Annotated in this window: 52 protein-coding genes, 3 tRNA genes and 1 pseudogene (2 of these 56 cut by a window edge); 34 read left to right on the forward strand and 22 right to left on the reverse strand. The window is 65.6% G+C overall.

All coding sequences use genetic code 11. From position 1 onward, the window contains the following. Together CRO01_RS05360 and CRO01_RS05365 are read right to left on the reverse strand one after the other, a co-directional pair. On the reverse strand, window positions 1–1,003 hold the start of the coding sequence (locus tag CRO01_RS05360) for an ATP-dependent helicase (protein ID WP_097008054.1). 1,766 nt of this gene lie to the left of the window's left edge; 1,003 of the gene's 2,769 nt are visible here — the first part of the coding sequence; its start codon is at window positions 1,001–1,003; its stop codon lies off the left edge, out of view. Window positions 1,004–1,084: 81 nt separating this feature from the next. Next, window positions 1,085–1,438, reverse strand: a complete 354-nt coding sequence (locus CRO01_RS05365) for an ArsR family transcriptional regulator (RefSeq protein WP_218839130.1) — start codon at window positions 1,436–1,438, stop codon at window positions 1,085–1,087. A 315-nt stretch (window positions 1,439–1,753) separates the two neighbouring features. Between CRO01_RS05365 and CRO01_RS05370 the strand changes: the two genes are divergently transcribed. Next, entirely contained in the window at window positions 1,754–3,106 is a 1,353-nt protein-coding gene (locus tag CRO01_RS05370) for a sensor histidine kinase (RefSeq protein ID WP_143824916.1), read from the forward strand. 99 nt (window positions 3,107–3,205) lie between these two features. Beyond that, window positions 3,206–5,257: a hypothetical protein gene (locus CRO01_RS05375; protein ID WP_097008350.1), complete on the forward strand. Its 2,052-nt coding sequence runs from the start codon at window positions 3,206–3,208 to the stop codon at window positions 5,255–5,257. Here CRO01_RS05375 and CRO01_RS16530 read toward each other — a convergent pair whose 3' ends face one another. Then, entirely contained in the window at window positions 5,258–5,395 is a 138-nt protein-coding gene (locus tag CRO01_RS16530; RefSeq protein ID WP_179747400.1) for a DUF7503 family protein, read from the reverse strand. Window positions 5,396–5,585: 190 nt separating this feature from the next. Continuing rightward, entirely contained in the window at window positions 5,586–6,185 is a 600-nt protein-coding gene (locus tag CRO01_RS05380; RefSeq protein ID WP_097008056.1) for a DUF7504 family protein, read from the reverse strand. Between the two features lie 97 nt (window positions 6,186–6,282). Between CRO01_RS05380 and CRO01_RS05385 the strand changes: the two genes are divergently transcribed. Then, window positions 6,283–7,257, forward strand: a complete 975-nt coding sequence (locus CRO01_RS05385; RefSeq protein WP_097008057.1) for a succinylglutamate desuccinylase/aspartoacylase family protein — start codon at window positions 6,283–6,285, stop codon at window positions 7,255–7,257. Here CRO01_RS05385 and CRO01_RS05390 read toward each other — a convergent pair. After that, window positions 7,254–8,390, reverse strand: a complete 1,137-nt coding sequence (locus tag CRO01_RS05390; protein ID WP_375097334.1) for a KaiC domain-containing protein — start codon at window positions 8,388–8,390, stop codon at window positions 7,254–7,256. The two genes, CRO01_RS05385 and CRO01_RS05390, sit on opposite strands and share 4 nt — an antisense overlap. Before the next feature lie 550 nt (window positions 8,391–8,940). Between CRO01_RS05390 and CRO01_RS05395 the strand changes: the two genes are divergently transcribed. The 5 genes and pseudogenes from CRO01_RS05395 to CRO01_RS05415 all read left to right on the forward strand — a co-directional run. After that, window positions 8,941–9,759, forward strand: a complete 819-nt coding sequence (locus CRO01_RS05395) for an NAD(+)/NADH kinase (protein WP_097008058.1) — start codon at window positions 8,941–8,943, stop codon at window positions 9,757–9,759. A 93-nt stretch (window positions 9,760–9,852) separates the two neighbouring features. After that, complete coding sequence (gene mptA, locus CRO01_RS05400) at window positions 9,853–10,779, forward strand: GTP cyclohydrolase MptA (protein ID WP_097008059.1); 927 nt, start codon at window positions 9,853–9,855, stop codon at window positions 10,777–10,779. 66 nt (window positions 10,780–10,845) lie between these two features. Then, a complete protein-coding gene (locus CRO01_RS05405; RefSeq protein ID WP_097008060.1) occupies window positions 10,846–11,064 on the forward strand; it encodes a type II toxin-antitoxin system HicB family antitoxin in 219 nt (72 codons plus the stop codon). 68 nt (window positions 11,065–11,132) lie between these two features. Continuing rightward, complete coding sequence (locus CRO01_RS05410) at window positions 11,133–11,378, forward strand: type II toxin-antitoxin system HicA family toxin (protein ID WP_097008061.1); 246 nt, start codon at window positions 11,133–11,135, stop codon at window positions 11,376–11,378. A gap of 61 nt (window positions 11,379–11,439) precedes the next feature. Further along, window positions 11,440–11,547: pseudogene (locus tag CRO01_RS05415) on the forward strand (GTP cyclohydrolase MptA); the annotation flags it as partial. Window positions 11,548–11,583: 36 nt separating this feature from the next. Here the strand turns inward: CRO01_RS05415 and CRO01_RS05420 are convergent. Then, window positions 11,584–12,387: a TrmB family transcriptional regulator gene (locus tag CRO01_RS05420; RefSeq protein WP_097008062.1), complete on the reverse strand. Its 804-nt coding sequence runs from the start codon at window positions 12,385–12,387 to the stop codon at window positions 11,584–11,586. A 77-nt stretch (window positions 12,388–12,464) separates the two neighbouring features. Next, window positions 12,465–14,162, reverse strand: coding sequence for a DUF255 domain-containing protein (locus tag CRO01_RS05425; RefSeq protein ID WP_097008063.1), 1,698 nt, complete (start codon window positions 14,160–14,162; stop codon window positions 12,465–12,467). A gap of 524 nt (window positions 14,163–14,686) precedes the next feature. On the opposite strand from CRO01_RS05425, the gene CRO01_RS05430 reads away from it, so the two are divergent. Both CRO01_RS05430 and CRO01_RS05435 read left to right on the forward strand, forming a co-directional pair. Next, complete coding sequence (locus CRO01_RS05430; protein WP_097008064.1) at window positions 14,687–15,238, forward strand: FxsA family protein; 552 nt, start codon at window positions 14,687–14,689, stop codon at window positions 15,236–15,238. Between the two features lie 130 nt (window positions 15,239–15,368). After that, window positions 15,369–15,442 (forward strand) — tRNA-Ile (locus tag CRO01_RS05435). A gap of 222 nt (window positions 15,443–15,664) precedes the next feature. On the opposite strand, the gene CRO01_RS05440 is transcribed toward CRO01_RS05435, so the two are convergent. After that, entirely contained in the window at window positions 15,665–16,504 is an 840-nt protein-coding gene (locus CRO01_RS05440; protein WP_143824917.1) for a hypothetical protein, read from the reverse strand. Between the two features lie 211 nt (window positions 16,505–16,715). Here CRO01_RS05440 and CRO01_RS05445 point away from each other — a divergent pair, with 211 nt between their 5' ends. The 5 genes from CRO01_RS05445 to CRO01_RS05465 all read left to right on the forward strand — a co-directional run bounded on the left by CRO01_RS05445 (window position 16,716) and on the right by CRO01_RS05465 (window position 23,431). Then, window positions 16,716–17,648, forward strand: a complete 933-nt coding sequence (locus CRO01_RS05445) for an NAD-dependent epimerase/dehydratase family protein (RefSeq protein WP_097008066.1) — start codon at window positions 16,716–16,718, stop codon at window positions 17,646–17,648. Between the two features lie 106 nt (window positions 17,649–17,754). Beyond that, complete coding sequence (locus tag CRO01_RS05450; RefSeq protein ID WP_097008352.1) at window positions 17,755–18,849, forward strand: lysylphosphatidylglycerol synthase transmembrane domain-containing protein; 1,095 nt, start codon at window positions 17,755–17,757, stop codon at window positions 18,847–18,849. 43 nt (window positions 18,850–18,892) lie between these two features. Next, on the forward strand, window positions 18,893–20,047 hold the full coding sequence (locus tag CRO01_RS05455; RefSeq protein ID WP_097008067.1) for an alpha-1 4-glucan-protein synthase: 1,155 nt from the start codon (window positions 18,893–18,895) through the stop codon (window positions 20,045–20,047). A 39-nt stretch (window positions 20,048–20,086) separates the two neighbouring features. Continuing rightward, window positions 20,087–21,223, forward strand: coding sequence for an iron ABC transporter substrate-binding protein (locus CRO01_RS05460; protein ID WP_097008068.1), 1,137 nt, complete (start codon window positions 20,087–20,089; stop codon window positions 21,221–21,223). 12 nt (window positions 21,224–21,235) lie between these two features. Continuing rightward, the gene (locus CRO01_RS05465) at window positions 21,236–23,431 is read left to right on the forward strand and encodes a DUF7846 domain-containing protein (protein WP_097008069.1); all 2,196 of its coding nucleotides are present in this window, start codon (window positions 21,236–21,238) and stop codon (window positions 23,429–23,431) included. Window positions 23,432–23,642: 211 nt separating this feature from the next. On the opposite strand, the gene CRO01_RS05470 is transcribed toward CRO01_RS05465, so the two are convergent. From CRO01_RS05470 to CRO01_RS05480, 3 genes are read right to left on the reverse strand one after another with little or no spacing between them, the layout of a single operon-like run. Further along, entirely contained in the window at window positions 23,643–24,377 is a 735-nt protein-coding gene (locus CRO01_RS05470) for a dolichyl-phosphate hexose transferase (RefSeq protein WP_097008070.1), read from the reverse strand. 54 nt (window positions 24,378–24,431) lie between these two features. Continuing rightward, window positions 24,432–26,024, reverse strand: a complete 1,593-nt coding sequence (locus CRO01_RS05475; RefSeq protein WP_097008071.1) for a GMC family oxidoreductase — start codon at window positions 26,022–26,024, stop codon at window positions 24,432–24,434. Then, complete coding sequence (locus CRO01_RS05480; RefSeq protein ID WP_097008072.1) at window positions 26,021–26,575, reverse strand: gluconate 2-dehydrogenase subunit 3 family protein; 555 nt, start codon at window positions 26,573–26,575, stop codon at window positions 26,021–26,023. The genes CRO01_RS05475 and CRO01_RS05480 overlap by 4 nt, the downstream gene beginning before the upstream one ends. 140 nt (window positions 26,576–26,715) lie before the next feature. Between CRO01_RS05480 and CRO01_RS05485 the strand changes: the two genes are divergently transcribed. Continuing rightward, a complete protein-coding gene (locus tag CRO01_RS05485; protein ID WP_097008073.1) occupies window positions 26,716–28,332 on the forward strand; it encodes an ABC transporter permease in 1,617 nt (538 codons plus the stop codon). Between the two features lie 20 nt (window positions 28,333–28,352). Here the strand turns inward: CRO01_RS05485 and CRO01_RS05490 are convergent, their stop codons facing one another. Then, entirely contained in the window at window positions 28,353–28,649 is a 297-nt protein-coding gene (locus tag CRO01_RS05490) for a hypothetical protein (RefSeq protein ID WP_097008353.1), read from the reverse strand. A 454-nt stretch (window positions 28,650–29,103) separates the two neighbouring features. On the opposite strand from CRO01_RS05490, the gene CRO01_RS05495 reads away from it, so the two are divergent. Together CRO01_RS05495 and CRO01_RS05500 are read left to right on the forward strand one after the other, a co-directional pair. Then, a complete protein-coding gene (locus CRO01_RS05495) occupies window positions 29,104–29,325 on the forward strand; it encodes a hypothetical protein (protein ID WP_097008074.1) in 222 nt (73 codons plus the stop codon). 60 nt (window positions 29,326–29,385) lie between these two features. After that, window positions 29,386–29,643: a hypothetical protein gene (locus CRO01_RS05500; protein WP_097008075.1), complete on the forward strand. Its 258-nt coding sequence runs from the start codon at window positions 29,386–29,388 to the stop codon at window positions 29,641–29,643. Here the strand turns inward: CRO01_RS05500 and ahbB are convergent. Continuing rightward, the gene (gene ahbB / locus CRO01_RS05505) at window positions 29,640–30,701 is read right to left on the reverse strand and encodes a siroheme decarboxylase subunit beta (protein ID WP_097008076.1); all 1,062 of its coding nucleotides are present in this window, start codon (window positions 30,699–30,701) and stop codon (window positions 29,640–29,642) included. The genes CRO01_RS05500 and ahbB overlap by 4 nt on opposite strands. Window positions 30,702–31,009: 308 nt before the next feature. Here ahbB and CRO01_RS05510 point away from each other — a divergent pair, with 308 nt between their 5' ends. Next, complete coding sequence (locus CRO01_RS05510) at window positions 31,010–32,086, forward strand: anthranilate phosphoribosyltransferase (RefSeq protein ID WP_097008077.1); 1,077 nt, start codon at window positions 31,010–31,012, stop codon at window positions 32,084–32,086. A gap of 62 nt (window positions 32,087–32,148) precedes the next feature. Continuing rightward, window positions 32,149–32,502, forward strand: coding sequence for a hypothetical protein (locus CRO01_RS05515; RefSeq protein ID WP_097008078.1), 354 nt, complete (start codon window positions 32,149–32,151; stop codon window positions 32,500–32,502). A gap of 14 nt (window positions 32,503–32,516) precedes the next feature. Here CRO01_RS05515 and CRO01_RS05520 read toward each other — a convergent pair whose 3' ends face one another. Together CRO01_RS05520 and CRO01_RS05525 are read right to left on the reverse strand one after the other, a co-directional pair. Beyond that, a complete protein-coding gene (locus tag CRO01_RS05520; RefSeq protein WP_097008079.1) occupies window positions 32,517–32,945 on the reverse strand; it encodes a universal stress protein in 429 nt (142 codons plus the stop codon). A gap of 51 nt (window positions 32,946–32,996) precedes the next feature. Further along, window positions 32,997–34,802, reverse strand: a complete 1,806-nt coding sequence (locus CRO01_RS05525; protein ID WP_097008080.1) for an ATP-binding protein — start codon at window positions 34,800–34,802, stop codon at window positions 32,997–32,999. A 126-nt stretch (window positions 34,803–34,928) separates the two neighbouring features. Here CRO01_RS05525 and CRO01_RS05530 point away from each other — a divergent pair, with 126 nt between their 5' ends. Then, window positions 34,929–35,279 carry a DUF7113 family protein gene (locus CRO01_RS05530; protein ID WP_097008081.1) on the forward strand — a complete coding sequence of 117 codons (351 nt, stop codon included), beginning with the start codon at window positions 34,929–34,931 and terminating at the stop codon, window positions 35,277–35,279. A 49-nt stretch (window positions 35,280–35,328) separates the two neighbouring features. On the opposite strand, the gene CRO01_RS05535 is transcribed toward CRO01_RS05530, so the two are convergent. Continuing rightward, the gene (locus CRO01_RS05535; protein WP_097008354.1) at window positions 35,329–36,630 is read right to left on the reverse strand and encodes a DNA double-strand break repair nuclease NurA; all 1,302 of its coding nucleotides are present in this window, start codon (window positions 36,628–36,630) and stop codon (window positions 35,329–35,331) included. 56 nt (window positions 36,631–36,686) lie between these two features. Further along, window positions 36,687–37,220 (reverse strand): arsenate-mycothiol transferase ArsC, encoded by a 534-nt coding sequence (locus CRO01_RS05540; RefSeq protein WP_097008082.1) that lies wholly within the window; start codon window positions 37,218–37,220, stop codon window positions 36,687–36,689. A 150-nt stretch (window positions 37,221–37,370) separates the two neighbouring features. On the opposite strand from CRO01_RS05540, the gene gpmI reads away from it, so the two are divergent. After that, window positions 37,371–38,885: a 2,3-bisphosphoglycerate-independent phosphoglycerate mutase gene (gene gpmI / locus CRO01_RS05545; protein ID WP_097008083.1), complete on the forward strand. Its 1,515-nt coding sequence runs from the start codon at window positions 37,371–37,373 to the stop codon at window positions 38,883–38,885. 52 nt (window positions 38,886–38,937) lie between these two features. On the opposite strand, the gene CRO01_RS05550 is transcribed toward gpmI, so the two are convergent. The 3 genes from CRO01_RS05550 to CRO01_RS05560 all read right to left on the reverse strand — a co-directional run bounded on the left by CRO01_RS05550 (window position 38,938) and on the right by CRO01_RS05560 (window position 40,617). Further along, the gene (locus CRO01_RS05550) at window positions 38,938–39,378 is read right to left on the reverse strand and encodes a hypothetical protein (RefSeq protein ID WP_097008084.1); all 441 of its coding nucleotides are present in this window, start codon (window positions 39,376–39,378) and stop codon (window positions 38,938–38,940) included. 91 nt (window positions 39,379–39,469) lie between these two features. Then, window positions 39,470–40,192 carry a response regulator gene (locus CRO01_RS05555; protein ID WP_097008085.1) on the reverse strand — a complete coding sequence of 241 codons (723 nt, stop codon included), beginning with the start codon at window positions 40,190–40,192 and terminating at the stop codon, window positions 39,470–39,472. A 352-nt stretch (window positions 40,193–40,544) separates the two neighbouring features. Beyond that, window positions 40,545–40,617 (reverse strand) — tRNA-Asp (locus CRO01_RS05560). Window positions 40,618–40,733: 116 nt separating this feature from the next. On the opposite strand from CRO01_RS05560, the gene CRO01_RS05565 reads away from it, so the two are divergent. Beyond that, a complete protein-coding gene (locus CRO01_RS05565; protein WP_097008086.1) occupies window positions 40,734–41,120 on the forward strand; it encodes a pyridoxamine 5'-phosphate oxidase family protein in 387 nt (128 codons plus the stop codon). Window positions 41,121–41,190: 70 nt separating this feature from the next. Further along, window positions 41,191–41,811: a VOC family protein gene (locus CRO01_RS05570; RefSeq protein WP_097008087.1), complete on the forward strand. Its 621-nt coding sequence runs from the start codon at window positions 41,191–41,193 to the stop codon at window positions 41,809–41,811. Window positions 41,812–42,084: 273 nt separating this feature from the next. On the opposite strand, the gene CRO01_RS05575 is transcribed toward CRO01_RS05570, so the two are convergent. Beyond that, window positions 42,085–42,157, reverse strand: a tRNA-Asp gene (locus CRO01_RS05575). A 306-nt stretch (window positions 42,158–42,463) separates the two neighbouring features. On the opposite strand from CRO01_RS05575, the gene CRO01_RS05580 reads away from it, so the two are divergent. The 9 genes from CRO01_RS05580 to CRO01_RS05620 all read left to right on the forward strand — a co-directional run bounded on the left by CRO01_RS05580 (window position 42,464) and on the right by CRO01_RS05620 (window position 53,859). Further along, window positions 42,464–42,691 (forward strand): DNA-directed RNA polymerase subunit H, encoded by a 228-nt coding sequence (locus CRO01_RS05580; protein WP_097008088.1) that lies wholly within the window; start codon window positions 42,464–42,466, stop codon window positions 42,689–42,691. Beyond that, window positions 42,691–44,259 carry a DNA-directed RNA polymerase subunit B'' gene (locus CRO01_RS05585; protein ID WP_097008089.1) on the forward strand — a complete coding sequence of 523 codons (1,569 nt, stop codon included), beginning with the start codon at window positions 42,691–42,693 and terminating at the stop codon, window positions 44,257–44,259. The genes CRO01_RS05580 and CRO01_RS05585 overlap by 1 nt, the downstream gene beginning before the upstream one ends. 1 nt (window position 44,260) lies before the next feature. Continuing rightward, a complete protein-coding gene (gene rpoB, locus CRO01_RS05590) occupies window positions 44,261–46,093 on the forward strand; it encodes a DNA-directed RNA polymerase subunit B (protein ID WP_097008090.1) in 1,833 nt (610 codons plus the stop codon). Between the two features lie 3 nt (window positions 46,094–46,096). Then, the gene (locus tag CRO01_RS05595) at window positions 46,097–49,048 is read left to right on the forward strand and encodes a DNA-directed RNA polymerase subunit A' (protein WP_097008091.1); all 2,952 of its coding nucleotides are present in this window, start codon (window positions 46,097–46,099) and stop codon (window positions 49,046–49,048) included. After that, complete coding sequence (gene rpoA2 / locus CRO01_RS05600; RefSeq protein WP_097008092.1) at window positions 49,041–50,240, forward strand: DNA-directed RNA polymerase subunit A''; 1,200 nt, start codon at window positions 49,041–49,043, stop codon at window positions 50,238–50,240. The genes CRO01_RS05595 and rpoA2 overlap by 8 nt, the downstream gene beginning before the upstream one ends. Before the next feature lie 27 nt (window positions 50,241–50,267). Continuing rightward, complete coding sequence (locus CRO01_RS05605; RefSeq protein WP_097008093.1) at window positions 50,268–50,693, forward strand: NusA-like transcription termination signal-binding factor; 426 nt, start codon at window positions 50,268–50,270, stop codon at window positions 50,691–50,693. A gap of 60 nt (window positions 50,694–50,753) precedes the next feature. Next, entirely contained in the window at window positions 50,754–52,538 is a 1,785-nt protein-coding gene (locus tag CRO01_RS05610) for an outer membrane protein assembly factor BamB family protein (protein ID WP_097008094.1), read from the forward strand. A 275-nt stretch (window positions 52,539–52,813) separates the two neighbouring features. Beyond that, a complete protein-coding gene (locus tag CRO01_RS05615; protein WP_097008095.1) occupies window positions 52,814–53,242 on the forward strand; it encodes a 30S ribosomal protein S12 in 429 nt (142 codons plus the stop codon). Between the two features lie 2 nt (window positions 53,243–53,244). Continuing rightward, window positions 53,245–53,859, forward strand: coding sequence for a 30S ribosomal protein S7 (locus CRO01_RS05620; RefSeq protein ID WP_097008096.1), 615 nt, complete (start codon window positions 53,245–53,247; stop codon window positions 53,857–53,859). 65 nt (window positions 53,860–53,924) lie between these two features. Here CRO01_RS05620 and CRO01_RS05625 read toward each other — a convergent pair whose 3' ends face one another. Continuing rightward, the gene (locus CRO01_RS05625; protein WP_097008097.1) at window positions 53,925–54,731 is read right to left on the reverse strand and encodes a DUF5781 family protein; all 807 of its coding nucleotides are present in this window, start codon (window positions 54,729–54,731) and stop codon (window positions 53,925–53,927) included. Between the two features lie 194 nt (window positions 54,732–54,925). Here CRO01_RS05625 and CRO01_RS05630 point away from each other — a divergent pair, with 194 nt between their 5' ends. Then, window positions 54,926–56,497, forward strand: the 5' portion of a protein-coding gene (locus tag CRO01_RS05630; RefSeq protein ID WP_097008098.1) for an elongation factor EF-2. It continues 615 nt past the right edge of the window; 1,572 of the gene's 2,187 nt are visible here — the first part of the coding sequence; the start codon lies at window positions 54,926–54,928; the stop codon falls past the right edge of the window.

A 56,497-nucleotide genomic window follows, 5' to 3' on the forward strand; every position in this document is an offset into this window, starting at 1 on the left:
CGAAGCGCTCGCGCAGGTTGTGGAGGATGCGCTCGGCGCCCGAGCGCGTGTTGGCGAACACGAGCGTGTTGGTGTGCTCGCCGATCTGCTCGTGGAGGCGCTCGTAGAAGCGATCCTGCACGACATCTCGGGGCGTGTGGATCAGGTCGTCGGTCGGACACTGGAGTTCGATGTCGAACTCGCGGGCGAAGCGGGCGTCGACGATCTCGTAGTCGCGTGGCGGCCCGCCCGGGCACTCGCGGCCGACGAGGAACTCCGCGACATCTTCCAGCGGCTCGATCGTCGCCGAGCAGCCGATCCGCGTCGGCGAGGTCTCGGCGAGCGCTTCGAGGCGTTCGAGGCTGACCGAGAGGTGGGTGCCGCGCTTGCCCGCCGCCAGCGAGTGGATCTCGTCGACGACGACGTACTCGACGGTGCGAAGCTTCTCTCGGAACTTCGGCGAGTTGAGCAGGATTGCGAGCGTCTCCGGCGTCGTGTTGAGGATGTGCGGCGTCTCCTCTAGCATCTTCCGGCGCTCGCTATCGGACGTGTCGCCGTGGCGAATCGCGTGGCGAATGCGGTCGACAGCGGCGGCGTCGCCCGCATCGCCGTGACGCCGCGCCGCAATCTCGCGGACGCCCTCCAGTGGTTCGGTGAGATTCCGATGGATGTCGTTGGCCAGCGACTTCAGCGGCGAAACGTAGAGGCAGTAGACCGAGTTGTCGAGGCCGCTCTCGCGCTCGCGGCGGAACAGTTCGTTGATGATCGCAGTAAAACTCGCCAAGGTCTTGCCACTGCCCGTGGGCGCACAGATCAGCGCGTTGTCGCCCTCGTGAATCAGCGGGACGGCGCGCTCTTGGGGTGGCGTAAAGAAGCCCTCGTTTTCCTCGACGTACGCGCCAAACTGGTCGATCCACCACTCCTGTACGGAGGGTTCGAGCAGATCGAGAACCTCGCCGTCGGCGACTGCGTCGGGAGATGCATCGACACCGGCTCCCGATTCGAGCCGCTCTCTCCATCCCATCGAGGGGTACTCAGGACCAGTTACCTAAGTGCGTTTGGTCCCGGATTCTCGAACACGACGCGCGTACCGCCCGCTGGCGGGTTACTCGTCGGCGTCTTCGTCGGCGTCTTGTCCGCCCCGAACCATCGCTTGGCCCGCCTCGGCCCCGTTCTGGGTTTCGAGGCGACGCTCGATCAGCGCCTCGAAGTCGGGCGTCGAGTCGTACTCGTCCCGACAGCGCAGCGCGACGCGGCCGCTGTCGGTGACCTCGTACAGCCCCGACCGCTCGGCCGGCCCGATCTTGCGGACCAGTCCGTAGTCGTCGAGCACCGGCAGCCGATTGTTGACGTTCTTACGGCTCTTGCCGGTGATCTGGGCCAGATTCGGCGCGACGTTTCGCCCGTAGGCGTGTAGTGCTTCGAGAATCAGGAAATCTGTGGGTTGGCGAAGTTTCACGATATCGCTCCCTGTAGATAGGTAGGATCCGCTTCTGATAAGTAACCTCCCCTTTTGTGCTGAGGGTTCCGGTCAAAATATAAAACCGATGGTTATTGCCATCGGTAATTATAAGTGGCGATCGACAAATAGTAACAGCGCGGTCGGCGTCGCAACGAGAAATCGACGCGTTCGGACGGTAAGCGCCTCCGACCGCGAGGACGGTCATGTCAGAGAACCGGATCAGATGGCGACCAGCCAGGAGGAACTGTGACCGAGCAGACATCAGCTGAGGGGTGCTCAGCCGCGGGCAACAGCGATCGACGAGTGTCCGCGGTGCGCGTCGCAGTCACCACTGGCACCGACGGCGCAGAGCGAATTGCGTCGATGGTCTCCGAGGAGTGTGCCGTGTCGGTTCGAGCGCCCGACAGCGACGCCGATGTCGACCTCTGGATTGCCGACGAGCGAACCGTCGAGAAAATCGACGCTCGCACGGACGCCGGGACCGACCCGGCAATCGTGCTCGTCACCGACGACGGGAGAGTTCCGACCGACTGCTCGCCGGAGGTCGACGACATCGTGGCGCGCCCACTTCGAACGTCGGTCGTGCGGCGCCGCATCGAAACCGTACTCGATGCGCACGCCCTGCGGACGGGCGGACGCGCCGACCGCGTCGAGATTGACTGCGTCGCCCACCCCGTGGTCGCGGCACGCATCGAGGCCGGCGAGCGGATCGTACAGTCAGTCAACGACGCCTTCGAGGACGTGTTCGGCTACGACGCCGACGCCGTCGTCGGCGACAGCCTCGCGGAGTGGGTCGCCCGGCCGGACGACCGGGCGGCGGTGCGAGAACTGGTGAACCATGTCAGGGATGGGGACGCCATCGAGCGAGTCTGTCGGCGCGAGACGGCGACCGGCCACCGCCAGATGCGGGTCAAAATGCACCCGTCGTCCGAGCGGGGAACCGACGTGCTCGTCTGCTACGACGACATCACGAGCGAACGCCGCCGAAAGCAGCAAGTGCAGGTTCTCAACAGGGTCCTGCGGCACAACCTCCGAAACACGATGAACGTGATACTGGGCAACGCGGACGTGCTGAACGAGCGCGTCGACGGCCCAGTCGCAGCCGAGGCCACCGAGACGATCGAAGCCGCCGCGAACGATCTCGTCAAACTCGGTGAGACGGCGAGTTCGCTGCAGACTGCCCGTGAGGAACGGGAACGGCGAGTGCTCGAAGCGACTTGTCTCGTCGACCGTGTGAGGACGCAACTGCGCCGCGAACTACCAAGGGTCGACTTGCGCATCGAAGCGGCCGAGAGCTGTCCGGTCCTCGCTGACGCCCACCTCGAAACCGCCGTTCGGGAGCTGTGCGAGAACGCCGCCCGGTACGCCGGCGCTGATGGTCCGATCGTCGTCAGCATCGACCGACGTGGCAACTGGACCCAAATCAGCGTCCGCGACAGCGGCCCCGGGCTTCCCGAGACGGAGCGGGCAGTGCTGCGCGGCGACGAGGAGACGCCGCTGGAACACGGCAGCGGGCTGGGACTGTGGATCGTCAACTGGATCGTCACCAGCCTCGGCGGCGAAATCGCGGTCGAAGACGCCGAGCCGACCGGGACGGTCGTGACGCTGTCGTTGCCTGCGGGGCCACACCGCTCCGATCGGCCACCGAGCGACGCCTGCCACTGACTCGTCGTCTCACTTCCCGGTACATTTATTCGCGCAGTGCGCGTTAGCTACGTCTCGAATGGTCGGGACAGGCGGTTCTCGACGGGGGGAGTCCGAATCGTGAACGTAGCGTTCGAGTCGTTGCCGGATCCCGGGATCGAGGTGATCGACCCGATCGAGCGCGTCCGGTACTCGCTTTTTACCGACGTACCGGTCGAGCCGACCGAAGCAGACGATTCGGTGTTCCGGTTCCCGATCGACGACGCGGCCACCATCGAGTGCTCGACGATCACGCTACCGACGGTCGCACCTGTCATCGTCCGCGACGAAGCCGGAGAGGTGCTGGCAAGCACCGAGCACGGCTCCCACGAGGAGATCCCGAAGGGGACCTATAGCATGGAGCTATCAGTCCAACTCCGGATCTACCTCCACGTCGAGAGCGAGGTGACGATCGCCTCGTCGACCGAACGGACTTCGATCGAGTTCGGCGAGCAGACGCAGATCGTCCTCGGCGGGCGGTCGAAACACGAGCGACCGGCCGCGACGCTGACGACGACCGACGATCCGACCGACGTGATGCAGGCCGTGAGCGCGATGAGTTCGTCACTCAAGACGACCAGCCCGGAGCGGTCGCTCCCGACACTTCGGGGCCACCCGCCGTCGATCGAACTCGGCGAGGAGCTGTCGATCCCCGACGGCGTCGAGCCGCCCGAGACGGGCGTTCGGATCGAGCTACCACCGACCTACCGGCACGTCTACCCCGCAGCGACGCTGGCGTACTACCTCGGCGCCGAGATGGTACCCGGCGAGACGCCGCGGATCGTCACCGACGAGGGGCTGGACTACGATCTCGACGGCCCCGGCGGCTACGAACGCGAGGTCGTCCGGGTGCTAAAGCGGGTGTTCTTCCTCGACTGTCTGACCCGGACCGAAGGGCTGTACCCGGTCGAGTTGCACGAGCGGGACGCGCTCGAACAGGCGGTGGAGCTCGACTTCGAGTCGCTGTACGATGCCTCGCTCCAGACTCAATTGGCGGCGTATCTCGACGTGCCCTACGACGCCGTCGAGGACCTACTGCCCCAGTGGAAGCTGACCACGCACGTCTCGCCGACGGCCCAGAGCATCGAGACGCTGCCGTACTTGGTCAACGACCTCGCGGTCGTCCGGATCGCCGAGCCCGAACGGGTGTCGGCGTCGTCAGTCGAGGAGACTGGAATGGCCGCGTACACCCGTGGTGGCGCCGAGAGTGCCCACGGAAACACGTACGTTCAGGTCGAGTCCGACGACGCGCTCGAACAGGCGTGGGTCGGCGAGGAGACGCCGATCGGCGTCAGCAAGGCCACCGCACAGGCCTACCGCAATCGGTTCGACAGAGAGCCCTCGACGGGCGACATCTCGATCACGGTCGTCTGCAACGACGACCGGATGGACTCCGAGCGCGACGCCGTCGACGAGGTGTACGGCTCGCGCGCGAACCTGCCGTTCGAGGTCACCGTCGAACGCGATCTGGAGACCGACGAGTTGGCCGCAACCCTCGCGGAGCCGACGGAGTTTCTCCACTACGTCGGACACATCGACGCCGAGGGGTTCCGGTGTGCAGACGGGACGCTCGACGCCGGCGAGCTCGACGAAGTGGGCGTCGAGGCGTTCCTGCTGAACGCCTGCCAGTCGTACGATCAGGGCGCAAAGCTGATCGACGCCGGAGCGATCGGCGGCATCACCACGCTCAGCGACGTGATAAACACCGGCGCCGTCCGGATCGGATCGACCGTCGCGCGTCTGCTCAACGCCGGCTTCCCGCTCCGAGCCGCCCTCACGATCGCAAAAGACGAAAGCATCGTCGGCAGTCAGTATCTGGTAGTCGGCGACGGCGGATTGACGATCGCACAGTCAGAAAGCGGGACGCCGCTGCTCGGCGAGATCACGCCGGTCGGCGACGACGAGTACGAGTTCACATTCGCAGCCTACGCCACCACCTCGGGTGGGATGGGCGGGATGTTCATGCCCTTTATCGAATCGAACGACGAGTTCTATTTGAACTCGGGACGGACACGGTCGTTCAGAATAACGGAGTCGGAACTCGCCGAGTTCCTCGAACTCGAAGACATACCGATACGGGTGTCGGGCGAACTGTCGTGGAGTGGTGACGTGTCGGTCAGCGATATTTCCTGATCAGTCGATCGTTCCTGCCATCGCCGCGGAGGCGCTTCCGATTTGGGTTAGTGCAACCAGCGCAGCGAACAGCACGCCGGCCAGCCGCGGGTGATCCTTGAGAAACGCTGCGACCGTTCCGCTGTTACCATTGGACATTGTACATAGCAATGGCGGGGCGCAGTAGAAATAATACTATTTAAAAGGTACTTACGGTAATACCGATATATTTTCGCAAACTCTAAGAAAAGGATCTCACAGGCGTCTTTAACGGATCAATAGCGACTGGAAAAATGTCGATACGGATTGAACAACCGAACGGAAGCGACTCGGAAAGTGCCGACGGTAATTACTCGGCGCGGTCGAGCACCCATTCACCGTCGAACCGATCGACGGTCGCGTCGAACAGCGCGGCGATCGTCTTGACATCCCGGACCGAGTGGCTCGCGGGATCGAGATGGTAATGCGCGACGGCGTCGGCCGCGTCGACCCGAGAGGTCAGCACGTGGAGAAAGCGAAAGACCCGTTCGAGCGACGCGCGGTCGAGCAGGTCGGTCAGCGAGTGAAAACAGACGGTGGTTCCGCCGTCGGACGACCCGCCGAGAAACTCGCTGATCGTGATACCGAGCGTCGACAGATCCGTCGGATCCGGTATCGGCTTGGCTTCGATCCTCGGACGAGTCGTCCGCAGTTCGGCGTCGTCGCCGACAGCGACGAGGCGCTTTCGTCCCGACGCCGAGTGGGCGGCGAGTTTATCGAGACAGTCAACGGGGTCGCGCGAGCATTCCACGAGGAGCACGTCACCGGGAGAACCGTCGTCAGCACAGAGATCGGTACACACGTCTCCCGGCGCATCGTCGCCCGCGGCGAGGACAAGCACGTTCGTTCCGGGCTCGACGACGCCGGGGCAGACGCGCTCGTTGGGAGATCGTGAGTCACGTCCGGCCATAGGTGACACACAGTGTGGTGACTGATATAACTACTCCTATCGAGAAACAATCCCGACGTGACGAAGGACTATTAGCGACCGATTCGAGGCCCCATACATGGAGGAGACGACCGGCCACGCGACAGAGCGCGTCACGCTCGCGCGTTTGCCCTCCGGCGTCGAGATATCGACGACGGTACACCGGTACGACGGACGGGCAGCCGGGCCGACGGTGTACGTACAGGCGGCCCAGCACGGTCGAGAGATAAACGGGACGGAGGTGCTCAGGCGCGTCCACGATCGACTACTCGACGCCGAGCTCGCCGGAACGGTGATCGCCGTCCCGGTCGCAAACCCGGTGACGTTCGATCGGGTGTCCTACACCGCGCCGTCGCCGCTGGATCAGGTCACACCGAATATGAACCGCGTGTGGCCCGGCGACGCCGACGGCTCGCTCCACCAGCGGATGGCGGCCCGGCTCTGGGAGTACGTGGACGGGGCCGACGCCGTCGTCGACTTACACACCGGGAGCCCGAACATGCTCCCCCACGTCGTCTACGCAGCGGGCGACGCCGACGCCCAGTCGCTGGCCGCCGCCTTCGGGACGGACCTGCTACTCGCCGAGCCTGCGGGTGAGGACGCTCCCGAGGAGTGGCGCAAGCGCGGGTTCGACGGCAAGCTCCGGGTCGCGGCGGCCCGGGAGGGAATCACCGCGATCACGCCCGAGCTCGCGCACAACAAGCAGTTGATCGACGAGGCCGTCGAGACCGGCGTGACGGGGCTGTGTAACGTGCTCCGATCGCTCGACGTGCTACCGGGCGAGCCCGTCGAGAACGGCGCGGCCCGACAGGCGCGCAACCACTCGGGAAGCGTCGACGCCGAGGCGTCCGGGCTGTTCCGCGTGACTGCCGACGTTGCGGTCGGCGATCGAATTGCCGACGGAACGACGGTCGGGACGGTGTACGATCCTGGGACGTACGAGCCGCTCCAGACGGTTCGAGCGGGTCGGGACGGCGTCGTGTACGCGCTCACCAGAGAGGCGACCGTGCAGGCCGGTGATCGGCTGGTGGGGATCGCAACGGTCGAGGATTAGAAAATGTTGGCCTGCCGGTAGACGTTGATCCCGTCGTTGGTGATCTCGTAGGGTTTGGTTTCCCGCGAGTGGTTGGCGTCGCGGATCTTCTGGATCTCGATTGCCAGCCGCGTCTCGCGGAAGTCAGAGGGCCGGACGTACTGAAGGACGAACACGGCGTCGGTCAGGTACTCGACGATGCCGTGTCTGGAGGCAAACGAGGAGTCTTGGCTGGCCTCGCTGGTCATCAGCGTCGTGACGCCGGCACGTTTGAGGCTCTTGGTGAAGTCGTAAATCTCGTTGCGCCGGGTCGCGCGGTCGTCGTACATCATCTCCAGCAGCGACACCGAGTCGAGCACCAGCCGCGAGGCGCCGAACTCGTCGATCAGTCGGGGCAGCTCGCTGCGAATGCTCTGGAGGCTGTTGGCCATCTCGACGGGGTCGATGTCGACGACGGCGAGGTCACCCGCCTCGGCGTACTCGTCGAACGGAAACCCCTTCTCGGTCGCGCTCCGGATCACGCGCCGGCGGGACTCTTCGAGGGTAATGTACACCGCGCGCTCGCCGTCCCGCAGCCCGCGGTTGAGAAACTGCAACCCGAGGGTCGTCTTGCCGGTGCCGGCGCTCCCGATAGCGACCATCAGTGCGCGCTCGGGGACGCCGCCCTGAATCATGGCGTCTAACCCGTCGACGCCGAGTTCGATCCGTGGAATGTCGGATTCGGGATCCTCGTCGGCCTCCTCGAAGCCGGGGCCGCCGCCCGCTCCGGCTCCGCCCGGCGCGCCGGCTTCCTCCAGCGCGTCGAACTCGTCGGTCGCCATGTCGAACTCGCCACCGCCGCCGAAGCCGCCGGGGTCGGACGAGGAGCTGCCGGGTGCCGGCCCGGTCTCGCCGCCGGTACTGCCCGGCATATCGGGGGCGTCGTTGAGCGCCGACGCGAAATCCGTATCGAACAGGCCGCCGCTGTCGGATTCGTCGCGGTCGGCTGCGTCATCGCGTGCAGCGCTGGCGTCGTCCGACGGCGACCCGTGCTCGCCGGATCGAGCGTCGGCATCACCGTCCGTGCCATCGGCTGCTGGGTCAGGGATATCGTCGAAAGAGCCGTCGAACTCGCTGGTATCTCCGCCTTCGATGTCGGCGAAGGCGGCTTCCAGATCGTCGGCGCCCTGATCGAACGTCGCGTTTTGGTCTCCCGTCGGAGTGTCGGCCGTGCCATCGCCGGGTTCGTCGTCCGGTTGGTCGACGCCGTCGGGCGACCAGTCGCCGGAGAACAGATCCTCGTCGTCGTCGGCTTCTCGGAGCGCGCGATCGAACCAGTCGTCGTCGGCCTCCACCTCGCGCTCGGTATCGTCGCCATCGTCGGCGTCGTGCTGCTGGCTCGGGTCGTCACTCACGACCGTCACCTCCCGAAGCGACGCCGCCGATCGCCCGACAGCGGGGCGAGTGGAGACGCCAGCGACGAGCGGCGACGCGAACGGAGTCGACCCCAGCACGTCGAGACGATGGAATCATAATCACGTGAGCGCACGTCGCTCCCGGCGTGTCGGGCCGCGTGCTACTGCTAAGACAATCACCCCAGTCAAATTAAGGTTGCTGCTACAGTCGACCGGCAGTCCTCCGACGGCATCGCCCGGCCGCGTGGGCGTCGAACGGGCCGCGACGCCAGCGGGGAGTTTTTCACCCCCCGGGCGCAACCTCGCAGTCATGAACGTCGGCATCGTCGGACAGAAGGGCAACGACCGAGCCACGTCGCTGGCCGGCGAGATCGAGTCGACGCTCCGGGACGACGTTACTGTGCAACTCGACACTGCGACAGCGACGGCGCTCGACCGCTCGGGCGTCGACGTGACGGCGATGGCCGAGTGCGATCTCGTGGTCTCGATCGGCGGCGACGGCACGTTTCTGTACGCCGCCCGCGGCGCCGGGTCGACGCCGATCATGGGCGTCAATCTCGGCGAGGTAGGCTTTCTCAACGCCGTCGCACCGGACGACGCCGTCGAGGCGGTCGCCGACGAGGTCGCACACGTCGAGGAGACCGGATCGGTGCGGTCGCGCGAACTCACGCGATTGCAGGCGAAAAACGGCGACTGGGCGCTCGAACCCGCGATCAACGAAATCGTCGTGCAGGGACGCCAGCGCGGGCACGGCAACGGCGCCGATCTGACAGTCAGGGTCGACGGCGACACGTACTCGACGGGCCACGCCGACGGCGTACTGGTGGCGACGCCCACCGGATCGACGGCGTACAACCTCAGCGAGGGCGGGCCGCTCGTCCACCCGACGGTGCCGGCGATCGTCGTCACCGAGATGTGTGGCGCCGAGTCGATGCCGTCGCTGGCGGTCGACGCCGACGCCACGGTCGAGATCGAACTGGCAGGTTCGTCGGGGTACGTCGTCAGCGACGGCCGGGCCAACCGGGAGATCGAGGCCGGCACGACGGTGACGGTCACGGCTGCCGAGGAGCCGGTCCGGGTGGCGGGGCCGCGCGCGAACTTCTTCGAGGCGCTCTCGAAACTCCAGTGAGCCCGCTGCGGGACGCCGTCCCCGCCGACTGATGAGCGGTCGATATCCGCGGTATCGAAAGGCCTAATCGCGTACCGCCGAAAGCACGATCAAATGAGTGAGCAACTGCCCGACGTGCAAGCGACCAGCCCCGACGTCGCGGTGGGGTTGAACCGCGTCGGCGTCACGGGCGTCGAGAAGCTCGTCAAGATCGCCCGTCCCGACAAGCGCCCGATCGTGCTGATGGCCGAGTTCGAGGTGTTCGTCGACCTTCCCTCGTGGCGCAAGGGCGCCGACATGAGCCGCAACATGGAGGTCATCGACGAGACGCTCGAAGCCGCCACCCGCGAGGAAGTCCACCGCGTCGAGGACGTCTGTGGCGAGGCCGCAGAACGCCTGCTCGATAAACACGACTACACCAGCGAAGCCATCGTCTCGATGGAGGCCGAGCTCGTCCAGCGCGAGCAGACGCCCGCCTCCGATCGAGAGACCCAGAGCACCGTCGACATTCAGGCCAAGGCGACCGCCACCGACGAGGGCACCCGCGAGGAGATCGGCGCGACCGTCACCGGCATGACGGTCTGTCCCTGCTCGCAGGGGATGTCCGAGGCCCGCGCCCGCCAGAAGCTCGAACAGCTCGGCATCGAGGACGACACCATCGAGGAGTTCCTCGACGAAGTCCCCCAGCCCGGCCACTCCCAGCGCGGCCACGCCACGCTGGCCGTCGAGAGCGACGGCGCGCCCGAGGTCGACCTGACGACTCTGATCGACGTTGCACGGGATTCGATGAGCGCGCGCATCTACAACCTCGCCAAGCGCCCCGACGAGGACCACATGACCTACCAGTCCCACGCCGACGCCAAGTTCGTCGAGGACTGCGTTCGTTCGATGGCCGAGGGCGTCGTCGAGGAGTTCCCCGACCTGCCCGACGGCGCCGTCGTGACGATGAAACAGTCCAACGACGAGTCGATCCACCAGCACAACGCCCACGCCGAGCGCCGCGTCGAGATGGAGCAGTTGCGCGACGAAGTCGGGAACTGAGCGGTCAATCCATCCCGAAAGGGGTACGTCGGAAAGCATTTGAGCCTATACCACGAGTGAGTACACATGGGAGTGCAGTCCCGGGACGGCGCTGTCGACGACACGATCACAGTTACCCGCGGTGACGAGTATTACGTCGCCAAAGACGAGTCTACCGGGATTGCGAGCCAGGGCGAGACGAAAGCCGACGCACTACAGAACCTTGCAGAGGCACTCGAACTCGCAGCGGAACCGGTCGACGACGAAGTTTCGGATCACGCTGACGCGCCGTGGTTTTCTTCGTAGCCGTTTGAAGACTATCGGACGAGCGCGAACGCAGGGGTTTTTATTATTTGCAACGGAATCCGTCGTCAGTGACACGCGGGACGTACTCAGGCCGAGAGATTATCAAGGCTCTCGGAAACTGGGGGTACAAAAAGGTCGGGCAGCGAGGCGACCACGTCAAACTGCAGTACGTCCATCCCGTCACCGGCGAGAAGCGCATCGTGATCGTGCCACTGCACGATGAACTCGATACTGGCACACTCAAAAGCATCGCCGAGCAAGCTGGTGCAGAAGAGTTCCAAGCATTTCTCGACGAGATGGACAGGATGATCTGATGGCGTCGAGGAGAGGGGTTGCTCGCGGTCTGCTGGCACGGTGACGAACGTCTCCAAGCCGCTCGACGACGCCGTCGTACAGTCCAACGACGAGTCGGTCCACCAGCACAACGCCCGCGCCGAGCGCCGCGTCGAGATGGAGCAGTTGCGCGACGAAGTTCGGAACTGAGCGGCCGGTCGAACGCGAACGACCAACCAGTGAGAATTACAGCGACAGCGGTTCGGCGTCACGCCAGCGCGGGGCGAACTCGTCGTGAACGTCGGCCGCGAAGTCCGGATCTTTGAGGTCGATCATCGCAAACGCCTCGTCGACCGCGAGGGGGTGGGGCACCTGCACGCAGACCTCGACGCCGTCGAGCACGTTGAACGTGCCCGTCACGTCGTCGCTGACTCGCACCTCGTAGCCTTCCGACGGCGAGAGCGTTTGGCGGTGTCGAGCGCCAACAGTCTCGGGCAATGAGTCGACCAGTCCCGGCGTCAACAACACCTTGACGTCGACGCCGCGGTCGATGGCCTCCTCGAACTGCTCGGCGACGAGGTCGCCGATCTCGTCCAGCTCGAACAGCGAGGTCTGGTCGGAGGCGACGAACACGATCCGATCGTCGGCCGCCGAGAGACGTTCGACCAGCAGGTCGGCCGTTTCGACGGGACCGACCGCGGCGGTCCAGAACTGCTCTTCGACGGGATCGGCCGCGTCGAGTTCGTCCGAGAGGTCGTCGACGATATCCTCGTACTGATCTGCCTTCTCGGCGAGTTCGCGTTTCTTGTCGTCGAGCAGCCGATCCAGCGCCGTCGAGGGCTCGACCGCGACGTACTTTTTGGGGCGGCTCGCGGTCTGGCTGCGAACGAGATTGTACTGCTCGATGCTGTTGAGAACGTCGTAGATCCGTCCCATGGGCACGTCACTGGCCCGGGACAACTCTTTGGCGGTTGTGGGCCCGGTATTCAATAACGCGCGATAGGCGCGCGCTTCGTACTCGGACAGCCCGAGATCCCGCAGACTTGCCATACCTGCCTGTCACCGACGGAGGGTTATAAACGCACCGGAGGTTTCAGCCAAGCGACGGCTGCCACCGAGTCCGGCGATTACTCGCCCGAACGGTCGGCAGTGAGGTCGCTGACCCGCGTTTCGAGTTCGCCCGGCGTCGTGGCGGGGTCGGCCGCCGTCGCGTCGGCGTCGTCGGCGGTCACGATCGAGACGGTCGCCGTGCCGTCCGCAACGTCGTCCGCGCCGGGAACGACCACCTTCTCGTGGTCGCCCATCCGAAGCGCAGCGCGGTGGAGATCCGATCCGGCGGGATTGCCAACCCGGATCACGAGCGTCCCGTTGAGCAAGCGCGACGCCGCCGAGCCGTAGACAGCGACCTGCGGTCCGAACCGATCCCACGCTCCGGCGAAGGCTTCGATCGTCTCGCGAGCCACGTCGTGGTAGCGGTCCTCACCGGTGATGACCGCGAGATCGAGCAGCGCGTCGACCATCTCGACGTTACCGTCGAGCGGCCGGAGCGGCCGGTCGAGCAGTCCTTCGCCGCTTGCGGGACCGTCGCGGAACGAGCCCTCGGCGTGCAGTTCGTCGATCGCGGCGTCGGCGACGCGGCGGGCGACCTCGATCGCGCGCCCGTCGAGCGCGTCGGCGCCGAGCACCTCACGGGCGGTCGTCAGCGCGGCGACGGTGTGGGCGTGGTCCGCGAGCAGGAGCGACTCGCCGACATCGTCGGTATTCTCGGGGTCGCGATAGTGGCTGACTTCGCCGTCGGCGATCAGTTCCGCGTCGAGGGTGTCGAGCGCGCGCTCTGCGAACCGGCCCGCGGCGTCGTCGTCCGTGTAGGCGCGGTAGGTGAGCAAGGCGTCGACCGCCAGCGCGTTCCGGTCGGCAAAGAGCGTGGGATCGACCGACGGCTCGTCGGCGTCCTCGCGCTCGGTCGCCGCCCGGGCGTAGTAGCTCGCGCCCTCGCCGGCGGACTGGCTCCCCGCGAAGGCGTCGCCGGTCCACAGCGTCGTCGTGAGGTAGTCGATCGTGTCGGCGGCGGGCTGGCGATACTCCTCGCCCCCGGTGTAGAGGTAGGCGTTGGCGAACGCTCGGACGATGGCGGCGTTGGTGTCGAGCATCTTCTCGTAGTGGGGCTCGCTCCAGTCCTCGCCGGCGGCGTAGCGGTAGAACCCGCCCGCGTGCTCGTCGAACAGGTTCGCGCCGACGGCGTCGAGCGTCCGCAGGGCCTGCTGGCGCTCGCGCTTGAGGGCGAACTCGATCGTCCGGGGCATCGGGAACTTGGCGTCAGTTCCCCAGCCGCCCGAGCGCTCGTCGTAGGTTTCGTGGAGCGCACCGAGCAGTTGCTCCTCGATTTGGGGCGTGAGTTCGCCCGCCGGCGTCGCCTCGCCCTGCAGACTTCGGGGGACGCGGCCAGCCTCGGCGCCCTTGCCGTCCCACAGCTTGCGGACGCTGGTGATCACCTGCCGCATCCCGTCGGGGCCGAGATAGCCGGCGCCCGTGAGCTGTTCGCCCTCCGGCGTCAGGAAGACGGTCGAGGGGAACCCGCCCATGTTGTACCGTTCGCGCACGCGCGGGTGTCGGTCGACATCGACGCGCACCGGGACGAACCCGTCGTTGACGTTGGCGGCGATCCGGGGCTCGGAATACGTCTCGCCGTCCATCTCGTGACACCACGAACACCACGTCGCCGACAGCGACAGCAACACCGGCTTGCCCGTGCGGTCCGCGATCTCGAACGGCTCGGGGCCCCACTCGTGCCACTCGACGCGGGTCCGCTCGGCGCTCTCATCCATATCCCCGGGTAGGTTCTCGGGCGGGTAAGCGCTTCGGGATTCGCCAGAGGACTGCGCAGTGTGAACCCGTACGAGAGGCGCGGTGCTCTTTGGAACCACAGCAACGACGGCGGATCCCGCGAACGCCGCCGTCGCCGAACGCAGCGGCCCCTTTCATGCCACCCTACTGCAACCACATCCTCCCAAGCCGTGGGGCCGAGGTGCGCCTCCGTGCGCACCGACGGGGGAGGGCAGGCTGCGGCGGCCGTTTCCTGGCGGACTGAAAGGGCGAGGACCGGTGGCCGGTTCTCACGTGGCTCTATCCGAGCGCAGCGAGGATATCCGCGTGAGAACCGGCGAGCGGGCCGAGGGCTTTCGAGGTGTTGTCGTCGACAGTAGTCTCGACTCTTGCTAGGAGCGAGAGCGCTCGTAGCATCCCTGACGGCAGCAGTACCAGCAGCTCCTTGAGAGTGATCGAGCCGCCGTGCTAGTCGGACTCCCCCACGATGTTAAGGGTTATCCGGCCTGACCCGCTACTAGGCCCCATGTTCAAGCGGATACTGGCGTTGCTGCTGCTCATCCCGCTGCTCGACGCCATTCTGCTCGTCTGGCTCGGGTTCCAGTTCCCGTGGCAGCTGATCGTCGCCGTCGTCGTCCTGACCGCGCTGGTCGGCATGCTGTTCGTCCGCGCGGAGGGACGCCGCACGATGCGCAAGATACAGCGCGCGCTCGCGGAAGGTAGACCGCCGACCGACGAGCTGCTCGACGGCGGGCTCCTGATCGCCGCGGGCGCGTTCCTGCTGACGCCCGGGCTGGTCACCGACACCGTCGGGTTCCTGCTGGTGCTCCCGCCGTCGCGGATCGTCATCCGCAAGCTCGCCAAGAAGTTCGTCGTGACGCCGTATCTCGACAAGAAGACCGGCGGCTTCGCGTCGGGCAATGTCTACACGTTCGGGTTCCCCGACGGCGGCGACTTCGGCGGCCAGCCAAGCGGGCAGGCGGAAGGCTCGGCCGACGGATCGAGCGACGTGTACGATCTCGGCGACGACGCCTACGACGTGGAGTTCGACGACGACGAGCGTTCGACCGACCAGTAGCGATCTTCTGCGTTCTCGTTCGGTCTGCGCGGCTTCGAATCGCCCGAGGGCGTCACCTGATGACAGGGTACGCTCGACTCCCAGAAGGAAACGCTTAAAGGCAAGTGACCACTACCCGAAAATGCGTCGCGGGCCAATAGCTCAATCAGGTTGAGCGCTCGGCTGATAACCGGGAGGTTCGCGGTTCAAATCCGCGTTGGCCCATGTTTCTACGACGGCCTCACGAATAGCATGAGTGAGGCGTCGTGACGAACGAAGTGAGTCACGGAAAACGGACGTGAGGAGTGAAACATGTCCCGAGCAGATTTGAAGTAGAGAAGTCGCAGCGCCGAGCGTCAGCGAGGCGACCGTCTTCGCGTGGTTCACAATCCGCGTTGGCCCACTTCTCTGCTGACCATGCATCCCGGTTACTACTATTAACGGTACTCACCCCTCCTGAGCCGCAGTATCGTTGTCGACGAACTCGTCAGTAACGTCGCGTTCGTCAAGCTGTAGGATCATGCCGGAATCACCACCGGTTTTCCAGAACTCCTCGATGTCGCCGTTGACGAGAAACACATCGCCTTCGGCGAGTCCCTCTCTTCCAAAAACGGTGACGGTACCGTCGTCGTTCTCCCTGATCGTGTCTTCCCACTCGCCGCCGGAATCGATGTCACCTTGATTGCCGTTGGCCTGCGCCTCGTACACCGCACCGTCGACGATGAATTGGTACGTGAACGTGTCGTCCTCGGAAGTAGATATAATCTCGAAGGTTCGGTTGTACGCCATCGGATCAGTGACAAGCCGTGGAGTGACGAACTCGTCATCGAATTCGAGTCGCATACCAGAATCGCCACCAGTGCGCTCAAACGACGAGATGGAGCCATCGATTTCGAAGGCATCACCGTCCTGATTCCCCGTTTTGCCCATCACCGTAACGGTCCCGTCACCACTGTCGCTGATCGTATCGTCCCAAGGACCGTCGGAATCGACATCGGCTTCGTTTCCGTCGGCGCTCGCTGCAGCGACAGCTCCATCGACGGTGAACCGATAGGTCAAATTCGCAGTTTCGGTCGTCGAGACTATCTCGAACAGTCCGTTCGAAAGGCGCGGATCGCCGCCAACCGACTCCTCTCCTTCCTCATTATCACTCTCGTTCTGAAGAGTATCGCTACTGTTTTCGGGGGCCTCAATATCATCGCCGCCGAGTAGCTCTTGGACGTGCGTAGACTGAAAAACGCCGAACGCGAACGTGCTAATCGTGATTATCGCAGCGACGACCTGCACCCACTTCGGGATGGAACTTCGATCGATCACGTTCTGGCGTCTGACAGCGTACTCCAGTCGATCGGTATCGTTGCTCGACCACGTAGTGTGGTAGCAAATAAAGAGACATCTGGGCTTCTAATCGCAACCTGAGTACTCAAGTAGCGCTGATGAGTTACCATTCCGACGCCGCTCCGGAACCGTTATTTCCCTGACCGAAAACTCCCGAGGTATGACCATCACGGACGAGCGGGTCCTCGTGACGGGCGGGGCCGGCTTCATCGGTACGCATCTCGTCGATCGCCTGCTGGCCGACGGCAACGATGTCGTCGTCGTCGACAACCTCTCGAACAGCACCCGAGACCGAGTCCCCGACGACGCGGAGTTCGTCGAGGCTGACCTCACCGACCCCGACGCGCTCGACGGCGTCCTCACCGGCGAAATCGACCTCGTCGTCCACCTCGCGGCGTCGAAAGTCGTCAACGTCGACGATCCCCACCAGCAGTTCCACGACAACACCCGGATGACGACGAACCTGCTCGACGCGATGGCCGAGGCGGGCGTCGACCGGATCGCCTACACGTCGTCCTCGACCGTCTACGGCGAGGCGCCCCGGCCGACGCCGGAGGACTACGCGCCGCTGGAGCCGATCAGCGCCTACGGAACGAGCAAGCTCGCCGACGAGGGGCTGCTCTCGGTGCAGGCCCACAGCCACGATTTCAGCGTGTGGACGTTCCGCTTCGCCAATATCGTCGGGCCGGGGCTGCGCGGCGCCGTGATCCCCGACTTCGTCGAGAAACTGGATGAAGACCCCGAGACGCTGACGATCCTCGGCGACGGTCGACAGGAGAAATCGTACATGCACGTCACCGACTGCGTCGACGCAATGGTTCACGTGATCGCACACGCCGACCAGCCGGTCAACGCGTACAACCTCGGGACGCGCACGACCACGTCGGTCGATCGCATCGCCGCCATCGTCGCCGACGAGATGGGGATCGACCCCGACCACGAGTACACCGGCGGCGACCGCGGCTGGACCGGCGACGTGCCGAAGATGCGCCTCTCGATCGAGAAGCTCGCCGCGCTGGGCTGGGAGCCCGAGCTGTCGAGCGACGAAGCCGTTCGACGCTCGGCGCGTGAGCTGATCGGCGAACTGACGTAGAGACGCACCGACAGCGACGCCGTAGGTCCACCTGCCGCGAGTTTTAGGTGGGCTTAAATATTTCCAGAAGTCACGTGCAGACGTGACCGACAGCGAGGCGTCATCGATGGCCGGCGCGATCACCCAGCGACGAGTGACGCTCGCGGGCACGGCGCTGGTGCTGGTCGGCCTCGTGCTGGCGGTGCAGGCGTTCGACGCCGGAGCGGTCGTCGACACGCTCGCCGGCGCGGACCGAGGACTGCTCGCGCTCGCCGTCGCCGTCTACGCGGCGTCGTGGCCGCTGCGCGGGCGGCGGTACGCCGACGTGCTGGCGGCGATGGAGCATCGCACAGACACCTACTTCCTCACGCTAACGGTGTTCGCAAGCCAGACGGCCAATCTGGCGATTCCCGCGCGGGCCGGCGACGCAGTTCGGGCGCAGTTGGTCCGAGCCCGGCGCGACGTGCCCTACGCGACCGGATTCGCGTCGCTCGCGGTCGAACGAGCGTTCGATCTCGTGACCGTCGCGGCGCTCGCCGCGGGGTCGGCGGTCGCGCTGGTGGCGGTCGACGGGACGACGCCGTGGATGCTCGCCGGCGAGACGGCCGGCGGAACGCGGGCGCTGCGGATCGGCGCCGTCGTCGGGATCGGAGCGGTCGTCGCCGCGCTCGTGGGGGTCGCACTCGCGCGCAGCGATCTGCGCGTTGGCAAGACGCTCCGCGAGACAGCGGCGTCGCAGTCGATCCTCGACCGCGCGCTCGACGCCGGCGGCCGATTTCTCGACGCCGTCGCCGTCGTCGCCCGCCGGCCTCGGTCGATGGCAGCGATCGGCGTCTGGAGCGCGCTGCTGTGGGCCGCCGACGTGGCGACGGCCGTGCTGGTGCTCGCGGCCGTCGGGGTCGGCGCCGACGCCGGACTTCTGGTAGTCGCCGGGACGCTCGCGGTCAGCGTCGGCAATCTGGCGAAGGTGCTGCCGCTCTCGCAGGGCGGGATCGGACTGTACGAAGCCGCGTTCACCGCGATTCTGGTCGGGCTGACGCCGATCGGCGCCGGCGTCGCGCTGGCGGCTGCGGTGGCGGATCACGCGCTCAAAAACGCCGTCACGCTAGTCGGCGGCGCCGTCGCCGTCGTCTCGTTGAACGTCTCGCTGACCGACGCCGCGGCCGCCGATTCGACGGCGCGCTCGACGCCGACGGACCGGGAGCCGGAATCGGCCGACTGACACCGCCACACTTTTTTAGGTTGGCCTAAAACGGACGGGTAGGATGACAGCAGACATCTGCGTCGTGGTCCCGACGATCCGGGAGTACGACTGCATGCGATCGTACTTCGAGAACGCCAGAGAGCACGAGTTCGACCTGTCGCGGCTCCACGTCGTGCTGGTCACGGAGGACTTCTGTGACACCGACGAGATGGAAGCGATGCTCGACGAGGAGGGCGTCTCCGGTGAAGTGTTCGACGGCAGCCGCCGGAGCGAGTGGTACGAGGAACACGGCGTCAAAGAGTACGAGCACGTCGTCCCGGCGGCCAGCCACGCCGAGACGAGCTTCGGCCTGCTGTACATGTGGGCCAACCCGCAGTTCGAGTACGGCGTGTTCATCGACGACGACACGCTGCCCCACCCCGAGGACGACTTCTTCGGCGGCCACTTGGAGAACCTCGCCTACGAGGGCGAGATCGAAACCGTCACCTCCGACGAGCAGTGGGTGAACGTGCTCTACCAGAACGCCGACGAGCACGGGCTGTACCCCCGCGGCTACCCCTACTCGGCGATGGACGAGACCGTCGAGACCGAACGCACCGAGGTCGGCGAGATCGTCGCCTCGCAGGGGCTGTGGACGAACGTCCCCGACCTCGACGCGGTGCGTATCCTGATGGACGGCGATCTGGAGGGGCAGGCCCAGACCAGAACGAGTCGAGAGGACTTCGGCGAGGACTTCGTCGCCGACGAGGGCGATTACCTCACGGTCTGCTCGATGAACCTCGCGTTCCGCCGTGAGGTGATCCCCGCGTTCTACCAGTTCCCGATGGACGACAACCCGTGGGAAGTCGGCCGGTTCGACGACATCTGGAGCGGCGTCGTCCTCAAGCGCGCCTGTGACGTGCTCGGCAAGCAGATCTACAACGGCGGCCCGCTCTGTGAGCACAACAAGGCGCCCCGATCGACGTTCGACGACCTCCACAACGAGGTCGCCGGACTCGAACTCAACGAGCACTTCTGGGAGGTCGTCGACGACGCCGGCGGCGACGCCGACAGCTACGCGGGCGTGTTCGAAGCCATCGCGGAGGACTTTGCGACCGGCGAGTTCGACGAGTACCAGAACGGGGAGTTCTTCGAGTACGTCGGCGAGTACATGCTCGATTGGCTCGACTGCCTCGACGAGATCGAGCGCACGACGCCGGCGGTCGCGAGCGAGTGAAGCGACGAATATAAGACCGTTTAGGCAAACCTAAAACACATGACCCAAGATACTGACGCGAACGGACGGACGCGACGGCGGGCGTTTCTGGCCGGATCGGCCGCGCTCGGTGCCGCCAGCCTGTCGGGCTGTTTCGGGCTGTTCGGCGGCAACGACGATGAGGGCGACGAGTACGAGTACGAACTCGAACAGATCGGCTCCGGACGCACGGGGCGGGAGCTCTCCGGAGTGCCGATGAGCGAGATGCCAGATCTCGAGGGCGAGCTGACGATCTACTCCGGACGCAACGAGTTCCTCGTCGGCCCCCTGATCGAGGCGATCAACGACTTCTACGACGACTTCGAGGCGACGCCGCGGTATCAGGGCTCGACCGACCTCGTCAACAAGATCAAAAACGAAGGGAGCGGCTCGCCCGCGGACGTGTTCTACTCAGTTAACTCGGGGTCGCTCGGCGCGCTCGCCGACGCCGGTCGGACCCGTTCGCTCGCGAGCGACGTGGCCGAGATGGTCCCCCCTGAGTTCCGGACCGAACAGTGGATCGGCACCTCCGGTCGCGCGCGGTCGGTTCCGTACAACACTAACGCCTACTCCGCGAGCGACATGCCGACGAGCATCGACGCCTACACCGACTTCGACGGCCAGCTCGGCTGGGCGCCGGGGTACGGCTCCTGTCAGGCGTTCGTGACCGCCATGCGCCTGCTCGAAGGCGAGGAGGCGACCCGCGAGTGGCTCCAAGCGATCCAAGACGCCGGCATCCAGCGGTACCCCAACGAACTCGCGGTCTGTGAAGCGATCGCCGACGGCGAGATCGACGCTGGGTTCACCAACCACTACTATATCCAGCGCGTGCTCGCCGGTTCCTCGAACGCCCCGATCGCCACGGCGTTCACGCAGGGCGACGCCGGCGCCATCTTCAACGTGGCTGGTGCAGCGGTCGTCGACAGCACCGACAGCCCCGACTTGGCCCAGAACTTCATCCGCCACCTGCTGTCGGCACAGGCCCAAGACTACTTCGCCCGCCAGACGTTCGAGTACCCGATGAGTCCCGAGGTCGACCCGATCGGCAACCTGCCGCCGATCGACGAACTGAACCCGCCGTCGGAACTCGATCTCGCGGAGCTGTCGAACCTGCAGCCGACCGTCGATCTGATGCGCGACGTCGGGATCAACCTCTGAGGACGCCGGACGATGACGGCGAGGGACAGACTGGTCGATCGCGCCCGCCGGCTACGAGGCTCGCCCGAACGGATCGTCGCCGCCTTGATCGCCGTCTGCGCCGTCATCGTGACGTTCCGAATCGCAGTCGATGTCTTTGCCTACCACTCCACCAACCACGACGAAGGCGTCTACCTGAGCCAAGCCGCACTGTTGCTCGACGGCCAGTTGCAGTACGTCGCGGGCGACCTGACCGACGCCGTCCACCCGTGGTTCTACATCGAGGACAGCGGCCGGCTGTACCCGAAGTACACACCGGTCCCCGCGGCGATGTTCGCGGTTTCGATGGCGCTGTTCGGCGAGCCGCGGGTGACGCTCGCGCTCGTCGCGGGCGCCAACGCCGCGCTGGCGTACGCACTGGGCGCGACGGCGTTCGATCGCCGCGTCGGCGTCGTCGCGGCCGCCGTCTTCGCCGCGGCGCCGCTGTCGCTCGTCTCGGGATCGGCGTTCCTGCCGTACGCGCCGACGACGACGTGGAACCTACTGTTCGCGGTCTGCTATCTGAACGGCGTCCGCTCGGGGAGTCTCCGGTGGGCCGCCGCGGCGGGGCTGGCGACCGGAATCGCCTTCTTCTCGCGCCCGTACACTGCGGTTCTGTTCGCGGCGCCGTTTATTCTGCACGCGCTGTGGCAGGTGGCGAGCGCCGCCCGCGAGCGGGCCGGATGGGCGGACCTGCGCGAACGAGGAGGGACGCCACTCACCGCGCTTCGGCCGCTGCCTGATCCGATCGCCCGGAACGCGTTGACGGCTGCGGGCGGGTTGGCGTTCGTCGGCATCGCGCTGGCGTACAACGCCGTCCTCACCGGGGATCCGCTCGTGTTCCCCTACCAAGCGTTCGCACCGCAGGACGGGCCCGGATTCGGTCGGCGGCGCATCCTCGGTCACTCCATCGTGTACACGCCCGAGTTGGCGCTGGAAGCCAACCTCCGGGTGCTCCGGCAGTTCGCGACGCGCTGGTTCACCGGCGGGATCGCCGGCACGGCGCTTGCGATGGGCGGTCTCGCGCTCGCAGGGCGACGCTGTGTCGGCGGGGACAGCCGGCTGAAGCGACTACTTCCCGATGTCGACCCGCTCGCAGTCGCGCTGCTGGCGGGGCTGTTCGTCTCGATACCGGTCGGTAACGTCCCGTTCTGGGGCAACTTCAACGTGCTCGGCGCGCTGTCGGACCCGAACGACGGCATCATCGCCGTGTTCGGTCCGATCTACCACTTCGACCTGCTGGCGCCGCTGTCGGTGTTCGCGGCCGCGGGGCTGGTCGCCGCGTGGCGCTGGCTCGCCAGCGGCGTCCGCCGGCTGACCTCGCCACCCGTCGCGCGTGTCACGCTAGCGCTCGTCCTCGTCGTTGCGCTTCCAGTCGGGGCGATGGGCAACGCCGGACTGGTCGGCGAACCGCTCGACCACCACTCGGCCACCGCCGACAAGTTCGAGCAGGCGTACGCGCCAGTCGAGGAGACGGAGTTCGACGACGCCGTCGTGTTCCTGCCGACGCCGTACGGCGAGTGGACGAATCACCCGTTCCAGTATCTGCGCAACGATCCCGGTCTCGACGGTCCGGTCGTCTACGTGCTCGATCGGGATCCGGGTGAGGATTTCGCCGTGCACGAGGCGTATCCGAACCGGACGTACTACCGGTACGCGTATCAAGGCGAGTGGACGCCAAACCCGGACCGACACGTCGTTCCCAAGCTAGAGCGGATCGAGGTGCGCGAGGCCCGGACGTTCGACGGCGAGACGACCGTCGGCATCCCGCCGGGCGTCGAGACCGCCAGCGTGGAACTGGAGACGGGGAACGGCGTGGCCGAGTACACGATCCGGAATCCGAACGAGTCAGAGACAGTGACGTGGACGCTCGATCGCAACGCGGCGCGGCTGGTCGGCCCCGACGGCAACGGTTCGGCGGTCCGGATCGACGCCACGGACGAGCTCGAGCTCTTGGTGACGCTGGCCGCAACCGACGGGTCAACGCTGACCTACCGGCAAGCCATGACCGTTCGCGCGGCCGGCAACGGCGTGCAGGTCGTCTGGCCGCCGGAACGGAGAGTCTGTCCGCTGGTCCCGCGGTGTGGTTTCGAGGGGACGTATCTGCCCGAGCACCCCGACGAACACGTCGGCGGCGTCGACTTCGAGACGACGATCGCGGCGGCGGCGGACGACGCCGAGGAATCGTAGCGGCGGCGGTCGAAGCCGACTACCACGAGAAAGTGAAACCGGCAGCGGGGAACACTAATAGGAAGGGTAACAACGGCGTTCCGTTCGTCGGCCAATCGACCGGCGACGGCACGACCGGTTCGTCGCCGCACTCTGACTGACGGTCGTCGCCTATCTCGCACGGCGTCGGCGCCGAACCGACACGCCGTAAAAAAGTTGAACTCCGGGACGGTCAGTCGAACCGTTCTTCCAGACAGACTTTGACGATCGACTTGGCGATGGCGGCGCCGCCCTCGATCGGGTCGAGCTTGGTTTCGCCGGCGCGTTCGCGGTAGGCGATCGGGTGCTCGCGCACGTCGTACCCGCGCATCAGCGGCCGGATCAGCAGTTCGGCCGAGAGGCCGGTGTTTTCGGTCCACTCGATCGACTCGACCACGTCGCGGCGGTAGGCCCGCATGCCCGTCGTCGTGTCGTGGACGCGTTCGAGCATCAGCACGCTCGCCAGCAGCGCGAACGCTCGATTACCGAAGCGGTTGAACGTCGGCATCGCCTCGGCGCCGTGGTAGATGCGGTCGCCGCTGACCACGTCGTAGCCCTCGTTGATCAAGTCGAGAAACTCGGGCAGTTGCTCCATCGGGTAGGTGTCGTCGCAGTCGGTCGTGACGACGATCGGCCGATCGGGCGTGAGAATCGCCTCGCGCACGGCGACGCCGTAGCCCTGTGGCTCCTGTTCGATGACGCGGGCGCCGTGTTCGCGGGCGATCTCTGGCGTCCGGTCCGAGGAGCCGTCGACACAGACGACCTCGGCGCGCCCGTCGGTGATCTCGTCGATGTCGTCGAGAACGGTGCCGATCGCCGCTTCCTCGTTGTACGTGCCCATCACGACGCTGAGGTCGTCGAAGGTGAACTCCTCGTGCTCGTCGTCGGTGCTCGGGGTCGCAGACTCGTCGCGGTCTATCGCGTTCATTGACGATCCCTTTCGATCGGACGTACTTGAGTTTTTAGGTTTGCCTAAAATAGTTCAGAGCGCGGCGTCGACGCGCTCGGCGACGCGAAGGGCCAGCGCCGCGATGGTGAGCGTCGGGTTGACCGCCCCGCCGGTCGGGAACGTCGAGCTGGAGGCGATCCAGCAGTTGTCTAGGTCGTGCGTCCGGAGCTCCGGATCGACGACGCTATCGGCGGGATCGGTTCCCATCCGGGTCGTCCCCATGTGGTGGTACGCGGGGCCGGTCGCCTCCGGACCCGCGGTCCACTGAATCTCGGCGCCGAGTTCCTCCAGAATGTCGCGCTGGACCTCGTTGGCCCGTTCGATCGTGCGCAGCGCCCGGTCGCCGACGTTCCAGTGAACGTCCGGGACGGGGTTGCCGAGATGGTCGGTCTTCGAGTCGTCGAGGCCGACGTAGCTGTCCTCGCGGGGGAGTTGCTCGACCAGCCCGCCGACGGCGACGTGAGTTCCATAGGAGTCCTGTAGCGAGTCGAGCAGGTCGTCGCCCCACTCGTCGGCGCCGAGCGCCTGCTCGACCGGCGAGGGGCCGGCGTAGTTGAAAAACTCCAGCTTGAACGGGCCGACCGACTCGTCGGCGTCGTCGTAGAACTGGTGGCTCTCGCTGGTGAAAAAGCCGACGTGGTTCTGTCGGGTCGGTTCGTCGAGGACGCCGCCGGCGCCGGCAAACAGGTGGTCCATGAAGTACTTGCCAACCGCACCGCTGGAGTTGGCCAACCCGTCGGGATAGTGCTCGGAGTCCGAGAGCAACAGGAGTCGCGGCGTCTCGACGCCGCCGGCCGCGAGTACGAACGCGTCCGCTTCTTGGCGATACTCGCCGTCGGGCGTCGCGTACGCCGCGGCGTCGATCCGGTCGGGGCCGTGCTCTAATCGGGCGACAGTCGCTCGGTCGATGATCGTCGCGCCCCGCTCTTCGGCGGAGTCGGCGTGGACGCTGGCGTCGTACTTCGCGCCCGAGGGACAGACCGGCTGGCAGGTGCCGTAGCCCACGCAAGGGCTCCGGCCGTCGTACGGTTCGGAGTTGCGCGCGTTGGGCACCGAGTGCATCGCAATTTCGAGCTCTTCGCAGGCCTCGGCGAACAGGCCGTCGCTGTACGACGGCGGGAAAGCGGGGTTGGGGAACGGCTCCTCGCGGGGCGGGCCGAAGGGGTTGTCGTCGGCGCCCGAGACGCCGAGCGCGCGCTCGGCGTCGGCGTAGTGCGGTCGGAGGTCCTCGTAGTCGATCGGCCAGTCGACGCCGACGCCGCGTTCGCTCGCTGAGGCGAAGTCGTCCTCGTGGAGCCGCATCACCATCCCCTGCCAGTGCAGCGTCGAGCCGCCGATCCCCTTCACGCGGGCGATGTTCAGCGGGTAGAACCACTCGCCGGTCGCCGAGTAGGCGTCGCGTTCGCCGCCCACGTCCCACACGTCCGGACGGCCGTAAGAGGGCCGAATCGCCTGTTCCATACGCTCGATCCGGTTCGGATCTTCGTCCTCGAAGCGCGGCCCGGCGTCGAGAACGACGACCTCGCGGCCGGACGCCGCGAGTCGATCGGCGACGAGCGAGCCCGCCGGCCCGGCGCCGATCACGCAAACGTCGGCGTCGGGCACCGGGGAGCGATCGACGCTCACGCCTGTGGCCCCCGCTGGTAGCTCGTCTGACCGCCGGGATGGCCCTGCGGGTTCTCGATGCCGACCAGTTCGCCGCCCGTCGGCGAGGCGTACAGCGCCAGCAGTAGCTCGTTGACCACGTAGTAGCGCACGCGCTCGGCGGTCGTTCCGTCTGGGTCCTCGTCGGCGGCATCGGCGCCGACCTCGCGGAGCAAACTGTCGCGGTCGGCGGGATCGAGCGCCGCAAACTGGTCTTCGTACCACGTCGTCGCGCGGTCGTCGAGGTCGGCGACGGCCCGCCGCATCCCCGCGGCGTGTTCCTCGCGGTCGAGGCGGCCGGAGAGAAAGGTCTCGACGAACTCCTCGATGCCGGAGACTGCATCGGGATAGACGACTCTCGCGGCGGCGACCAGCGCGTTCCCGACGGCAGCGTTACTCGGGAGATCCTCTCTCGAGGAGTCCTCGCTCGGCGTCGCGGCGGGCGGTTCGTCCACGAGCCGCGCGACGCCGACCGCGCCGGCGGCCCCCACGGCGCCCAGCGCGGCGACGGCGTCGCGGCGAGTCAGTTCCATACCGCCGGATTAGGCAAACCTAAAACATAAGTTCGTTGCATTCGGTCGGGCGGTCGGCGGATCGTCACACAGAAGTCCGGGCGCCGAAAACCTCCGGCAAGGATGGATTCGACGGACGCCCGCGGTCGACGCCGAAACCGATGAGATCGTTGCTCGGCCGGCTTCGAAGCGACGACGGCGACTCGCTACCGCTGGGGCTGACGCTGCTCGCCGCCGCTATCGCCGCGGCGGCGATCTTCCCGCTCTCGTGGGTCGTGCTCACGGCGATCGAAGTAGAGCCGGGACGCGCGTTCGAGTTGCTCGTCCAGCCCGCGACGCGCGAAGTGCTGCTCAACAGCGTGCTGTTGATGGCGGCGGTGACGGTACTGTCGATCCTGATCGGCGTGCCGCTGGCGTATCTCACGGTCCGGACCGATCTGCCCTTTTCGCGGTTCTGGTCGGTCGTGGTCGCGCTTCCGCTGGTGGTGCCGAGCTACATCGGCGCGTTCGCGTTCGTCTCGGCGTTCGGCCCCCGCGGCGAGTTCCACGAGCTACTGGCGCCGCTCGGCATCGAACGACTACCCAACATCTACGGCTTCCCGGGTGCCGTGCTGGTCATCACGCTGTACACGTACCCCTACGTCTACTTGACGACGCGGGCCGCGCTGCTTTCCTTCGACACGACGCTGGTCGAGGCCGCGCGCACGCTCGATCACGACCGGTGGTCGGCGTTCCGGAAGGTGACGCTGCCCCACATCCGGCCGGCGATCGCCGCCGGCGGACTGCTCGTCGCGCTGTACGCGGTCTCCGACTTCGGGACGCCGGCGATCATGCGCCTGTCGGTGTTCACGCGCCAGATCTACGTCGAGTACCACGCCTTCGGACAGGACTACGCGGCGCTGTTGTCGCTGCAGTTGCTCGCCATCGTCCTGCTGGTGCTCGCACTGGAGTGGTGGGTTCGCCCCGACGAGACGGTCCACAGCAACCTGCAGGGGGCGGGCGGCGGCACACCGGTCTCGCTCGGTCGGTGGCGCTGGCCCGCGACGTTGTTACCGGCTTCGGTGACGACGCTCGCGCTCGTCGTCCCGCTGTGGATTCTCGGGCTCTGGCTGGTCAACGCGGAGGGTGGACGCCGCCCATCCTTCGCCTTCGAGTGGAGCTACGCGGTCAACTCCGTGACCGTCGCCGCGGCGGCGGCGGTCGTCGCGGCGCTGGTCGCGCTCCCGGTCGGCTATCTCTCGGGGCGGTACGACTCGCCGCTGTCGAACCTGCTCGATCGGGCGACGTACGTCGGCTTCGCGGTGCCGGGTATCGTCCTCGCGCTCGCGCTCGTGTACTTCGGCGCCCGAGCGAACTCGCTCCCGGCCGCGCCGCAGCTCTACCCGACGCTTGCGCTGCTGGTGTTTGCCTACGTCGTGCGGTTCATGCCACAGGCAGTCGGGTCGATTCGACCGTCGACGCTACAGGTCGATCCCAAGCTCGTCGAAGCCGCGCGGACGCTTGGCGACGCCCCGACTAGGGCCTTCCGGCGGGTGACGCTGCCGCTGATCGCACCCGGAGTCGTGGCCGGTGGCGCGCTCGTCTTCCTCACGACGATGAAGGAGCTGCCCGCGACGCTCATGCTGCGACCGACCGGCTTCGAGACGCTTGTCACTCACATCTGGCGCGCACAGGCGTCGGCGTACTTCCAATATGCGGCGATTCCGGCGCTGTTGCTTATCGTGATCTCGGGACTGTCGATGGTCGTGATGCTCTCACAGGAGCGGCTGGGCCGCTAACAAAAGATACTGCTGGCGGCTCAGAGGCCGTCGTCGGTGCCTGTCGTGTTGTCCGATTCGTTCCCCATGCCGGTCGACTCGTTACCGGTCTCGTTGCCGAGCCCGTCGTCGGTCTCGTTACCGGTTTCGTTACCGAGTCCGTCGTCGGTCTCGTTGTCGTCGCCCAGTCCGTCGTCGGTGTCGTTGGTGCCATCGGTGTCGCCACCGCCGTCTCCATCGTCACCGTCACCGCCGCCTGTGTCGGTACAGCCGGCGAGTCCGATAGCGCCGATGCCGCCAGCGATTTCCAGAAAGCGTCGTCGGTCAAGTTGTTTCATTGTGGACTCCACCGGGAGTTCACCGCCACCGCTGTTTAGTATATACCAGTTATACGACATTCTTCAAGCGAAATGAGAGATTAGTTCCGGTGGGCCGAATCATCGCCGACCAGTTGCTGTTCGGGGGCGAACCTAGTGCTTGCTTTCGGGCTACGGGCGAGGACTGACAGCACTCTCGCGCTGTCCGTCCGCAGTTTCGACACGGCGTCACCGAGCGACCAGTCGAGGCCTACCGACGGCGACAGTCGCTCTCGACCCGCACAGCGAGGCGCACCAGCGCCACGTGCATTTATGTCCGCGCTCGCTCCCACCACACATGGGCACACGTTGTCACACGCTCCATGGTTCGTTCCCGCGTGTGCCCCCCTTTCACGCCGAACCGATCCATTGAGGCAGTTCCAGCCAGTAGTATCGACCATGGACCGAGTCGACGGACCGGCCGGAGGGCCGACCCATGAGTGATACGGCCAGTAACGGCGTGCGCGCTCAGATGCTTCGTGCGCTGCTCGTCGTAGCCGCCGGTATCGTCGTGCCGGGGCTGATCAATCGGGCGCTCCACGAGGTGGGGCTGCCGACGCTTGGATCGTTCGTGTTCGCCACCGGCTTTTTCGGGATGCTCGTGATCGTGTGGTACGTCTGGCTCCGTCCACTCGACATCGGCGGGCCGATCGAATGACCGGCTGTCGTCGCACGAACGGAAGTTTAAAGACTGGCTCGCAGCCACTGTAGCATACGAATGACCGCGCTACCGTTGCAGGTGATAGACAACTTCCTGCTGAACTACCACATCGGGCACGCGCTCGTCGTGGTGTTTGCGCTGGTGATGCTGGCGTCGCTCCCGCTCCGATCGCGGAAGGTGCTCGCGCTCAACACGCTCCTGTTCGGGGTTATATTCATGGTGACGCCGTATCAGATGGTCGAGTCGATACTGTTCCGCCTCGGCGGGCTCGGGCTCGTCATCGTGGCACCGCTGCTGTACGTCACGGCGGACTAACGGTCAGAAACAAGCTCTTCGTACCGCGCGCCGGTTTGTTTTAGCGTTTCCGTCGAGTAGAGCCGTTCGTGATCCCCCGGAAGGTGTTCGGCGGCGAGTTCGTCGATCTTTTCGTCGACCGCCTCGGGGTCGCGCCCGTGAATCATCGTAAACAGGTTGTACTCCCAGTCGAGGTCGGGACGCCGCGGACGATGATAACACAGCGTCACGTAGGGAAGCTCACCGACGGCGACGCCGCGCTCGTCGAGTTCCTCGTCGGGAACGTTCCAGACGACCATGCAGTTGCTGTCAAAGCCCGTCACGACGTGGTTGACGACACAGCCGATCCGCTTGATACAGCCGTCTGCCAGCAGCCGCTCGACGGCGTCGAGAACGTCCCCGACATCGGCGCCGAGCCGGTCAGCGAGGTCGGCGTACGGCGTCGCCGACAGTGGGAATCCTGATTGGATCTCGAGCAGCAGATCGGCCTCGAACGCCGAGAAGTCGCTCGTCGCGTTCTCGCTGATACGAGTCGCAGAGACGCCGTCGGTCGGTGCCGCGGCCGACGTGGCGTCGTCGGTCTCGCGCGCGAACCGATCGGCGTTGACGACCGGAAACTCCAGATTGATATAAAAATCGGTCAGCATCGGCAGGTTCAACACCGTCAGCCCGGTTCGGTCCTCGATCTCGTCGAGGATCTCGTCGCGTCGCTCGCGCGACCCGGCGGTGACGACGAACCACATGTTCCACTCGTGATCCCGGCGATAGTTGTGGTTGACCTGCCGGTAGCCGTTGATCACGTCGGCGACCTCCTCGAACCGCTCGTCGGGGGCGCTGACGGCCGCCAGCGTCGAACTGCCGATCACGGGCGGGTTCAAAACCGGGCCGAACCGGCGGAAGATGCCCGCCTCGTACAGCCGTTCGACGCGGGCCAGCGCCTCATCCTCGTCGACGCCGACCGCTTCGCCGACTGCACGGAACGGTCGCTCCTCGATCGGGAAGCCGCTCTGGAACCCGTCGATGATCGCGGCGTCGGCGTCGTCGATATCCTGCCGCCAATCGGCCGACCGGAGACTCATTGGCCCTAGGTTGGACGGAACGAACCTACCTTTTTCGGGTCCCCGGCGACGCCGACGGCGGGCGAACGTTTACCTACGATGCCGAAGCGCCGAGACGGTGTGCCGTGACGGCCGCCCCGGATCGCCCTGAGCGCCACCGCTGGCGCGTCGCGGATGTTCCGCAGACGAGCGCGACACGCCGATCCGGAACGTCTCGCTACCCACGTGTCGCCTGTTCGCCACCGAACGTTCGGTCAGAACCCGCATCGAGCGGTGCATGTGCGACCGGAAACGGGACGTTTTTGCGTCCACTCTCCTAACTTCCGGCTATGGCCCAGACGTCCCAAGAGTACGGCGAGTGGCCCCTACAGCGCCTGATGACCGAAGTCGTCGGCTCCGGTCCGAAGTCGGCCGACGACATGTCCCGCGCGCAAGCGCGAGAGGCGTTCCAGCGCATCCTCGACGGCGAACCGGACCGCACGACGCTCGGCGCGTTCTGGCTCGCCAACCGTTGGAAGCGCAACAACCCCGAGGAGTTGGGCGCCTACGTCGACGTGATGGCCGAGGAGTCGACCGTCGTCGCCGAGCCCGACGCCGACCCCGTCGACTGCGGCGCGAACTACGACGGCAAGGGTCGCTCGGCCCTGCTCGGCGTCGCCGCCGGCGTCGTCGCCGCGGGAGCGGGCACGCCGGTCGTCGTCCACAGCGGCGATCGCGTCCCCACCCAGAAGCAAGACGCCTACAAGCACGTGCTGGACGAACTCGGCGTCCGGACCGAGATCGATCCCGACGAGAGCGCCGACATGGTCGACGAGACCGGCTTCGGCTTCTACTACCAGCCGGCGTTTAACCCTCGGATCGACGAGCTCGCGGAACGCCGGGAGATGATGGGCGTGCGCACGTTCGTCAACACCATCGAGACGCTTGCCAACCCCGCGAACGCCGACGTTCACCTCGGGAGCTTCTACCATCTGGCCTTCGCCAAGAAGGTCGTCGAGACGTTCCAAGAAAGCGAGCACGTCTCGCCCGGTAAGGTGATCATGTTCCAAGGGATGGAAGGGTACGACGACATCCGACCCGGCTACACGAAAGTCGCCGAATGGGCGGCCGGCGACGACGAAGATTCCTTCGAGGACTACGAGATCGAGACGCCGGAGTACGGGATGGACTTCGAGGAGGAAGACCTCTACGTCGACGACGTGCAGGCCGACTCGGCCGACATCACAGAGACAGTCGTCGCCGGCGAGCGCGACGATCAGTTCGCCGACGCCGTCGCGCTCAACGCCGCGTTCCGAATCTACGCCCGCGACGATGTCGACTCGCTCGACGACGGGCTCGACGCCGCGCGCGAGGCGATCGAGGACGGCAGCGCGGCCGCGGTGCTCGAAGACCTACGCGCGTTCTGAGCTGAGGCGCAGCGGTTCGCCGTGCAAACGCTTATTTATTTCTGCGCAAACGACTCGAGTATATGAACGAACAGCGGCAGTTAGCGGACTACCTCCGACCCGGTCTCGAGGCGTTCGCTATTCTCTTGGGATTCGTCGCGCTCACGTACACTCTCCTCACCCCCGCGAGCTTCCTGCTAGGGTTCATCTTTGCCAGCGCGTGCTGGCTCGCCGCATCACTCGACCGTCTCCGGCTGAGCGGAACGAACACCCGGCGCATCGAAGACAGCACCATCGTCGGCCTCAGCGCACTAGTTCTGCTGTACGGACTCTTCACTACGGGTCTGCTATCGGCGATCGGCGTCGTCGCGCTGCTGTGGATCGGCGTCAACGTCGCCCGGATCGAGCGCGCCGTTCGGGCCGACGACGCCGAGTGATAATCGGGAGACGCCTACCGAACCACAGTCACCGGCACTTTCGACCGGCGCATCACCGTCTCCGCGACGCTACCGAGCAGGATTCGTGACATCCCCGTCCGGCCGTGGCTGCCCAGCACGATGTGGTCGGCGCCCTCGTCGTCGGCGTACTGGACGATGGCGTTGGCCGGCCGGCCGACACCGCTCGCCGTCGTGATCGACTGGCCGGCAGCCTCGGCCCGCTCTTCGGCGTCTTCGAGCACGTTCTCGGCTTCCTGTTCTGCCGTCTCGTACCACTCCTGTGGGAAGTCGGGCGCGGCACCCTCGACGGAGTAGCCGGCCTCTGCCGGATCGACGACCGTCAGGGCGACGATCTCGGCCTCGGGATGCTCTTCGAGCGCGTGGTCCAGTGCCTCCTCGGACTGGGGCGAGCCGTCAACCGCGACGAGGACAGTTTTGGTCATGTCTCGACGTGGACGCCGAACTGACAAAAATCCACCTCCGACACCGGGCGATTAGCTGTGCTTGGTCACGCAGTTCGAGAGGCCGATCAGCTCGACCGGCTCGGAGTTGTCGGGCGAGTACACCACCATCTGACCTTTCTCCATGTAGGGGACCTTGCTTTCGAGGTTCGCGGGGATGTTGACGCTCTTGATGGCGTCCTCGTCACCGAGGTTGAGCACGAGCGTCGTGTTGATCTGCTTGAACACGGAATCGGCGATGTCCTGTGGGTCCTGCGTAATGAGAAAGAGTCCCAGTCGCTCCTTACGGCCCTGTTTTGCGGCGTCGGTGAACTTGCCGATCACCCTGCGTGCCTGCGTGCTCTCGGCGTCGGTCAGGAAGTTGTGGGCCTCGTCCATCCCCAGCACGACCGGCGTGCGCTTGATCCGGTCGTACAGCGGATCGTTCGAGAGCTTCTGGTCGACCAGCAGGCTGGAGACGGCGAGCACGACCGTCTCGGCGGCTCTGGTGTCGTTAATGTGGTAGGTCGGAACGACCGTCATCCCGCCCGGACGGACGAACCGCTCGATCTGGTCGGTGATCGGCCGGGCGTCCTGATCGAACACGTTGCCGAACCCGCGGACGCGACGGTGGATTGCGTCGAACGTCGCCTCGTGGACGTGGCCCCCCTCGTCGAGTTCCTCGCGCAGTGCGGGGTCGTCGAGGAAGGTCATGAACTGCTGGTAGGTGCCGCCATTGCCGTGCTGATCGAAAAAGCGGTCGAGCAGGAGGCGAAGCCCGTTGTACTGGTTGTCGTTGAGCCCGCCGCCGGCGACGAGCCACTCGTTCGAGCGCACCATCGAGAACGGGATCGTGAACTCGACCTGCTCGGCGCGGTGGTCGTCGGTCGCGTAGGTGGCGTCGCCGACCTTCGGGACGAAGGCGATCGTGTCGTCGTGGCCGCCGTGGGCGATCCCCTCGCGCTCGTAGCGCCGAGCGTCGGCGTCGGCCAGATCCTCGTTGTCGTCGTGCATCTGGGCGTACTCGTCTTGGGGGTCGAACTGGACGACCGCCGGTCGAACCGAGCGGCCGTCGTCCATCCGATAGGTTCGGTCCTCCGCGAGGAACTGGCGGAGGAGGTTCTTGGCGGTGTGAGTCTTGCCCGACCCCGTCCCGCCGGCGACGAGCGTGTGCCGGAAGGCGAGCGGGTCGCCGTCCTCGTAGTCGTCTTTGAGCCGGTAGTCGATCGTCGGCGGTTCGGCGCTCGTGCGAACCTTCTCGCCGCCAACGGAGAGGTGGCCGAGAAAGACGCCGTCGTCCGGGATCTTTAGACCGGTCTTGATCTCGCCGGTGTCGGTCGCCTCGCGGACGACGGTCTGGGGCTTGGGAACCCGATCGGTCATCCGGCGCTTGAGCTCGCCGTCGGCATCGTCCTGATAGAGAACGGCGAGCGCTTCGAGGTCCGCGAGGAACTTGTAGTCGGCCTCGTCGATGCCGTCCTGACGCATCGCTCGCCGGGCGTGGATCTCGGTCGCGTCGTCGGCGTGAAACTCCTGTGCGTACTCCAGCCCGGCGATCCGGGCGAACAGCCGTTCGCCGTCGGGGTAGGGGACGAGCAGGTACTTGCCGATCCGGATCGACGAGCGGTTTCCGGCCGTGATGTAGGCGCGAACGCACGAGTCGTCCGAGTCCTCGGCGATGCGAAGCCCCTGCGAGACTGCGACGGTCCCGACACCCCGATCCGAGCCGGCAGGGTCGGCGTCGACGGTCTCGAAGTCGTCTTCGACGCCGTCGTCGCCATCGCCGCCGTTGTTCGACGCCGAAGCGTCGGCGTCGTCGGCGTCCCCCTCGAACGCCTCGAAGTCGTCCAGATTTGCCATGTCCCGGAGATGCGGCCCATCCCTAAAACGCGTTTCCCTCATCGGACGCCGCGGTCGGTCGAGCCGAGCACGGAAACATCGACCGCCGACAACGACCTTTTGGTTGCAGCCCTCCTTAGATAAGGCATGTTACTAGTCCGCGGTAGTGCCGGTGGAACGGAGTTGACCGGGACGATCTACGAGCGGGGGGAGCGGGCGCCGCAGTTCAAGGGCGCGCCCGACGAGGACGCCGCCTACGTTTGGGTCTGTGACGAGTTCTACGAAGTCGAGAGCGGGGGAACCGTCCAGAAAGTCGACGGCGAAGACGTTCACGTCGCCTTCGAGTCGCCGATGCCCCGCGGGTTCGACACCAGAGAACAGGCGACAGAGGCGGCCCGGGACCACGTCCGCACGCAGTTCGTCCGCATCGGCGTCGACGCCGACGATGTCGACGTCGAGGTGTCGAAGACCGAGCCCGACGAGAAAGCACAGCTTTGAGGCAAAGCGGCGTCACGACGCAGTCACACGGCAGAGAGTAAACGACAGTTCAGAACTCTTCGCCCGCCGGCGCGTCGACGCCCCAGCGCCGGTCGTTGTAGCTCCGCAGTCGGTCCGTGGCGAACGTCGCTTCTAATTCGGTGCGGAGCGACTCGGTCTCGTCGGCGCCGATCCGTGCGAGTTCGTCGGCTTTTTCGACCGCGAGCGGCGGCCCGCGCTCTGCAGCAACGTCCCGGAGGAGTTGCATCGCCAGCCGTTCGCGGCACTCCGCGTTTTTCGTGAACGCGTAGGGCGCCTCGACGCGGTACAGCAGGTCGTCCCGCGGATCGTAGATCGGGAAGAACGTGACCTCGTAGTCCACGGGATCGAGGGTGCGCTCGACGCCGAAGGCGTCGGCGTCCGCGGCGAGCAGTCGGTCGGCGCCGCCCCGCGACCGGAACCAGTTGGTGAAGGTCAGCACGTCGGTGCGGCGCTCGCGCTCTCGGTAGGTCTCGCCGTCGGGACCGGTGCGATCGGCGAACTCGACCTGTTCGAGGACTTTGGTGAAAAATGCGGTGTCGTTGACCCACGGCGCCTCGCGGCCGGAAGCTCGGAGCGCGCGCGTGATCGCCTTCGTCGAGGGGTTCTTCACGAAGCCGACGAGCGGAATCTGCCGGTCGGCGAACGTCTCGACCAACTCGACGTAGTTGGCGATCACGTCACGGGGCTCTTCCTCGTCGTACAGCAGGTTCGCCAGTTCGGGCGCGCGGTCGGCCCAGTTGAGCATCCCCTTGGGGTAGATCGGCCCGTCCAGCACGAAGAGATCAGAAACCGATTCGGCGTGCTCGATGGCGTGGTGGCTCTCGGCGAGATACAAGGAGAGCTCGTGGACGACGCTTTCCTCGAAGCTCGACACCCTAGGGGCCTGCAGGATTCGCCGGTCGGTGTGGCCCTCGTCCCACTTCGTCCAGCCGTCGTCGAGGTCGGTGGTGCGGTCGTTGGTGTGGGCCGTGATCACGACCGTGCGATCCCGGTGGAGGTCGAGTTCCGACGGCGTCGACGCCATCGCCGCCTGCGCGACATCGAGGACGAGCCCGTTTTTGAACGTCGTGGGGTTGATCGTCCCCGAGTCGAGTCCGTGACAGGTCGGGTACTCGGCGTCCCGGAGCGCCACGTCCTCGATCGGTACCTCACAGCGGCGTTGCTCGCCCAGCGGGCACAGCACCGTCCGGCCGTCGTCGTCGACCAGTGGATCGAGAAACTCGTCCCAGACCGTCTCGACGAACTCCGTCTGGTCGGTCTCGTCGACCGACTGGGTGATCCGCCGGGCGAGCTGGGTGATTCCCTCGAAGTGAACCGGGTCGAGCGTCACGTCCCGACCCATCCGACCCGACCGCGATAAATCCGATGGTTGCGGGGTGCTCCGGTCTACTCGTCGAGCAGTTCGTCGAACAGTTCGTGGACGCGCAACTCGATCTCGTCGCGGATCTCGCGGACGGCGTCGAGATCCTGTCCGTCGGGGTCGTCGAGACCCCAGTCGCGGTTCTCGCCGTTCCACGTCGCCGGGCAGACATCTTGGGCCGAACAGCCCATCGTGATCACGTAGTCGACAGTCTGCAGTTCCTCGGGCGTCACCTCACGGGGCGTCCGATCGCTGAGATCGAAGCCTGCCTCGTCCATCACCGTCACGACCTCCTCGTGGACGTGATCAGCCGGTTGAGTGCCACCGGTGGTAATCTCGATCCGGTCGGCGGCGTCTTGGCGAGGCGACGCCGAGCCAAGGCTCGAAGCGCCTTGCGCTTCGGCGTCCTCGTGAGGCGAAGCCGAACGAGGGCTCGACGAGCTTTGCTCGTCGGCGCCCCGCTGGGCGCGTTCGCGCCGAGCGAAGGCGGTCGCCATCTGGCTGCGGCCGGCGTTCTGGACGCAGACGAACGCGACGTGGGTCGGCTCGGAATCGGTCATCATCGGGTAGTTGTGATACACGTCTCATAAGCGTTCTCTCCGGCGCCTACGGCCGAGTACGGTTGGCGAACGGACGGCTATATAGCCCGAAGCGATCCCCCGCGATTCCGAGGCGAAGAGTAGTTACAACCCCGGCGTCTCCGTGTAGGCATGGACGCTGCGATCGTCGTACTCGACGGCTGGGGAATCGCGGACCACGACCGACTCAACGCGGTCGAAGCCGCCGACACGCCGCACTTCGACCGGCTTGCAGATGCCGGGGCGTACGGACAGCTCGACGTGACGGGGCGTCGCGTCGGCCTGCCGGACGGCCAGATGGGCAACAGCGAAGTCGGCCACCTCAACATCGGCGCCGGCCGAGTCGTCTATCAGGAGTACACCCGGATCAACGACGCCATCGCCGACGGGTCGTTCCAGACCAACGAGGCGATCCAAAACGCCTTCGATTACGCCGACGAGAACGACGGCAAGGTTCACTTCATGGGACTGGTCAGCGACGGCGGCGTGCACTCCTCACAGGAGCATCTCCACGCGCTGATCGGCATGGCCGCCGAGCGCGGCGTCGACGCCGTCACCCACGCCTTCACCGACGGCCGGGACACCGCACCCCACGGCGGCGAGGAGTATCTCGCGGACCTGCAGGAGGTCGTCGACGAGCAGGGCACCGGCGACGTTGCCACCGTCACGGGCCGATACTACGCGATGGACAGGGACCAAAACTGGGAGCGCACGAAGCGTGCGTACGACGCCATCGTAAACCGCGAAGGCGATCACGTCGCCGACTCGGCCGTCGACGCAGTACAGGAGTCCTACGAGCGCGAGACGACCGACGAGTTCGTCGAGCCGACGTGCGTGGAGGGCGCGCCGGCACTGTCGGACGGCGACGGGATCGTCTTCTTCAACTTCCGGTCGGACCGCGGTCGACAGCTCACCCGGATGCTCGCGGACATCCGCCCCGAGTGGGAGTTCGAGACGACGCCGCCGGAGACCGAACTGGTGACGATGACCCAGTACGACAAGACGTTCGACGTGCCCGTCGCGTTCCCGCCCGAACAGCCCGAGGACGTGCTCGGCGAGGTGCTGGCCGACGCCGGCAAGACCCAGCTCCGACTCGCCGAGTCCGAGAAGTACGCCCACGTCACCTACTTCCTCAACGGCGGCCGCGAGGTCGAGTTCGACGGCGAGGTCCGGGAGATCGTCGAGAGCCCGGACGTGCCGACCTACGAGGAGACGCCGGCGATGAGCGCCCCCGAAGTCACCGACACCGCGATCGACGTGATCGAGCGCGAGGACCCCGACGCGATGGTGCTGAACTACGCCAATCCGGACATGGTCGGCCACACGGGCGACTACGACGCCGCCGTCGCCGCGGTCGAAGCCGTCGACGAGCAACTCGGCCGGCTGGTTGACGCGCTCGAAGACGCGGGCGCACACGTGCTGATCACCGCCGACCACGGCAACGCCGACGACATGGGAACGCCCGAGGATCCCCACACCGCCCACACCTACAACGAGGTTCCGCTGGTCTACGTCTCGCCCAAAGGAGATGACGACGGCCGCGACGTGCGCTCCGGCGGGTCGCTCTGCGATCTCGCGCCGACGATGCTCGGGCTGATGGGCGTCGACCAGCCCGAAGTGATGACCGGCGAGAGTCTGCTGGAGTAGACGCGTATCGAACGGCGAAAACGAGTAGCAAACTGCGGCGTCTCGACGGGCGTTACGAGACTGTTACGTCAACATCGACATCGCCGTCGGCGAGACTATCTGCGTCGGGCAGTACGAACCGGAGCGCGAGAAAGCTGACTGCGGCGTATCCGAACGCGACCGCGAGTGGCACGGCCGCCGACTCGATGATGAACATGGCCGCCAGCCCGATGATCGCCGCCGAACTCAACGCGGCGCCGAGGGCACCGGTGTGGACCATTCGACCCCCGGGCAAGGCGTCGGCCGTGATCTCGCCCTCCTGTAGCGCGTTGACCGACAGGATATAGGGGATAAACAGTGCGCCGCCGAGCGCGGCCATGACGCCGACGCCGGCCGCGAACACGGGGTTCTCGAACAGCACGTACGCCACACCGCCAATCGCAACGCCCTCGCCGGCGCCGAAGACCGTTCCGATCACGGGGACCTTTGGAGACGAATCGCTCGCTTGTGTCATACACCAGTCATTCGGGCAGGAGGAAATAAAGCGTTCGACGTGTCGGATCGTTCGACAACTGGATAGGGCTCACAGACAGGCGACTACCTCACTAGAGCTGTCCGTCGAGTTCCGAGACAGCAATGAGAAGCCGACCGTCGTCTAGGGTGGTGACCATCTTCGATTCGGTGAACGTCGAGCCGTCAGCGCGGACGCCGGTGCTGTGGCCCGACCACTTGCCACCCTCTTGGACGACGGGCAGCACGTGCGTGCGAATGTGCTCGACTTCGTCGTCGGGGTGAAGTTCGGACCAGTGTTTGCCCTCGATCTCGTCGGCGTCGTACCGGTAGTACTCGGCGTAGCTCTCGTCGACTTCCTCGAACTGTTCGTCGTGGCCGACGATACCGACGCCGTCGAGTTCGACCGCCTCGTCGGCTTCGAACTCCCCCTCACTATCGATGGCGTGTTCGACGCGTCGGATGAGATGCGTGTACTGCTCCGTTCCGACGCCCTTCTGGAGATAGTCGGTGACGCCCGCACGGATGATTTCGGCCGCGACATCGTTCGGCTCTTCACCCGAAAAGAGCAACAGCGGTAGCTCGGGATGGGTTTCTCTGACCGCACGCAGCAGTTCGATGCCGTTCATCTCCGGCATCCGGTAGTCGCTGATCACGCAGTCGAGTTCCGTTTCGTCGGACCGAATGCGGTCGAGCGCCGCTGCGGGCGACGTTTCGATGCGAACCCGACAGTCGATGCCACTGTCGTCGCGTTCGAGAAACCGTTTGACGAGCTTGCCGAGCTGCGGGTCGTCGTCGACGTGTAATATGTGTACCATCCCCGAGTCAGAACTCACGAGTTGTTTTAACGTATACACCCCAGCTATTTCAAGATTAGACGATGATTGCAGCCGAAAAGTGGCATTAGACAATAGGGAGGTGCGGTAGCAGCGTCTGCACTACACAGTGGTGCGAGCGTGGGGCTCGTGGGCTTTGTTCGCGGCAAAAGAACGCCCGAGGCGAGAGCCGTCAAGTCTCGAACGTCGCCGGAGACAGTGTTGGTGGATTTGAACCCGGTGCGAGACTCGCTTCGCTCGTCTCGCGTGGTTCAAATCCCTCTATCGTCGTTCTCCGAAATCACGCATAACTCGGCGATGAAACGCCTCGCTGGAGAATGTGAGTTCGGAAGAACGCCCGAGGCGGGATTTGAACCCGCGTCACGACCGTGACAGGGTCGTATGATGGGCCACTACACCACCCGGGCTGACTACACTCTTTGTTCCGGGGGGATACTCTTAAGCCTCTCGCATTGAGACGGCACTGCCAACAGTTACCTCGGACGGACCAACGCCCAAGTCGGATGGCGTCGACGTAGCACCCATGGCCACGATACCGGAGGAAGACCGCGACCTGTTCGAGAAAAAGACGTTCGCACACGTCTCGACCACACTGCCGGACGGTGCGCCACACGTCACGCCGGTGTGGATCGACTACGACGCCGAGGAAAACCGGCTGCTGGTCAACACCGAGCGCCACCGCCGAAAGACCAAGAACGTCGAGCACGACCCGACCGTCGGCGTCAGCATGACTGATCCCGACGACCCCTACCGGGCCGTCTCGATCGTCGGCGAGGTTGAGGAAATCACCACCGACGGCGCCCGCGAGCACATCGACGAGCTCTCGCAGCGGTACACCGGCGAAGACTACCAGACGCCGATCCAGAGCGAGCGCGTGCTGCTGAAGATTCGCCCGGATCGCGTGTTCTGAGCGAGCCCGCGTTCGGCATCGACCTGCCGCGACGAACAGCGCTTTGGGTGGCGAGCGCCTACGTTGGTCTATGTCCGACGATGCACCCGACGTTACCGCTGAACGGCCCGACAGCGCGTTCCGCGTGACCGGCACCGACCACATCACGCTCATCGGTAGCAACGAGGAGGACACGATCGAGTTCTACCGCGACCTCCTCGGCATGCCGCTGGTGCTTCGCCAGCCCAACCTCGACGATCCGAACTCGACGCACCTGTTTTTCGACACCGGCGACGGCCGCATCCTGACGTTTTTCGTCCAAGACGGCCGTCAGTCGAACCCCCAACCCCACCGCCACCGCGTCGGGTCGGTGCATCACCTCTCGTTTTCGATCGACCCCGAGGACTTCGTCGACATCAAGGAGTCGCTCGACGACGCCGGCCGCGGCTACAACGAGTTCGACCGCGGCATCTTCCACTCGCTGTACACCCGCGACCACAACGGCCTGACCATCGAACTCTCGACCGACAAGTTCGACGTGCCCGACGACCGCCGCGGCGAGGTGCTGGCGACCGCTCAGCGACTTCGCGTTGAGGACGGCGCCGAGTACGCCGAGGAGCGGCATCTGGAAGCCGCGCTGGAGGAGTTGGGCATCGACGCCGATAAGTACGAACTGCCCGACGCGTCCAGCGGTGTCGGCGGCGTCGAATAGCGGAAGAGGCTGGCGCTTTCTGCTGAGCGGCGTCGCAACTCCGGGAGTGAGTCGAACGCTGTGAGACGAACATCACCGGACACGGCGTCCGGCGGGAGTGAGAGATCCGTTAGATCTCGAACGCCGCCAGAGACAGTGTCGGCGGGATTTGAACCCGGTGCAAGACTCGCTGCGCTCGTCTTGCGTGGTTCAAATCCCTTCGTCACCGCTTACAGATTTCCAGCGCGTTGCTCGGCGATAAACGCCTCGCTGGAAGACTGGAAATCAGAGAAGCGCCCGAGGCGGGATTTGAACCCGCGTCACGACCGTGACAGGGTCGTATGATGGGCCACTACACCACCCGGGCCGTCGAACGCATCCTATCGTTTCCCGGTCTGCATATTAAGACTTTCCAAACGGAGGACGTGTGCCAGAGGGCAACGCGGCGTCGGGGGTCGTGACAGAATGCCCCAAACCCTTTAACTGATCACCGCGTAGACTGGGCCACTGACACGCGCTGCGTTCGACCTCGGTCCGACGCCGTTTGCCCCGCCCCGTAGGGCTCAGTAGACATAAATCTCGTCCTACTTGGCAAGCCTTAAATGCCCGCCCTCACTAGGAGGCTGTAGTATCTCGTGACAGCCGCTTCTCCCCTCGGTCAGACACCCAACACATGGTAGACGTAAGCCAACACGAACTGGTTCCCGAGCACACGGTCGTCGACGAGGAGACTCTCGACGGCGTGCTCGAGGAGTACGACATCGGCCGCACAGACCTACCGAAGATCAAGCGCGTAGACCCCGCCATCCCTGACGACGCCGAAGTCGGGGACGTAGTCAAGATCGTGCGGGACTCACGAACGACGGACCGAGCCGTCACGTACCGACTGGTGGTTGAATAATGGACACGGAAGACAGACGAGAGATTTCGCGGGAGTATTTCGGGAAGGATCGACTCGCAGAACATCACTATCGCTCGTTCAACTCGTTCCTCGACCGAGGAATGCAGGAGGTCGTCGACGAGAAGGAGACGATCGAGACCGACATCGGCGACAAGGAAGGCGAAGAGCCCGTCCACGTCGAGCTCGGCGACGTCCGCATCGTGACGCCCCGAGTTCGGGAGGCCGACGGGAGCGAGGAGCTGCTCTATCCCCAAGAAGCCCGCCTGCGCAACATCACCTACTCGGCGCCCGTCTTCATGGAGATGGACATCGTGAAGGGCGATCCCGAGGAGGGCGAGGATCGGGTCGTCGACAGCACCGAAACCAAGGTCGGCCGGATGCCGATCATGGTCGGCTCGAACAAGTGTAACATCGCCGGCTTCGACGACGAGGACCTCGTCGAGATCGGCGAGGACCCCGCCGACCCCGGCGGCTACTTCATCGTCAACGGCTCCGAGCGGGTGCTGATGACCAGCGAGGACCTCGCGCCGAACAAGATCCTCGCGGAGTACGACAGCAAGTACGGCGACGAGATTCAGGTCGCCAAGACGTTCAGTCAGCGACGGGGGTACCGCGCGCTGGTGCTCGTCGAGCGAACCCGTGACGGTCTGCTCGAAGTGTCGTTCCCCTCTGTGTCTGGCAGCGTCAACTTCGTCACGCTCGTTCGCGCTCTCGGGCTCGAATCCGACGAGGAGATCGTCCACCGCGTCAGCGACGATCCCGAGATCGTGAAGTTCATGCTGGAGAATCTGGAGGCCGCAGACGTCCAGACCACCGAAGAAGCCATCGAGACGCTGGGCGAACGCGTCGCCTCCGGGCAGGGCAAGAACTACCAGCTCAAGCGCGCCAACTACGTCATCGACCGGTACCTGCTTCCCCACCTCCACGAGGACGGCGTCGAGGAGGAAGACGTGCGGATCAACAAGGCGTACTATCTCTGCCGGATGGCCGAAGCCTGCTTCGAGCTCGCGCTCGACCGACGCGAGTCCGACGACAAGGACCACTACGCCAACAAGCGCCTGAAGGTCAGCGGCGACCTCATGAAAGACCTGTTCCGGACGGCGCTGAACAAGCTGGCCCGCGACGTGAAGTACCAGCTCGAACGGGCCAACATGCGTAACCGACAGCTTTCGGTCAACACCGTCGTCCGGTCCGACGTGCTGACCGAGCGGCTCGAACACCCCATCGCAACCGGGAACTGGGTCGGCGGCCGCTCGGGCGTCTCCCAGCTGGTCGACCGCACCGACTTCATGGGCGTTCTCTCGCACCTGCGGCGCCTGCGTAGCCCGCTCTCGCGCAGTCAGCCCCACTTCGAGGCGCGTGACCTGCACGCCACCCAGTGGGGACGTATTTGCCCCTCCGAGACGCCGGAGGGACCGAACTGTGGTCTGGTGAAGAACTTCGCACAGGCCATGGAGCTATCGCAGAACGTCGAGGACGAACGAGAGCTCAAGCGCGAACTGGCGTCGATGGGCGTCGAGGGCATCCCCGGCATCGAGGGCGTCGACCGAACGGCGGAGGGAGACTAACATGAGCCAGCAACAACAGCGAGAAGCGAAAGTATACGTCAACGGCAGTCTGGTCGGCACCCACCCCGACCCCGAACAGCTCGCAGAGCAGATCCGCGAAGCGCGACGCCGCGGCGAAGTCAGCGAGATGGTCAACGTCTCGGTCGACGAGCGTACACGCGAGGTCATCGTCAACGCCGACGCTGGCCGCGCTCGTCGCCCGCTGCTCGTCGTCGAGGACGGCGACACGCTGATCTCCGACGAGGAGGTCGACGCCGTCGAGGCCGGCGAACTGGAGTTCGACGACCTCGTCGAGATGGGGTACGTCGAGTTCATCGACGCCGAGGAAGAGGGCGACATCTACGTCGCCGTCGACGAGGACGACCTCGAAGACGACCACACCCACATGGAGATCGACCCGCAGCTGATCTTCGGCATCGGCGCGGGGATGATCCCCTACCCCGAGCACAACGCCTCGCCCCGCATTACGATGGGTGCGGGGATGATCAAGCAGTCGCTCGGGCTGCCGGCCGCGAACTACCGGATTCGGCCCGACACCCGCCAGCACCTGCTGCACTACCCCCAGCTCTCGATGGTCAAGACCCAGACCACCGAGCAGATCGGCTACGACGACCGCCCGGCGGCACAGAACTTCGTCGTCGCGGTCATGTCCTACGAGGGGTTCAACATCGAGGACGCGCTGGTCATGAACGGCGGCTCGGTCGACCGCGCGCTCGCTCGCTCACACTTCTTCCGGACCTACGAGGGCGAGGAGCGACGCTACCCCGGCGGTCAGGAAGACCGCTTCGAGATTCCCGATCAGGACGTTCGCGGCGCACGCGGCGAGGAGGCCTACACCCATCTCGACGACGACGGACTGGTCAACCCCGAGACCCGAGTCGACGAGAACTCCGTCCTGCTGGGCAAGACGAGCCCGCCCCGATTCCTCGAAGAGCCTGACGACATGGGCGGTCTGTCGCCCCAGAAGCGCCGCGAGACCAGCGTCACGATGCGCAGCGGCGAGAGCGGCGTCGTCGACACCGTCACCCTGATGGAGGGCGAGGACGGCTCGAAGCTCTCGAAGGTATCGGTGCGCGACGAGCGCATCCCCGAACTCGGCGACAAGTTCGCAAGCCGACACGGCCAGAAGGGCGTCGTCGGCCACATCGCACCGCAGGAGGACATGCCGTTCACGCAGGAAGGCGTCGTGCCGGACCTGATCGTCAACCCCCACGCGCTGCCCTCGCGGATGACCGTCGGTCACATTCTGGAGATGATCGGCGGCAAGGTCGGCGCACTGGAAGGACGCCGCGTCGACGGGACGCCGTTTACCGGCGAGGACGAGGACGAACTCCGCGGCTCGCTCGAGGAGCACGGGTTCAAGTCCTCGGGCAAGGAGATCATGTACTCGGGCGTCACCGGCGAGAAGATCGAGGCCGAGATCTTCGTCGGCACGATTTTCTACCAGAAGCTCTACCACATGGTCTCGAACAAGCTGCACGCCCGCTCGCGCGGTCCCGTGCAGGTGCTGACCCGCCAGCCGACCGAGGGGCGTGCCCGCGAGGGTGGGCTCCGCGTCGGCGAGATGGAACGGGACGTGCTGATCGGGCACGGCGCCGCGATGGCGCTCAAAGAACGACTGCTCGACGAGTCCGACCGCGAGTTCATCCACGTCTGTGGCAACTGTGGGATGAGCGCGGTCGAGAACGTCGAACAACAGCGCGTCTACTGCCCCAACTGCGACGAGGAAACGGACATCCACGAGATCGAGATGAGCTACGCGTTCAAGCTCCTGCTCGACGAGATGAAAGCACTCGGGATCGCACCGCGACTCGAACTCAAGGACGCCGTCTAAATCATGCCAGCAAACACCACACCCAAAGAGATCGGAACGATCAGCTTCGGGCTGATGGACCCCGAGGAGTACCGGGAGATGAGCGCGACGAAGATCATCACGGCCGACACCTACGACGACGACGGCTTCCCCATCGACATGGGCCTGATGGACCCCCGCCTCGGCGTCATCGACCCGGGTCTGGAGTGCAAGACCTGCGGTCAGCACTCGGGCTCGTGTAACGGCCACTTCGGCCACATCGAGCTCGCCGCACCCGTCATCCACGTCGGCTTCACGAAGCTCATCCGACGCCTGCTCCGAGGGACCTGTCGAGACTGCTCGCGGCTCTGTCTCGACGAACAGGAACGCGAGGAGTTCAAGGAGCAGCTCACCACGACCGAGAACCTCGGCGAGGACCTCAACGACGTCACCAAGGCTGCGATTCGGCAGGCCCGCAAGAAGGACATCTGTCCGTTCTGCGGCGGCCAGCAGTACGACATCAACCACGAGAAGCCGACGACCTACTACGAGGTCCAGCAGGTGCTGTCGAGCGAGTACTCCGAACTGATCGCCGAGGCGATGCAGGGCGACGAGGAGGAAGACCGCGAACCGACGGCGCCGCCGGAGCTGGCCGAGGAGACCGGCATCGACCTCTCCCGGGTCAACGACATCCTCAGCGGCGAGTTCCGCCCCCGCGAGGACGACCGCGAGGCCATCGAGAAGGCGCTGGACATCGACCTGACCGAGGAGGACATGAACAAGCTGATGCCCAGCGACATCCGGGACTGGTTCGAGGCGATCCCGGACGAGGACATCGAAGTGCTCGGCATCAACGCCGACCGCTCGCGCCCCGAGTGGATGATCCTCACCGTCCTTCCCGTTCCGCCGGTCACCGCGCGGCCGTCGATCACGCTCGACAACGGTCAGCGCTCCGAGGACGACCTGACCCACAAGCTGGTCGACATCATCCGGATCAACCAGCGGTTCATGGAGAATCGTGAGGCCGGTGCGCCCCAGCTGATCATCGAGGACCTCTGGGAACTGCTGCAGTACCACGTCACGACGTTCATGGACAACGAGATCAGCGGGACGCCGCCGGCGCGACACCGTTCCGGCCGCCCGCTGAAGACGCTCTCCCAGCGCCTCAAGGGCAAAGAGGGCCGATTCCGAGGCTCCCTGTCAGGCAAGCGCGTCAACTTCTCGGCGCGTACCGTCATCTCGCCGGACCCGACCCTCTCGCTCAACGAGGTCGGCGTCCCCGACCGGGTCGCAAAGGAGATGACCCAGACGATGAACGTCACCGAGCGGAACCTCACGCAGGCCCGCCGATACGTCTCGAACGGGCCCGAAGGACATCCCGGTGCGAACTACGTCAAACGGCCGGACGGACGCCGCCTCAAGGTAACCGAGAAGAACTGCGAGGAACTCGCCGAGAAGGTCCAAGCCGGCTGGGAGGTCAACCGACACCTGATCGACGGCGACATCATCATCTTCAACCGGCAGCCGTCGCTGCACCGGATGTCGATCATGGCACACGAAGTCGTCGTGATGCCGTACAAGACGTTCCGGCTCAACACCGTCGTCTGCCCGCCGTACAACGCTGACTTCGACGGCGACGAGATGAACATGCACGCGCTGCAAAACGAGGAGGCCCGCGCCGAGGCCCGCGTCCTGATGCGCGTCCAAGAGCAGATCCTCAGCCCCCGCTTCGGGGAGAACATCATCGGCGCCATTCAGGACCACATCTCGGGGACCTACCTGCTGACCAACGAGAATCCCCAGTTCAACGAAACGCAGGCGCTCGACCTGCTGCGTGCGACTCACGTCGACGAGCTGCCCGAGCCGACCGGCGAAGACGACGGGACGCCGTACTGGACCGGCCGACAGATTTTCTCGGAGCTGCTGCCCGACGACCTCGACCTGGAGTTCACCTCCTCTGCTGGCGACACGGTCGTCATCGAGGACGGCCGGCTGACCGACGGAACGATCGACGAGGACGGCGTCGGCGCGTTCGGCGGCGAGATCGTCGACACGATCACGAAGGTGTACGGCGAGACGCGATCCCGGCAGTTCATCAACGAGGTCGCCGCGCTGGCGATGCGCTCGATCATGCACTTTGGCTTCTCGATCGCCATCGACGACGAGACGGTCTCTCACGAGGCCCGCGACCGGATCAGCGAGACGATCGACGACGCTTACGACCGCGTCGAAGAGCTGATCGACACCTACGAGGCCGGCGAGCTGGAGTCGCTGCCCGGCCGAACGGTCCACGAGACCCTCGAGATGAAGATCATGCAGACGCTCGGCAAGGCGCGTGACAACGCCGGGGACATCGCCGAGGAGCACTTCGACGACGACAACCCCGCCGTCGTCATGGCCGAGTCCGGCGCCCGTGGGTCGATGCTGAACCTGACCCAGATGGCCGGCTGTGTCGGCCAGCAGGCAGTTCGGGGCGAGCGGATCAACCGCGGCTACGAGGACCGGACGCTCAGCCACTACAAGCCCGACGACCTCAGCGCCGACGCTCACGGGTTCGTCGAGCACTCCTACACGGAGGGGCTCGAACCGCGGGAGTTCTTCTTCCACGCGATGGGCGGCCGCGAGGGGCTGGTCGACACGGCAGTCCGGACCTCCAAGTCCGGCTACCTCCAGCGCCGGCTGATCAACGCGCTGTCGGAACTGGAGACCCAGTACGACGGCACGGTGCGGGACACCTCCGACACCATCGTCCAGTTCGAGTTCGGCGAGGACGGCACCAGTCCGGTTCGGGTGTCGTCCAGCGAGGACAACGACATCGACGTCGAGCAGATCGCCGACCGCGTGCTCGACTCGGAGTTCGACGGCGAGACGAAGTCCGAGTTCCTCGGCGGCAAGACGCCGGCGACGAACCTCTCGGAACACGCCGATTCGCGGCGTCTGGCCGACGAGCCGCCGACGCGTGAGACGGCAACGGCACCGGAGGTGGACGATGACTGAGCTCCGCGACTACGATGTCGACGACGACATCGAAGCAGTCGTCGAGGACACCGACCTTCCGGTCCGGCTCAGAAACGAAGTGTACGAAGCCGTCGAGGCCCGCGACGACATCACCGTCGAGGAGGCCGACGAGATCGCAAAAGCCGTCGAGACGCGCTATCTCGACACCCGAGTCGACCCGCTCGACCCCGTCGGCACCGTCAGCGCCCAGTCGATCGGCGAGCCCGGAACGCAGATGACGATGAACACGTTCCACTACGCCGGTGTCGCGGAGATCGACGTGACACAGGGACTTCCCCGACTGATCGAGCTTGTCGACGCCCGTAAGGAGCCCGACACGCCGATGATGACGGTGCATCTCGACGACGAGTACGCCGACGACCGCGAGAAGGCCCACGAGGTCGTCTGGAAGATCGAGGCGACGAAGATCCTCGCGCTCGGCGACGTGTCGACGAACGTCGCGGACATGCAGGTCCGGATCGACCTGAACGAGGCCACCCTCGAAGAGCGGATGATCGAGCCCGAGCAGATCGCCGAGACGATCCAGTCTTCGCTGGGCGTCGAGGTGCTCCAGCAGGACGCCGTCATCCAGTTCGGCCCCGAAGAGCCGAGCTACCGCGACCTGCTCCAGCTGGTCGAGGAGCTGCGCGAGATCACGTTCAAGGGGATCGAAGAGGTCTCCCGCGTCGTGATCCGCAAAGAAGAGACCGAGCAGGGCGAGGAGTTCGTCCTCTACACCGAGGGGTCGGCCTTCGGCGACGTGATCGGGATCGAAGGCGTCGACGCCTCCCGGACGACGACCAACAACATCCACGAGGTGTATCGCCAGCTCGGCGTCGAGGCCGCGCGCGAAGCCATCATCAACGAGACGATGGACACCCTCGAAGAGCAGGGCTTGGACGACGTGAACATCCGTCACCTGATGCTGGTCGCCGACATCATGACCAACAAGGGGACGATCGAGTCGATCGGTCGCCACGGGATCTCCGGCAACAAGGACTCCGTGCTGGCACGGGCAGCGTTCGAGGTCACGGTCAACCACCTCCTCGACGCCGCCATCCACGGCGAAGTCGACGACCTCGACGGCGTCACCGAGAACGTCATCGTCGGGAAGCCGATCAAGCTCGGCACCGGCGACGTCGATCTTCGGATGGGCTCGTTCACGCCCGACGTCGGGTCCAGCTCCGACTGATATGACCGCCGCCCCGAGCGCCGAGCCATGACGGTCACCCTCTCGGACACGGCCCGACAGTATCTGGTCGCCTTCGAGGATGTCACCGGCGCCGCGGCGCGGGACTGTGTCGTCGACGAGGACCACGACCGCGTCATCGTGCTGGTCGCCGTCGGCGACATGGGGCAGGCGATCGGTCCGGGCGGCCAGAACGTCGACCGTGCCGAAGAGCGGATCGGGAAAGACGTGAAACTCGTCGAGGACGCCGACACCGCCGAGGACTTCGTCGCCAACGCGCTCGCGCCCGCCGCGGTGTACAACGTCACGATCAGCGAGAACGACGACACCGTCGCCTACGCCGAGGTCGCCGAGGAGGACGCCGGCGTCGCCATCGGCTCGGAGGGCAAGAACATCGACGCGGCGCGAACGCTCGCGGAGCGACACTTCGACGTCGACGACGTGCAGTTGACCTGACGGGCGCAGAACCTGTTTGTATTCCGTAGTATTTTGTCTGCCCGGTCCAAACGGGGAGCCATGCGTGGCCCCATCAACAGCCGGCGGGAGTTTCTCGGCATCGCCGGGACGGCGGCCCTCGGCACGACGATCGTCGGATCGAGCAGTGCCGGCGCCGTCCAGAGCGACGGAAACTGGTCCGCCTATCGAAGCGGCGCGATGCGAACCGGCTACGAGCCGACGAGTGCAGGTATCAGAAGCGACTTCGAAGTCGAGTGGACCGAGCCGACCGGACGCGCGGCACTTGTCGTGACGGACGGAGAGACGGTGTACCTACGCGGCGAGTCACTCGTCGGGGTGACGCGGGACGGCGAGCGGAAGTGGGACAGACAAGCGCCGAGCGGGCGCTGGCAAGACGTGTCCGCCGGCGACGACGGCGTAGTCGTGACGAGTAATAAGACAGTCAGCGCGTTCGGCGCCGACGGCCAGCGGCGCTGGGAGACATCGGTCGATTATCAGAACGTCTTCGTAACCCGACTAGACGACCGACTGTTCGTCGCTGCGACGGACAGCTATCCCACCGAAGCGTCGGCGGGAACGGTGTACGCGATCGATGCCGCGACGGGAGACATCGAGTACTCGACGCAGGTTCCGCGGCTCGGTTGGTATCTGAGCGCGTCGGCTGATCGAGTGTTCGTGACGCAGTTCATCGGGGACGGCGGACAACCGGGCGTCCGTGCGCTCGATCCGGCGACGGGCGAGACGGACTGGACGTGGCAGACCGGCAACGAGCCGACGCTGCTGTTACCGCCGGCGATCGGACACGGACAGTGTTACGTCACCAATCAGGGTTCGCTGGTCGCGCTCGACGCTGCGACGGGGAACGAAGTCTGGAACGAACAGTACGGGCAGAGAGTAGCGCCGCCGGTGCTCACGCCGAATATGCTCTACACTGTCGTCGACCAACAGCTTCTCGCCCTCGATCCGGCGACGGGCGAGCCGAGGTGGCAGCAAGAGACGGGCGGCAGGCTCGCAATCGGCGTCGGCGAGACGCTCTATACGACCGGTGAGGAGGGACTGTTCGCCCACGACCGCGCCACTGGCGAAATAGTGGGAGAGTTCCTCGAGACCGGCGCACAGGGAGTGGTCCCCGTCGGCGACCGACTACTCTTGAGCGCCGACGAGCGCGTGTTCGCGCTGGGCTCCGCCGCAGGCGGGACAGGTGGGAGCGACACCACGGCCGACCACGAGATCTCGGTCGGGCCGGGCGGCGAGCTCGTGTTCGATCCCGAGGAGCTGCGTATCGACCGTGGAGACACGGTGCGGTGGGTCTGGGAGTCCGACAACCACCTCATTCAGTCCAAAGAGATCCCAGCAGCGTCGGACTGGACAGGCAACGAGAACGTAGAAGACGCCGGCTTCGTCTACGAGCACACCTTCGACATCGAGGGTGTCTACGAGTACGCCTGTGCGCCACACGAAGCGATCGGGATGGTTGGAACGCTCGTGGTCGGCAACGCCGACGGCACCGACGGCGACGAGTCCGGTGCAGGCGGAGAGTCTGGTTCGGGGAGCGACGAAACGTCCCCCGACGGGAACAGCGGAACGAGCGACGACGACAGTCTGCTCGGCGGTGACGACGAAACCGATAGCGGACCGAGCGACGAGAGTCCCGAGGACGAAACCCCGACGGACGACCAGTCGGACAACGAGACGGCACTGTTGCCGGGCGGCGAGAACGGGAGCCAAAGCAGCGGCGCCGACGAGCTGCCCGGGCCGGGGATTCTAGGCGCGCTTGGTGGGCTCGGGGGGACGGCGGGCTGGCTCGCGCGCAAGTCCGAGCGAGACGAGGACGCCGAAGAGTAGACCGAGTCGTCAGCCGTGACGCCGTAGTGGCGACGGCATCGAGCGGCCGGACGCCGCTGCGACCGCGGCATCGAACGATCGAAGCTACTGACCAATAGCACAAAACGGCCGTCGCTGCGCGACGAACAGCACCGTATCGGCGCGCTACGGCGGTCGCGTCGAACTGCGAAACGCGCTCAGATCGCTTTATCGCACCCCCTCAAGGGCGCTGTGGCCGTAACTCCGCACCGCAAAAGGGGACGCTTAAGTGGCTCCGTCGGATAGACGCTGGTACTATGGCGAACGGCAAATACGCCGCGCGGAAGCTCAAGAAGGACCGCCAGAGTCACCGGTGGTCCGACTCGGAGTACGCGCGACGCGAGCGCGGTCTCGGCGAACAGTCTGATCCCCTCGAAGGCGCCCCGCAGGGTCGCGGCATCGTCCTCGAGAAGGTCGGTATCGAAGCAAAGCAGCCCAACTCGGCGATTCGGAAATGCGTCCGAGTCCAGCTGATCAAGAACGGCAAGCAAGTCACCGCATTCTGTCCCGGTGACGGCGCCATTTCGTTCATCGACGAGCACGACGAGGTCACCATCGCCGGTATCGGTGGCGCGAAGGGTCGTGCGATGGGCGACCTCTCCGGTGTCAACTACAAGGTCGAGAAGGTCAACGGCGTCAGCCTGATCGAACTCGTTCGCGGGAACGCGGAGAAACCCGTCAGATAACAATGGCAGCAGAAGACCAGCCCGAACCGGACAAGCCGGCGGGCACCGACGACGACGACGCAGTCGCCAAGCTGTTCGGCGAGTGGGAAGTCACTGGCATCCAGTTCAGCGACCCCAGCACCGAACGGTACATCACGATCACGCCGGTCGCCCACACGATGGGTCGACACGCCTCCAAGCAGTTCCAGAAGTCCGAGATCTCGATCGTCGAGCGTCTCATCAACCGTCTGATGCAGACCGACGAGAACACGGGCAAAAAGCAGAAGGCGCTGAACGTCACGCGTGACGCGTTCGACATCATCCACGAGCAGACCGACGAGAACCCGATTCAGGTGCTCGTGCAGGCCGTCGAGAACAGCGCACCCCGCGAGGAGACCGTCCGCCTGAAGTACGGTGGCATCTCGGTCCCCAAGGCCGTCGACGTCGCGCCCCAGCGCCGCGTCGATCAGGCCCTGAAGTTCATCGCCGAGGGCGTCTACGGCGGCTCGTTCAAGACCTCGACCGACGTCGAGGAAGCGCTCGCGAGCCAGCTGATCGGCGCCGCGAACGACGACGTCAACACGTACGCCGTCAGCCAGAAAGAAGAGAAAGAACGCGTCGCTGCGGCCGCGCGGTAATCTCTCCGCTTCTCTCCGTTTTTCTCGTGTGAGCAGCCGCTGGTCCACTTATCGCGACGACGCCGTCAGTCGGCTGCGCGCCCGCTACCTGCGGCAAACGCCCGCGTGGCGTCGACGAGCGCTTTCCTGTAGTCGCTGGGGTCTGGATCGCGCTGGAGGTTCTTGAAGCGGCGCTTGAACGCCTCGGAGTCGATCGCCGGGGCGTCGCGGGCGGCTGCGTGCGCGAGGTCGTAGAGTCGGTGGTCGGACGACGCGAGGTCGTGTCGCTCGACCATCGCCAGCGCGAAGGCGGCGTTGACTGCCGTGATTTCGGGATCGGTGGCGGCCGTGATCCGACGCGAATCTGGAGTCGACGAACGTTCGACGTGCCGGCCGCCGAACAGGCCCCAAGCAGTGGCGTCGCCCGCGGCATCGGGGCGATCGGCCAGCGCCGACGCGAGCTGGGACTCGAAAAACGAGACCAGTTTGTCCGACGGTCCCAGCGAGAGCGTGATGTCGTCGGCGTAGATGTCTTTCATGTGGTTGGCGATCTGGTAGCACTGGGTGAGCGTGTGACGTTCGACGCTTTCGCCCGCCAACGCGAGAAACAGCGCCTCCTCGGTCGACTGGACGTGAGAGGGGTGTTCCTCCTCGTTCCGGAGCATGTGAGCGAACTCGTGGACCGCGAGTTCGCGGGCCATCGCGCCGGTAGCGGCCTGTCGGGAGATGTTGAGCACGTGCTCGTCGTCGGTGTGCCCGGTCCAAGTACGCTCGTCGGGATTTTCCCTGATTCGGACCGTCACCGGCAGCGCCAGATCGTGCTCGGTCTCGAACAGGTCCCGGGCACTGAGAAAGGGGGCGGCCGGGCCGGTACCCTGAACGTGCAGTTCCATGACTACATCTAGCAAGGCTCGAGGGAGTATTACTCTTGTGACCGTGTCAGGTTGTGCCACGCACGTCTGCGGCGAGACGCCGCTACGAAACGCCGTCGTTCCGCTCCGCTCCACGACGTGCTTCGTGACCGCCTCACACGTTCGGCGGTCACGAAACAGCACCCTTTTGACCCCGCTTGCGATAGGACACGGTAATGGGTAGACGAAAGAAGATCGTCGAACAGTGCGAGCGACTGATGGACGAGCCGGAACAGATCCGGAACATCGCTATCGCCGCACACGTCGACCACGGTAAGACGACGCTGACAGACAACCTCCTCGCTGGCGCGGGCATGATCTCCGACGACACCGCAGGCGAGCAGCTTGCGATGGACACGGAGGAAGACGAGCAGGAACGCGGCATCACGATCGACGCCGCTAACGTCTCGATGACCCACGAGTACGAGGACACCGACTACCTCATCAACCTCATCGACACGCCGGGCCACGTCGACTTCGGTGGCGACGTGACCCGCGCGATGCGCGCCGTCGACGGTGCGCTCGTGGTCGTCGACGCCGTCGAGGGCGCCATGCCCCAGACGGAGACGGTGCTGCGGCAGGCCCTGCGCGAGGGCGTCAAGCCGACGCTGTTTATCAACAAGGTCGACCGCCTCATCTCGGAGCTCCAAGAGGGCCCCGAAGAGATGCAAAAGCGCCTGCTGTCGGTGATCAGCGAGGTCAACGAACTGATCCGCGGGATGACCGACGAGATGGACGACATCGACGACTGGACGGTCTCCGTCGAGGACGGCACCGTCGGCTTCGGGTCCGCTCTCTACAAGTGGGGCGTCTCGATGCCCTCGATGCAGCGCACCGGGATGGACTTCGGCGACATCATGGAGCTCGAACGCAACGACAAGCGACAAGAGCTCCACGAGCGCACGCCCCTGTCGGACGTCGTGCTCGACATGGTCTGTGAGCACTTCCCGAACCCTGTCGACGCTCAGCCCCGTCGTATTCCGCGCGTCTGGCGTGGCGACGCCGACTCGGATCTCGCCGAGGGCATGCGTCTGGTCGACGAGGACGGCGAAGTCGTCCTGATGGTCACCGACATCGGCGTCGACCCCCACGCGGGCGAGATCGCCGCCGGTCGTGTCTTCTCCGGAACGCTGGAGAAAGGTCAGGAGCTGTACGTCTCCGGGACCGCGGGCAAGAACCGCGTCCAGAGCGTCGGCATCTACATGGGCGGCGAGCGCGAGGAAGTGGACCGCGTCCCCGCCGGTAACATCGCCGCCGTCACCGGTCTCAAGGACGCCATCGCCGGCTCCACGGTGTCGAGCACCGAGATGACGCCGTTCGAGTCGATCGAGCACATCTCCGAGCCCGTCATCACGAAAGCCGTCGAGGCCAAGAACATGGACGACCTGCCCAAGCTCATCGAGACGCTGCGTCAGGTCTCCAAGGAGGACCCGACGATCCAGATCGAGATCAACGAGGACACCGGCGAGCACCTCATCTCCGGGCAGGGCGAGCTCCACCTCGAAGTGATCGGTCAGCGCATCGAGCGCAATCAGGGTATCCCGATCAACACCGGCGAACCGATCGTCGTGTTCCGCGAGGCGCCCCAGACCGAGAGCCGCGAGGTCGAGGGCATCTCCCCGAACCGCCACAACCGCTTCTACATCACCGTCCACCCGCTCAGCGACGAGCTGACCGAGACGATCAAGATGGGCGAAGCGTCGATGGACATGCCCGAGCAGGAGCGTCGTGAAGTGCTTCAGGACGCC

The organism is Natronoarchaeum philippinense (assembly GCF_900215575.1).
In the GTDB taxonomy this organism is placed as follows: domain Archaea; phylum Halobacteriota; class Halobacteria; order Halobacteriales; family Natronoarchaeaceae; genus Natronoarchaeum; species Natronoarchaeum philippinense.

What these genes read in the sequence shown, in the direction of transcription:
- CRO01_RS05420 (WP_097008062.1), bottom strand. Translation starts at nt 12,387, where the DNA reads ATGGCAAGTCTGCGGGATCTCGGGCTGTCCGAGTACGAAGCGCGCGCC.
- CRO01_RS05530 (WP_097008081.1), top strand. Translation starts at nt 34,929, where the DNA reads ATGTTACTAGTCCGCGGTAGTGCCGGTGGAACGGAGTTGACCGGGACG.
- CRO01_RS05405 (WP_097008060.1), top strand. Translation starts at nt 10,846, where the DNA reads ATGGGAGTGCAGTCCCGGGACGGCGCTGTCGACGACACGATCACAGTT.
- CRO01_RS05605 (WP_097008093.1), top strand. Translation starts at nt 50,268, where the DNA reads ATGACGGTCACCCTCTCGGACACGGCCCGACAGTATCTGGTCGCCTTC.
- CRO01_RS05480 (WP_097008072.1), bottom strand. Translation starts at nt 26,575, where the DNA reads ATGGAACTGACTCGCCGCGACGCCGTCGCCGCGCTGGGCGCCGTGGGG.
- CRO01_RS05395 (WP_097008058.1), top strand. Translation starts at nt 8,941, where the DNA reads ATGAACGTCGGCATCGTCGGACAGAAGGGCAACGACCGAGCCACGTCG.
- CRO01_RS05500 (WP_097008075.1), top strand. Translation starts at nt 29,386, where the DNA reads ATGACCGCGCTACCGTTGCAGGTGATAGACAACTTCCTGCTGAACTAC.
- CRO01_RS05585 (WP_097008089.1), top strand. Translation starts at nt 42,691, where the DNA reads ATGGACACGGAAGACAGACGAGAGATTTCGCGGGAGTATTTCGGGAAG.
- CRO01_RS05625 (WP_097008097.1), bottom strand. Translation starts at nt 54,731, where the DNA reads ATGGAACTGCACGTTCAGGGTACCGGCCCGGCCGCCCCCTTTCTCAGT.
- ahbB (WP_097008076.1), bottom strand. Translation starts at nt 30,701, where the DNA reads ATGAGTCTCCGGTCGGCCGATTGGCGGCAGGATATCGACGACGCCGAC.
- CRO01_RS05555 (WP_097008085.1), bottom strand. Translation starts at nt 40,192, where the DNA reads ATGGTACACATATTACACGTCGACGACGACCCGCAGCTCGGCAAGCTC.
- mptA (WP_097008059.1), top strand. Translation starts at nt 9,853, where the DNA reads ATGAGTGAGCAACTGCCCGACGTGCAAGCGACCAGCCCCGACGTCGCG.
- CRO01_RS05580 (WP_097008088.1), top strand. Translation starts at nt 42,464, where the DNA reads ATGGTAGACGTAAGCCAACACGAACTGGTTCCCGAGCACACGGTCGTC.
- CRO01_RS05540 (WP_097008082.1), bottom strand. Translation starts at nt 37,220, where the DNA reads ATGACCGATTCCGAGCCGACCCACGTCGCGTTCGTCTGCGTCCAGAAC.
- CRO01_RS05450 (WP_097008352.1), top strand. Translation starts at nt 17,755, where the DNA reads ATGGCCGGCGCGATCACCCAGCGACGAGTGACGCTCGCGGGCACGGCG.
- CRO01_RS05465 (WP_097008069.1), top strand. Translation starts at nt 21,236, where the DNA reads ATGACGGCGAGGGACAGACTGGTCGATCGCGCCCGCCGGCTACGAGGC.
- gpmI (WP_097008083.1), top strand. Translation starts at nt 37,371, where the DNA reads ATGGACGCTGCGATCGTCGTACTCGACGGCTGGGGAATCGCGGACCAC.
- CRO01_RS16530 (WP_179747400.1), bottom strand. Translation starts at nt 5,395, where the DNA reads ATGTCCAATGGTAACAGCGGAACGGTCGCAGCGTTTCTCAAGGATCAC.
- CRO01_RS05570 (WP_097008087.1), top strand. Translation starts at nt 41,191, where the DNA reads ATGTCCGACGATGCACCCGACGTTACCGCTGAACGGCCCGACAGCGCG.
- CRO01_RS05385 (WP_097008057.1), top strand. Translation starts at nt 6,283, where the DNA reads ATGGAGGAGACGACCGGCCACGCGACAGAGCGCGTCACGCTCGCGCGT.
- CRO01_RS05515 (WP_097008078.1), top strand. Translation starts at nt 32,149, where the DNA reads ATGAACGAACAGCGGCAGTTAGCGGACTACCTCCGACCCGGTCTCGAG.
- CRO01_RS05525 (WP_097008080.1), bottom strand. Translation starts at nt 34,802, where the DNA reads ATGGCAAATCTGGACGACTTCGAGGCGTTCGAGGGGGACGCCGACGAC.
- CRO01_RS05520 (WP_097008079.1), bottom strand. Translation starts at nt 32,945, where the DNA reads ATGACCAAAACTGTCCTCGTCGCGGTTGACGGCTCGCCCCAGTCCGAG.
- CRO01_RS05485 (WP_097008073.1), top strand. Translation starts at nt 26,716, where the DNA reads ATGAGATCGTTGCTCGGCCGGCTTCGAAGCGACGACGGCGACTCGCTA.
- CRO01_RS05425 (WP_097008063.1), bottom strand. Translation starts at nt 14,162, where the DNA reads ATGGATGAGAGCGCCGAGCGGACCCGCGTCGAGTGGCACGAGTGGGGC.
- rpoB (WP_097008090.1), top strand. Translation starts at nt 44,261, where the DNA reads ATGAGCCAGCAACAACAGCGAGAAGCGAAAGTATACGTCAACGGCAGT.
- CRO01_RS05495 (WP_097008074.1), top strand. Translation starts at nt 29,104, where the DNA reads ATGAGTGATACGGCCAGTAACGGCGTGCGCGCTCAGATGCTTCGTGCG.
- CRO01_RS05595 (WP_097008091.1), top strand. Translation starts at nt 46,097, where the DNA reads ATGCCAGCAAACACCACACCCAAAGAGATCGGAACGATCAGCTTCGGG.
- CRO01_RS05510 (WP_097008077.1), top strand. Translation starts at nt 31,010, where the DNA reads ATGGCCCAGACGTCCCAAGAGTACGGCGAGTGGCCCCTACAGCGCCTG.
- CRO01_RS05615 (WP_097008095.1), top strand. Translation starts at nt 52,814, where the DNA reads ATGGCGAACGGCAAATACGCCGCGCGGAAGCTCAAGAAGGACCGCCAG.
- rpoA2 (WP_097008092.1), top strand. Translation starts at nt 49,041, where the DNA reads ATGACTGAGCTCCGCGACTACGATGTCGACGACGACATCGAAGCAGTC.
- CRO01_RS05610 (WP_097008094.1), top strand. Translation starts at nt 50,754, where the DNA reads ATGCGTGGCCCCATCAACAGCCGGCGGGAGTTTCTCGGCATCGCCGGG.
- CRO01_RS05620 (WP_097008096.1), top strand. Translation starts at nt 53,245, where the DNA reads ATGGCAGCAGAAGACCAGCCCGAACCGGACAAGCCGGCGGGCACCGAC.
- CRO01_RS05445 (WP_097008066.1), top strand. Translation starts at nt 16,716, where the DNA reads ATGACCATCACGGACGAGCGGGTCCTCGTGACGGGCGGGGCCGGCTTC.
- CRO01_RS05550 (WP_097008084.1), bottom strand. Translation starts at nt 39,378, where the DNA reads ATGACACAAGCGAGCGATTCGTCTCCAAAGGTCCCCGTGATCGGAACG.
- CRO01_RS05470 (WP_097008070.1), bottom strand. Translation starts at nt 24,377, where the DNA reads ATGAACGCGATAGACCGCGACGAGTCTGCGACCCCGAGCACCGACGAC.
- CRO01_RS05430 (WP_097008064.1), top strand. Translation starts at nt 14,687, where the DNA reads ATGTTCAAGCGGATACTGGCGTTGCTGCTGCTCATCCCGCTGCTCGAC.
- CRO01_RS05460 (WP_097008068.1), top strand. Translation starts at nt 20,087, where the DNA reads ATGACCCAAGATACTGACGCGAACGGACGGACGCGACGGCGGGCGTTT.
- CRO01_RS05565 (WP_097008086.1), top strand. Translation starts at nt 40,734, where the DNA reads ATGGCCACGATACCGGAGGAAGACCGCGACCTGTTCGAGAAAAAGACG.
- CRO01_RS05380 (WP_097008056.1), bottom strand. Translation starts at nt 6,185, where the DNA reads ATGGCCGGACGTGACTCACGATCTCCCAACGAGCGCGTCTGCCCCGGC.
- CRO01_RS05455 (WP_097008067.1), top strand. Translation starts at nt 18,893, where the DNA reads ATGACAGCAGACATCTGCGTCGTGGTCCCGACGATCCGGGAGTACGAC.
- CRO01_RS05490 (WP_097008353.1), bottom strand. Translation starts at nt 28,649, where the DNA reads ATGAAACAACTTGACCGACGACGCTTTCTGGAAATCGCTGGCGGCATC.